Here is a 57671-nt window from a genome sequence, read left to right as displayed (position 1 = left end):
AACTCCCTCTCCTTTTCCACTCAAGTAGTAGTGCTTATCTAGTCTTCGCTTGTCCGCCATGACTGATAAACGCCCTGATCAAGTCCAAAAAGACGACTTTTTGAACATCTTATCTATGAAATTGTAAGCAGCGGTTTCTTTCATCCACCACTCTTGACAGGGAATGTATCCACGCAAATCCTCACAAGGTCGTACATGAAAATGACGCTCGTTAAAGGGGAGAGGCGAGAGAAAAGAATCCACTAAGACGACCCAATTATAAAAGATTATTGCGATTTTGTGAATAAGGTTAGCGAAAAAATGTTTCGAAGGGTGAAACGGAGTTTTGTTTTTTCGCGATTCTTGCTCCACCTATCAGGCATGCTGCATAATAGAAATATCAGTATTAGGTTCGCACCTTCGCGGCGGAAAGGAGAAATCGTTTGAATCAGGAAAACTGGGTAGAGCGCCTCTTTCAAATCATTCGATTGTTATGGGTTTGCCTGCTTGTCTATGTAGGGATTTGGGTATTCCAACATGCAACACCCTTACTGTACCCATTTCTAATCGCTTTAATCATTGCGCTCATCATCAACAAACCAGTTACGTTCATGACTAGAAAGTTCCGGATTCCACGCTGGCTTTCGGTCATTATCGCGCTCTTGGTTTTGATGCTGCTCGCTGGCGGAGTGGTCACACTGATTATCACGGAAACGGTCGTGGAAATCGGAGAGCTGGCCAAGCGTTTGCCAGTCGTTGCACAGGAGCTGGCCCATTATTTGCAAACTACGATTTCTCAAGACTTTTTAATGGGGCTGTACAATCAGATTCAGTGGTTTTATGATCAGCTTGATCCAGGATATCAAGAGAAGCTCACCAATACGGTAGGCAGCGCGATCTCGACTATCACGAATGTCGGGCAGAACCTGATCGTCAAATTCCTGGATGGATTGAAAAACCTGCTTGTCTCACTCCCTAATATGGCAACAGTTTCCGTCATTTCCATCATGGGTGCCTTCTTTATCTCTAAAGATTTTGCTCTTTGGGAAGAACGGGCTCGCCGTCTTTTGCCAAAAGGAGTAAACAGCCGTCTCGATCAAATTTTCATCGATTTGCGCAATGCCTTGTTTGGGTTCGTCAAGGCGCAGTTGACTCTCATCTCCTTAACCGCTGCCATTGTGATTATTGGCCTGTTGTTCATGCGTGTCGAGTACGCGATTACGATTGGCTTGATCACGGGCTTGGTCGATCTCTTGCCTTATCTTGGGACAGGGACCGTCTTCGTCCCTTGGATCATCTACATGTTTTTCAAAGGCAATTACACGATGGTCATCGGCTTGTCCATTTTGTACGGGGTCGTCTTGATTTTCCGTCAAATTATCGAGCCAAAAGTCGTTGCCGAAAACGTCGGTCTCGACCCGCTCCTGACGCTGGTCGCGCTGTTTGTCGGCCTCCAGCTGTTCGGATTCTTGGGCTTGATCATCGGACCTGTTTCACTCGTCTTGATCAATGCTTTGGTAAAAGCCAACGTCTTCGTCGATGTATGGGGCTACATCCGCGGGAAGAAAACCTGACCCCATGTAAAAAGAACCGCTTGCGAGCAGCTTGTACATAGCTCGGAGCGGTTCTTTTTTATAGAGAATATCTGTGTATTAGCGGCGGAAAAACAATTGAACACGGCCAGACGAGATGAGGTTCCACAGCCAGCGCTTCAAGAGATGACGAATAATCATCCTCGTGTACGGAATGAGGAAGACCAGTCCAATCACATCCGTAACGAATCCAGGCAACAAGAGCAAAATGCCGCCGATTAAAATCAAAACACCATCGATGAGCGAATCCGTAGGCATTTGCCCACGCGACAACTGGTGCTGGACCATGCGAAATACTTGCATCCCCTGCTGCTTCGCAAGCCAAGCTCCCAAGATCCCCGTAAGAATGACCAGCACGACTGTATTCCAGCCGCCGATCCAAGAACCAATGGTAATAAGCCCCCAAAGCTCTAAACCAAACGCAACGACAAACAGAATGGCAAAAAAGCGGAACATGCCTATTCCCCTCCTTTATGCTGAGAGTCCAACCAATCATAGATGTCAGGCACCGCTCGCGACAAGCGAATCGGCTTCAAAGCTGTGTTGGTAAATACATGCATCGTCTCTCCTGACACCAACAGCTGTTGGTCAGGCAATCTAACAATCTCGTAAGCAAAAGTGAGACGGACAGGACTGATCTCTTTTACACGCGTCCATATCTCTACTTCATCGTCATAGCGGGCGGGCTGTTTGTAAGAGATGTTCGCATCTGTGACAGGCAAGAGAACGCCTTTTTCCTCCAGCTCACGATAGGTGATCCCCGCATGGCGAATCAATTCTGTTCTTCCTACTTCAAACCAGTTCAAATAATTCGTATGGTAGACCACACCCATCTGATCGGTTTCGCCATAGCGGACACGCAATCGATGGGAATGAATAATGGGAGTCATTTTGGATCGCTCCTTTCTCTATAGAATGATTGTACCATAGTCCCCCTACTCGAGGCTCATTGATATAAGACCAGTGCCGTACGTGGCTGTAGTCGCGGGGAGGAAACAGGAGAAAACGCTCAGCTTCTAGGTCCACCCGCTGTGGGATTGACTGCACGACTCCATGCAAAAAGCGAAACCGCGTCCAAAGTGGTCCATTCAGGTTGCTGGCTCAGAGGTGGACGCTTAAGAGCGTGTTTCGCTTTTTGCATTCCGTCTCGGTCGGTGTCCCTAAGATCTTCGCTTATTTCTCCTGTTTCCTCTACGAGCTTTCCGTGTTTAAACGGGCTTTTAAAGATTTAAGTGAATGAAGAAATGTCATCAGTTACGCTAGAGAAGAATATTTCCAGACGTAGCGACTTGTGGAGTCCAACCAAGCGTAGAAGGGATTCGCGGGCAAAAGAAACGCAACCGTGCCCACACGACGTAGCGGCTACCACTNNTCCCTTCGGAGCGGGCAGTCCCAGCCCCCAGCAGGACGGAGCCTGGAGCCTAGACTGGAAATATTCTTCTCTCCACCGCAGCCACATAAAAAAACAGAGGCAGACTGCTTTTTGCAGCCTCCCCCTGTCTTATATAATTCGGATCGCTTAACGAATCGGGCAAGCTCCGCCCTCGCAAGATTCAGCCGTGGACAGATCAGCCTCGCCGCCGGTTTCATACTGCTGCAAAATCGCAGGATCAAATGGCTTCATGGACTGCTTCAATGCCTCGTACTGTTCTTTGGTGCACTCTTCATATGGAGCTAATTGGTAGTTTCCTCCATCCAATTGCAAGAAGGATACACCTACGAAATTATCCCAGTTATCGTAAACGATGTCTTCTACTTCTGCCCACTCTTCCTTGCGTACCGTAATGGTGTTCGAAGAGTTGTGCTCGGTATATTCTTTCTGGAAACGGAAGTACGTATCGAATTGGCGTTTTGCACTTACTTCGTTCTTTGTTTCTTCTGCACCTGATGCCACAGGGAAATCGATTACGAGTGTACGTGCATTTGCCATGCGCTCTTCATACGTTTCGCCTGGTGTTCCTACCTCTGGGTTGACTGTCCAGCCAAGAGCTTGTACTGCTTTTGCCAATGGATCCTCAGCATTGATGCGAATGCGGCGGATGTAGTACGGCGAATGGGACCAGTGCAGACCGCTGGAGACACCACCAGCTACCTGAGACAGCGTACCTTCCGGCTTCACTGTCGTTACCAAGAGCGGGGAGTTCACACGCAGCTCATACGCATAACGGTTTGCCTCGTCACGAGCAGCATCGCCCAGCTGGCGCAGCAATTCGAGCTCTTGCTCTTCTGTATAGCCAAGGGATGCCAGCGCATCCTTCACACCTGTGAGGGAAGTTCCGAGCAAACGGTCACGCTGTTGAACGGTATCCCAATGCGGCAGCTCCAACGTAACCAGCGTCATGCGCAGACCGGCACGAGCAGATTTGCGTTGTGCTTCGAGCAAGCCATCGAGATCCAGATATTTGGAGCCATCCTCGCGATCCTTCACGAATTCAACCAGATTGACTGTCGTCAGGTTGCAGACGCCATAAGAATCGAGCAGGATTTCTGCACAAGGGTTCAAGCCCTCTGCATTTGGACGACGACGGTTTGCTTCTTCCAGGTTGATGAAGCCCGGTTCGCCTTCCAATTGCATCAAAGTGAACACGAGGTTCAAGAATGGCTTGGTTGGTTGTTTAGTAAAGGCAATAGAGTTGTTGGACATGCGGCGGTGATCCAGACCAAAGCGTCCGTCTCCTACATTTTGGATGCTGTCAAACCATACAGGCTTGTGCTCTCCCAACAGCTCGCCCACACGACGGTGATGGTTCAGCTGATCCTCAGTCCAGAAGCCGTTGATGCCGTATTTCGCCAGCATGCACTCGTAGTCATCGTGATCAAACAGGAAAATTTCCGCTGTACGGCGCACGCCACCTACGACGACGTTTGCTCCGATGAGGTTTCCAATGTCGAGAATATGTATCGGACGGATTTTACCGTATCCTTTTTCATCACTCTCGATTGGTGCCAAATGCTGGTCGATTTGGTTTTTCAACACTTTATCGATTCCTTCAAACATTTCGCGAAGCGGCTCATGACCACTAGCAGTACCGCCAAAACGCTTCAGTCGCTCGCCTTTCGGACGCACGCTGTTATAAGAAATTTTCACGGTGTGAATGTGCTCGTAGGTGGAATCTGTCAAAATTTGCAGGTAGAGACGTAGGGATTCTACCCAGCCTTCTTTACTGTCACCTACATAAATTTTGGCAAAGCCGTTATCTAGTACATTCAGCTCAGAACGCTCCAGGCGCTGATGCTTTGGCAGCGGTCTGTATTCAGAAGAAAGCAGCGAAACATTCGTGCGAATCGGGCCCAGTCCAGCAGCCATTTCCTTCGTGCATTTGAAGCCTACGCCAGTTCCTACCAAGAGAAGGTAGAACAAATCGCCCAAGTCATCCCAAGACTTGATGTTCAGGAAAGAGCAGTTGAAGTTCGCCAACGGATACAAATCCGCTACGCCGTTGTCTGCACCGCCAACCCACAAGGTACGGCCAGACAAAAACTGACGAAGGTTAAACATGTTGTCAAACAAACCTTCTGCCTCTTTTTCCATTGCGCGAGAATCGGCGTACATTCCGATTTTGTTCAAATGCTGATAAGCCAGCTTAATATTGTAATCCACCGAGCGGCGGCAAGTTTCTTTCCACGTTTCACGTCTTCCTTTTTCCGGTACAAAACGAGAATAAGTACGGTAGTAAACAAATTGTCCCAGAGGACTCATATGGTTCGGAAAATCAGGATATTGATCTAAGAATTCATCCCGCAAAAATTGTGTTCGGGATACGGTTTCAGTCGCCAGCATATCGTTCCTCCTTCAAATCTTTCCTCTCTAGTTTACCTATCTTTATCTGTAAAACTCAATAGTTTTACCTATATATTGTGCGAAATAATTTTCGACAATACTAGATGTTGTGTTTACCCTAAAAAAAACACTTGACACAAAATCCCGAACATTAGACGTACAGAAAGACAGTTTTATGTTCAGCCTTTTCCTGTCACCGAGCGCTACAACACCCATTCTGTCATGATTTGGAAATACCGAACGTATGGATTTCATCCGTCCTGACACAAAGCCACCGACCGATTTTAACAGATTCCCACTCGCTTTGCACCACCTAATAATCACCGTTATCTGGTAAAACTTATCAGGTAGTTCGTCGGCTTCTCCTTTTTACACAAGCCAAAAAAGGGTGACGCTTAGTCACCCTTCAGAGGCATTCTCCATGAAATATAAATAGTTTTACCTACAGAATCCGGGCGTGTCCCGAATAAATATGCCCGCGTTCGGAATCTACTGTTACAATTTGTCCGTCCTTCAATACATCCGTAGCAAATTGCACTCCTACGATGACTGGAATGCCGAGATTCAGGCCTACGATGGCTGCGTGAGAGGTAAGTCCGCCCTCTTCGCAAATCACCGCTCCAGCCTTGCCAAACGCCTCAATCATATCGGAGTCGGTACCGATGGTTACCAGAATTGCTCCTTCTTCTACCTTTGCCAGTGCCTCTTCCGCTGATCTAGCAATCACTACCTTGTTTGTGACAACTTTTCGGCCGATTCCTTGTCCTTTTGCTACTACATCGCCAATGACGTGGATTTTCATCAGATTTGTTGTCCCAACTTCACGCACAGGTACGCCTGCTGTGATCACAACGAGATCGCCATGACGAACGAAGCCTGCATCAAGCGCCTCTTGAACAGACATCTCCAGCATTTCATCAGTTGTGTTTGCCATTTCGCCCTTCACCGGATACACGCCATTTACGAGTGCAAGACGGCGAATAATCGCTTCATGTGGCGTTACAGCCACGATTGGTGCTTTTGGACGGAACTTTGATACCATGCGAGCTGTGTGTCCGCTTTCGGTCGCTGTAATAATTGCCGCTGCGTCCAGATCCAATGCTGCATTGGATACAGCTTGGCTGATGGCATCGGTAATCGTCACTTGTTTGAGCTGTGCTTGTGCATACAAGATCTCGCGATAATTCAGCTCTTGCTCTGCACGTACAGCGATACGCACCATGGTCTCGACAGACTCAACCGGGTATTTACCGGCAGCCGTCTCTCCGGAGAGCATGATTGCGTCCGTACCGTCAAAAATGGCGTTCGCAACGTCACTCGCTTCCGCACGTGTTGGACGTGGGTTGCGCTGCATAGAATCAAGCATTTGTGTCGCCGTGATGACTGGCTTCGCGAGCTCGTTACACTTCTTGATCAGCTTCTTCTGAACAAGTGGTACTTCTTCTGCCGGGATCTCTACGCCCAAATCACCGCGCGCAACCATGATTCCATCTGTTACTACCAGAATCTCGTCTACGTTATCGACGCCTTCCTGGTTTTCGATTTTCGCGATAATATCGATACGCACGTTATGGCGCTCCAGGATTTGGCGAATCTCCAAGATATCCGATGCTTTTCGAACGAAGGAAGCCGCAATGAAATCGACTCCTTGTTCAATACCGAATTCGATATCCTGTGCATCCTTTTCTGTGATACCTGGCAAGTTGATTTTGACACCAGGAACATTGACGCCTTTTTTGCTCTTCAGTGTTCCACCGTTTTTGATCAAGCAGACGATTTCGGTGTCACTCACTTCCTGTACTGTCAACCCGATCAAACCGTCGTCGATCAAAATCGTATCACCGATATTTACATCACGAGGCAATTCTGGATACGTAATGGAGACGCGCTCTGCGGTACCCGCTATTTCTTCAGTGGTGAGGATCAGCGTATTTCCTTCTACGAGCTCGACTGCATCTACTGCAAGCGTACCCGTGCGAATTTCAGGACCTTTTGTATCCAACAGGATTGCAACGGGTTTCCCAGTTTCTTTTGATGCCTGACGAATGTTTACAATTCGCGCTGCATGCTCCTCATGGGAACCGTGCGAGAAATTCAAACGCGCTACGTTCATTCCTGCTTCGATCAGTTTTTTCAGCGTTTCGACCGATTCACTCGCAGGTCCGATGGTACATACAATTTTTGCTTTCCTTAACATAGGATGTAAGCCTCCTCAGCACTCGTAAAAAATGTCAGTTTTATATAGATAGCGTGCGCGCCAATTGATAAATGGATAAATCCAATTGATGCTTTTTCGCCAATGCTTCCTGAAAATCAACATCCACGATCTGGTTGTTCTGAATCCCAACCATTCGGTCCTGCTTGCCTTCCAGCAACAAATCGACAGCTGCGGCACCCATTCGGCTCGCCAGCATTCGGTCCATCGCAGTAGGCGAACCACCACGCTGAATGTGACCGAGTACCGTCACGCGAGTCTCCCAGCCTGTCTCTTTCGTGATCGCTTCAGCGTAAGAAGTGGCACTTCCTACCCCTTCCGCCACAATGATGATGGAATGCTTTTTGCCACGGCGTTGTCCTGCATGCAGACGCTCAATAATGTCGTCCATCTCCTGCGACGCTTCCGGGATAATAATGGACTCGGCACCAGCTGCAAGCCCTGCCCACAATGCCAAGTCGCCAGCGTCTCGCCCCATTACCTCAATAATGTACGTGCGTTCATGCGAGGTGGCCGTATCACGGATTTTATCGATCGCTTCCACAACGGTATTCAATGCGGTATCAAACCCGATCGTGAAATCAGTGCATGGAATATCATTATCAATCGTACCCGGTACGCCAATAGTCGGGAAGCCTTTTTCGGTCAGCTTCTGTGCACCTCGAAACGACCCGTCTCCCCCAATCACAATCAGACCCTCAATTTCATGAGCACGTAATTGTTCCACCGCTCTTTGCTGTCCGGCTTCCGTCTTGAACGCTTCACTCCGAGCAGAGTAGAGAATGGTTCCTCCCCGTTGGATAATATCCCCAACAGAGCCCAGAGACATCTCCTTGATATCTCCCCTCATCAGCCCTTCGTATCCGTGGTAAACCCCAAACATTTGTACCTCGTGAAAATGAGCACGACGTACAGCCGCCCGGACTGCGGCATTCATTCCAGGAGAATCTCCACCGCTAGTGAGAACTGCAAGTTTCCGCATGGAATCCACCTCTCCAATCGTATCGTCTTTAGCATGTCATTTAACGGAAACAGTATGTACCATACTTTGTATGAAACATGCTGTATCACTCAAATCTTCATATCTGTTATACACTCGAAAGATATGTGCCATACTTTTTGAAAGCTCTGATAACTCTTTCATTCGACTTCGATTGTAGCAGATTTTCCTCGGAGAAAAAAGAAAAAAACGCCCCCTGTTTCTTACAGGGAGGCGAATTCTCCGATCTGTTTAAACTTCTCGTAACGGTCCTGTATCAATTCATCTGGAGTTAAACGGCCCAACTGTTCTAGTTGTTCCGCTATGACCGCCTTGACCATTCCTGCCTGCGCGATCAAATCACGATGGGCTCCTCCGAATGGTTCATCAATAATTCCGTCAATGACTCCTAATTCCAACAAATCAGGTGCCGTAATTTTCATCGTCTCCGCTGCACGCATGCCCAAGCTGGAATCTCTCCACAGAATCGCAGCGGCACTCTCCGGTGCAATCACGGAGTAATAGGAATTCTCCAACATATAGATGCGGTTGCCTACGCTGATCGCCAAGGCTCCGCCGCTTCCGCCTTCCCCGATGACGATACAAATAATCGGCACGCCAAATGTCGCCATTTCACGCAGATTGCGAGCAATCGCTTCGCTCTGACCGCGCTCTTCTGCCGCTTTTCCAGGATATGCCCCTGATGTATTAATAAAGCAGATGATCGGGCGACCGAATTTATCCGCCTGCTGCATAATACGCAATGCCTTCCGGTAGCCTTCTGGATGAGCCATCCCGAAATTGCGCTTGATGTTGTCTTTTGTGTCTTTCCCTTTTTGGTGACCGATAACGGTAACCGGACGTCCATCCAGCTTGGCAATTCCACCCACAATCGAATGGTCGTCTCCGAACAAACGGTCTCCATGAACCTCGATAAAATCGGTAAAAAGTAGTTGTATATAGTCCAAAGTCGTTGGCCGTTCCGGATGACGAGCCAGCTGTACGCGTTGCCATGGAGTCAAATTGCCGTAAATTTGCTCAGCAAGCTCTTTTGATTTTTGTTCGAGACGCTGTACTTCGTCAGAGAAATCAATTCCCTTTTCCTCAGTAAAACGGCGCAGTTCTTTAATCTTATCTTGTAATTCTACTAATGGCTTTTCAAAGGAGAGCTCGCCTGCCATGTTTCTACTCCTTCCCGAGACGTGTGCATCTCTACCAGTTTGGACAGCGTATTTCGCATGTCCTTACGGTGTACCACCATATCGAGTTGCCCGTTTTCCAACAAGAATTCCGCTGTTTGGAAGTCTTTTGGCAACTCCTGACGGATCGTTTGCTCAATGACTCGACGCCCAGCAAAACCGATCATAGCTCCTGGTTCTGCGATATTGTAATCTCCCAACGAAGAAAAGCTGGCTGATACCCCACCATATGTAGGATTCGTCATGACCGAGACAAACAGTAAGCGTTCGCGATCCAATCGAGACAACGCTGCGCTGGTTTTTGCCATTTGCATCAAGCTCAATACGCCTTCTTGCATACGTGCTCCACCAGATGCACTGAACAGAATGAAAGGCAAACGCCGTTCGATCGCTTGCTCAATTGCGCGGGTGATTTTTTCCCCGACGACCGATCCCATACTCGCCATACGGAAGCGAGAATCCATGACCCCAATCACGATGCGATTTCCACCCAGGACACCTTCGCCTGTAATGATTGCCTCGTTCAAATTGGTTTTGGCCATATCTTGCTCCAGTTTTTCCAAATAGCCAGGAAAACCGAGTGGATTGGCTGTTATCAAATTGGCATCAAATTCTTCTGTCAGAACCCCATCATCCAGAAGCGCTTGCAGACGCTCTGGAGCGGACATAGAGTAGTGGAACTGGCAGCCTTTGCAGACGCGCAAGTTCTTCTCCAAATCCTTTGAGTAGTGAATCGTCCCACAATGTGGGCATTTATTCATCAATCCCTCAGGGACTTCCTTTTCTTTCGTACCCGCTTCCTTGCTAATGTTGGTGGAAGCAGGGACACGTGCTAGTGTCTCTGAAGGAACAGTAGCGAATTTACGCTTTTTCCCAAAAAGATCTTTAAGCACAGGTACACCCACCTTTCTCTTCAGTGAAGGATCGTGCCGAGCACATCCCGGACTTCGTTTAGTTCACTCTCCGGCACGAGAATCTCGTATTGCTTCGAGACCTTGCCTTCGCGAACCTTTACCAAAAACCCTTCATCTGTCAAACGTTGCTGTATCCGTTCTGCAATTTTAGCGCTAGGAGCGATGTAGATGACCGTCCACATGCTGGCTTCCTCCTCAATCGTCCAATACAGGTCTGCATCATCATATCACAGCGCCAGCGCCCCTCGCAAATTGGGGGAAAACTATAGCTTGCTGTTCTCCAAATGCTGCTTCATTCGCTCTAATGCCACGTTCACATCGCCTTCGCGAATGGCTTCCATAATCTGTCGATGCTCTACGAGTGCTGCACTCGCTCTGCCTTCGCGCGACAGTGATTCGATACGAATACTGTTGCTGTACTCAACCAAAGGCGTCCAGATGCGATGCAGAATCGAGTTGCGACTGGAGCGACATATGACACGATGAAACTGATAGTCTTCCTCCGCAGGTACCTCGCCTCTTGCTACTCTTTCCTCTGCAATGGCCAGGATGCGTTCCATTTCATCAAAATGCTTGTCAGTCGCCCGTCTACAGGCTAGGCGGACAGCATCCAGCTCTAGCATTCGCCGCATTTCGATCAAGTCCTTCTTGGTTTTGGTATCCCGTAGGATAAAAAAGCCAAGAATATCGATCAGCCGATTGTGTCGGTAATGCTTGAGGAAGGTGCCTTCCCCGCGACGCGTCTCAATGAGTCCGAGCAGCTCCAGAGCCCGAAGAGCCTCTCGTACAGAGGAACGACCTGCTCCCAGCTGCTCGGACAGCTCTCGCTCAGACGGCAGCTTGTCCCCGGGCCGCAAGTTTTGCTCCTGTATGATTTCATGAAGTTGCAGGAGAATTCCTTCGTAAACCTTTCGATCTTGGGAAGAGTCGAGCACGATTATCCTCCTTACTCGTACCTTCAACGAGGAGCACCCTCCACGTTTGTAAAATACCTACGTTTTTTCGCGGAGGGTGTCGTCGATGCCTCGATAAAGAGTATTTTACGCTTCTTGGTAAGAGATAGCTGTCAATTTTGTCGTCTTTTGTTTTACTTCTTCCGGATCAACTGTGATGCGAGCAACACCGGTTTCCATCGCTGCTTTTGCTACTGCCGCTGCTACGTTTGGCGCTACACGTGGATCGAATGCGGAAGGGATCACTTTATCCGCAGTAAGCTCTTCTGGCGTGATCAGGTCTGCGATTGCATATACAGCAGCCAGCTTCATTTCTTCGTTGATCTCTGTTGCACGTACATCCAAAGCGCCACGGAAGATTCCCGGGAATGCCAGTACGTTGTTTACTTGGTTCGGGAAGTCGGAACGACCTGTACCAATTACTGCCGCACCTGCTTCTTTTGCTTCTTGCGGCATGATTTCTGGTACTGGGTTTGCCATAGCGAAAATGATCGGATCGCGGTTCATCGAACGAACCATGTCCTGTGTAACAGCACCAGCTACGGATACTCCGATGAATACGTCAGCGCCCTTCATTGCATCAGCCAGGTCACCTTGTAGCATGCTGCGGTTCGTAATTTTCGCCATTTGTTCCTTCACTGGGTTCATACCGAATGGACGGCCTTCGTACACGATTCCTTTTGTATCAACCATGATCACTTCTTTAACGCCCATGGAAATCAAAAGCTTCATGATCGCGATACCAGCTGCACCTGCACCGTTCGCTACTACGCGGATATCTTCCAGCTTTTTGTCAACCACGCGCAGAGCATTGATCAGACCTGCCGCTGTAACGATCGCTGTACCGTGTTGGTCATCGTGGAAGATCGGGATGTTTGTTTCGCGCTTCAGACGCTCTTCGATTTCGAAGCATGCAGGAGCTGCGATATCTTCCAAGTTCACGCCACCAAAAGTAGGCTCGAGCAGTTTTACTGTCTCTACGATTTTATCTACATCTGTCGTATTCAAGCAGATCGGGAATGCGTCTACGCCTGCGAAGGATTTGAACAGAACCGCTTTCCCTTCCATAACAGGCATTGCGGCTTCTGGTCCGATGTTTCCGAGACCCAGCACAGCAGTACCGTCGCTGACTACTGCAACCAGATTGCCTTTCATCGTGTAATCATACACTTTGGACTTGTCATCAAAAATATCTTTGCAAGGTTCAGCAACCCCTGGAGAATAGGCAAGACTCAGATCGTAAGCATTGCGAACGGGTACCTTGGTCACTGCCTCCAATTTTCCTTGATGTTTTCTGTGAAGCTCCAGTGCTTCCTCTCTCAGGTTGGACATGATATCCCACTCCATTTCACGATAATAGTTTCTATGATGGCTTGTAGGCAGTAAAAACGCCTGGGTTATTCCAAGTGGTCTGACCACTCATTGAGTTATGCTCTCAATATAATAAAAATCTGTTCTCCTGTAAACCTGCCGAAAACGGCGAAAAAGGGAGGACATTCCTCATCCTCCCCAATTTATAGGCATTTCTTTCCGAATTACGCTGTCAGGCCCCACAATTTCTCGCGCTTGCTCCAAAAATGACTCATCTACGTCTACCCAATTTGCTTCCGGCAAGCGAATTGTCTGTCTTTTTCCTTCGTAGAAGAGGATAACGGGAATCGTTCCTTTTTTTTCGACAAACAAGCGTGAAAGTCTTTGCAGTGTCGAATCGCGCTCTTGCTCTGCCGATATTTTGACAAATAATACGGTCTCGGACTTCGGTTGCGGCAGCGTTTGTGCATCCCAGAAACGGGAAGCCAAGAGCTTCACCATGTCTTCCTGGTGATCGACTCGGGCTTCGGCCACGACGATTTGTTCACGCTCGAGCAGTGGCGCATACTTCGCATACACCTGCGGGAAGACAACCAGCTCTACAGGCGCCGTTTTGTCCTCTAGCGTAATAAACGCCATCTGGTCCCCTTTTTTCGTTTGGATGCGTCTGGCTTCCGTAATCATTCCGAATACTTTCACCGTCTTGTCGCGCGGTACGTCACCCAGCGAAGAGATAACCGCTACTTCGGGACGACTGGCGACATGGGCAAACTGATCAAGTGGATGACCCGAGAGGTATACCCCGATCAAGTCCCGCTCCTCTTTTAATTGCTGCGTATGTGAAAGCGGCGGTACCTCGGGATATTCTGCCGGTTCGCGCAAAGGTGCCGCATCTTCTTCTCCTGCAAAAAGATTGAGCTGGTTGGCGTCACGCTCAATTCTCTTGCTGTTTGCCTTCCCTACCGCTTCATCCAGCAATAGCAAAAGCTGACTGCGATGGCCTGGCAACGAGTCCAGCGCGCCGCATAAAGTAAGCGACTCTACTACTCTGCGATTGACTAACCGCGCATCCACGCGCGCACAAAAATCAAAGACATCGCGATACGGTCGACCTTTGCGCTCTTTCACGATCGATTCAATGGCACCGTAGCCGACGTTTTTCACTGCGGCCAAACCAAAACGGATCGCATCCTGCTCCACTGTAAAGTAAGCCAAGCTCTTATTCACGTCAGGCCCGAGCACGGTAAGCTGCAGTCTCCGCGCTTCCTCCGTGTATTCGGCAATTCTTGTTTGACTGCCAATGGACAAGGAGAGCAACGCTGCCATGAACGCAAGCGGATACGTTGCTTTCAAATAAGCCATCTGGTAGGCGATGACCGCATAAGCCACCGAGTGGGCTTTATTGAAGCCGTAATCGGCAAAGCGCACGATCAAATCGTAGACTTGATTGCCCAGCTCTTCTCCATATCCTTGCCGGACACAACCAGCCACGAACTTCTCCCGCTGCTCCGCCAATAGCTCCCGTTTCTTTTTCCCGACCGCTCGGCGCAAAATATCTGCCTCGCCAAGACTGAAGCCTGCCAGTGTCGAGGAAATCTGCATGATTTGCTCCTGATAAATCATAAAACCGTGCGTCTCCCGCAAAATCGGCTCGAGAACAGGATGAGCGTACTGCACTTTGCTAGTCCCGTGCTTGGCGGCGATGTACTGTGGGATGATCTCCATCGGCCCCGGACGATACAATGCCAGAACCGCAATGATGTCATCAAGGCTGCTCGGCTTCAAATCTCGCAGTACATTGCGCATCCCCGAAGATTCCAGTTGGAAAATGCCCGTTGTCTCCCCGCGGGAGAGCATACGAAACGTTTTCTCGTCATCTGTCGGCAGCTTATCCAGATCAAGCGATATTCCCTGCTCCTGCAAATGACGCAACGTCTCCTGAATGATTGTCAAATTGCGCAAGCCGAGGAAGTCCATCTTTAACAGACCGACTTCTTCGAGAATTTCCATCGGATACTGAGTAAGCGCCAAGCCTTCATTACCCGTCTGCAATGGAACGTAATTCGTCAGCGGTTCACGCGAAATGACGACGCCCGCTGCATGCGTAGAGGCGTGACGTGGCAAACCTTCTACGCCCTTTGCCGTTTCGATCAGTTTCGCTGCCTGTTTGTTTTCCCCGCAAAGCTTGCCGATATCCGGGTTGATCTGCATCGCTCGTTCAATCGTCATGCCTGGCGATTGCGGAATCATTTTGGCCACGCGATCCACAATGCCCAAAGATAAGCCTAGCGCCCGCCCAACGTCGCGCACTGCTGCACGAGCCGCCATCGTACCAAAGGTAATGATCTGGGCGACGCGATCATGTCCGTACTTGCTCGCTACATAGTGAATGACTTCGTCACGGCGCTCTACGGAAAAATCGATATCAATATCGGGCATCGTCACCCGCTCCGGGTTAAGAAAGCGTTCAAAGAGCAACTGAAAGCGAAGTGGATCGACATTCGTGATTTTCAAAACATACGCGACCAGGCTACCTGCCGCTGATCCGCGTCCAGGTCCAGTCGGTATCCCGTTTTCGTGAGCGTACCGCATGAAATCCCATACGATCAGGAAGTAATCGGTGAAGCCCGTCCCTGTAATTATCGCCAGCTCGTGATCCAGACGCGCTTGTGCCTCTGGCGTAATCTCGCCGTATCGCTCCCGGCAGCCCTTTTCACACAGTTCACGCAAATACTGCGTCGAATCTTGTCCCTCTGCCAAAGGAAATTCCGGCAAAATATGCGCACCAAAGGAAAGGTCCAGCTTGCACCTGTCTGCAACAGCTACCGTATTCGCTAACGCCTGGGGAGCAAAAGCAAAGAGCGTTGCCATTTCCTCTGCACTTTTCAGATAGTACTGATCCGTCTCGTAACGAAAACGGTTTTCTTCGCCAATGGTCTTGCCTTCTTTGATCGCCAGCAAGATATCGTGTTGCTGGTGATCCTCCCTGTGGATATAATGAACGTTGTTCGTCGCAACCAGTTGAATCCCCGTCTCCTGGCCTAATTTCACGAGACGAGCATTCAGCCTGCGCTCCACTTCCAGTCCGTGATCAGCCAGCTCCAGGTAAAATTGCTGCTCACCAAACATTCGCTGATACTTGCGAGCTGCTTCTTTCGCAGCGTCCGCTTCTCCAGCCAGTAACAGCTTGGCTACTTCCCCTTGCTGGCAGCCGCTCAGTGCAATGAGGCCGTCTGTATGCTTTGCCAACACCTCTTTATTGAGACGCGGAAGGATGTAGTTGCCGTCTGTATTCGCGATTGTCGCTAGCTTCAGGAGATTTCGGTAGCCCGTTTCGTTTTCAGCGAGAACGATCAAATGACTAGGCGGCGGTGCATTTCGCACGCGATCTTGAAGATTTCCTTCTATTAGGTATATTTCCATCCCGATAATCGGTTGGATGCCTGCCTCCAGACAAGCTTTATAAAACGGGATCGCCCCGTACAGATTGGCATGGTCTGTCATCGCCAATGCATGCATGCCCAATTCGCTGGCTCGCTTCACTAGCGCATCGATACGTGCTGCTCCATCCAGCAGACTGTACTCCGTATGAACATGCAAATGGACAAAGGAGGTCATGATATTACCCCTCTCACTTTTCACGATTGAAACTTTCTTACTTACATTATACCGGAAGTATAGCGCATACGGACGTTAAGAACAAACGTTCTTACATGTATTTGACCGTCATCCCCTGATTTTGGTAGGATGGGTAATACCAGAATGGCTAGAAAGGATGAATCCATCTATGTGGTCTGCCTTTTACATGACCGGTGTTCTCGCTTCCCTAGTAGCCAGTGTCTACTATAGTATCCATGCGCGCAGACGAGGCATCCATCCGCTTGAATCGCGTATGCTGCTGGGGAAAATGAATGTGTCGTTGGGGATACTCGTTTCTTTGTTCGGCATCAATCAGTTTACTTTTGATTCTCTCGATACGATCCGCATTGTCGTTGGGTTGATCATGCTGATTGTAGGAGCTATGAATTTATTTTTGGGAACTCGCAATTATTTCCGTTATCGTACAGCTTGGCAGGCAGAATTGAAAAAAGGGGTATAAAAAAAAGGGCATGAGAACAAATTTACGTTCCACATGCCTTTTCATTTTGGGGAGAACCATTGCTAGAAATACTTTTCCTCTATTCCCAGCTGTTTATCATACAAACCCGATAGAGCTCTCGCTATAATTGATTTGTGTGACATTCTATTGCTTCGACAACCTGAGCGGCAGTGCCGAAGGTTGTCTTTTTTTTATTTCAATTTGGAAGGGAACCATTTCCAGTTATTTCAGATCTTCGGCTTTCGCCCACATTTCCTCGGGGTTCAGCTCATAGATGCCCTCCTCCCGATACATATAATGATTCATGATGAATTCCCGGCGAATCGTAGCATAATCCTCGTGGAATTGGCGGATGTATTCGTTGATCTCTTGTTCCTTGTATTTGCGGCCTTTTTCTAACCCTCGGACCATGTATTCAAAGACGATCAGCTTTTTCTTACGCTGAGACGGGATTTGTTTTAGTTTGCCATCTGGCGTAATGAAGCTGCGAATGACTTGCATTTTTTCCGCTGCCATCTGGTGCCTCCTCTGAATATGTGAGTCGTCTTGCGCAAAAATGTCCTCTGCTGTCGAATCCTTTGCTTTTTCCATGACGTTCACGATTGCCTGCGACTGGCGTTTTACATTGGCTTCGTGCAGGTAAAAGTAAATGGTGTTTTTATCACGACGTTCGTAAACGACACCTGCTTCCCGAAGCTTTGCCATATGGTGGGTGATGGTAGGAGGTGTTACGCCGAGCTTGCCGGCCAACGCCTGTCCGTGCAGGGGGCCATTTGCCAAAATCGCGAGAATGCGTACGCGTGTCGGGTCTCCGAGTGCTTTGTAGAAGGTGACGAGTTGGTCTAATTGCAAAATGGGGCACTCCTTTCTTTGATTGATCGTTCCGATTAGATGATGTTCTAATTAGATGATAAGTTGGATTTCTTTGTCTGTCAATTCGTAGGAGATAAAACAAATTCTATATCGTTGCTGCTGGTGGCAGCGGAAAAAGGAGAAAACGCTCGAGCTTCTTTGGCCCCCTGCATGGGGGTCATTCCTGCACGTCTCCGTGAAAAAAGGGAAACCGCGTCCAAAGTAGTCCTCTCAGGGAGCATGTTCAGAGGTGGACGCTTAAAGGCGTGTTTCCCTTTTTCCACTGCGCCTCGGCTGGTGTCCCAAAGAGCCTCGCTTATTTCTCCTTTTTCCTTGTAGCGGCTGTCTGTTTAGTTGTGGCTGGTTTGTCAGTGAATCAAGATGATATTAACTTCATGCAATAACTTTCAAAATGCTTTTGCCAAAGCTGCGTAGAAGAAGCGCATTTCCAGTCCAAGCGCCTCTGGAGCCCATCTCAGCGTAGGAATAAATGGCGGGGAATTTAAGCTTCACTTATGGAATACTTCCTCGAAACTTCAACGTTTGAAGCGCTCCCGCCATTTATTCCGAAGCGGACAGTTCACACCCCTTGCGGGGCGGAGGCCGAAGCGTAGACTGGAAATGCGCTTCTTCTCCCCCACTACAGCCACTTTTCAACACAAAAAAGAACAGTCCATAAGAGACTGTTCCTGTCTTTTAACGCTCAATTATTTGCGCCGTAATCATGGCCTGCCCCACGAGCTGTTCGCCGTGGAATACGGATACTTCGACTTTTCCGAAGCGGCGGCTGATGTCCAATAGGCGCGGCTTTACTTCGATGTGGCTTTCCATCTGGACTGGCTTTAGGAAATAGACGGTGATATTTTCCGGTACCATGTCTCCTCGACGATGGTGGCGCAGCAGGTTACAAGCAGCCTCGACCATGACCGTCGTCATGATTCCGCTGGCAATCGTACCAAGATGGTTGGTCATTTGTGGGCTCACATCACCCAGATAGACCATCTCATCTGCCTGTCGCTCCTCACGGAAATGGGACATGATCAGATTCGGGAACGTTTCACTCATCTGTGGTTGCTTGGCTGTAAATTGCAGTGCTTTTAACACATCGTTGCGGCTCAAGACCCCGACGAGCTTGCGATGGTTGTCTACGACAGGCAATAGCTCGATTCCTTCCCACACCATGGTGTGCGCAGATGACGCTACGGATACTCGTGGCGAAGTCGTAATCGGGTTCTTCGTCATGACCTTGTCGATCGTCGCGGTATCCTCATGACCGATGATGTCTTTGGAGGTAACAATCCCGATCAGGCGCATCTGCTCATCAACGACGGGGAATCTCGTGTCTTGATACAGCTCTGTATACTGATGCCACTTGGCAACAGAATCTGATGTCAATAAGACAGGCGTTTCTGCAAGCGGCTTCAAAATATCCTCTACCATAACGATTTCTTTTTTGATCAGGCGATCATAAATGGCTCGGTTAATCATCGAGGCTACCGTAAAGGAGTCGTAGCTAGAGGAGATGATTGGCAGCGCTAAGCGGTCAGCCAGCTGCTTGATTTCCTCGCTTGTATCGAATCCCCCAGTAATTAATACAGCAGCCCCTTGCTGCAAAGCGATTTTGTGCGCCTGATAGCGGTTACCGACAATCAAGAGACTCCCGGCATCGATATAGCGCATCATAGCTTCGAGCTGCATGGCCCCTATTACAAATTTATTCAAGGTCTTGTGTAAGCCTTCACGTCCAGCTTGCACATGACCATCGACGATGTTCACAACCTCCGCAAAGGTCAAACGTTCGATATTTTCCTTTTGCTTCTTCTCGATTCTCACCGTACCGACACGCTCAATCGTGCTGACGTATCCTTGCGTTTCCGCTTCCTTGATCGCGCGGTATGCAGTCCCTTCACTCACATCCAGGTCTTTTGCGATCTGCCGCACGGAAATCTTCGAACCGATCGGAAGGCGATCAATATGTTGCAAGATTTGTTCATGCTTCGTTGCCATATTGCTATTCCCCCTTCCTTTTCTCCCACCCGTTCCATGTACGTGCGCTCCTTCGACCAATATACCCGAAGGCGGGGCAAAAAAAAAGGGTAGCTTTTTCGAAAGCTACCGACCAGAAAGTATATCATTAAGGGGGTTTTCATCGTGCTTTTATCATACCCAAGGAATATTACAGGATTATTACAACACAGTTACAGTTTCTTTTCAGTTTTGTTTAACTGAGGAAATTTGCCAATATACCTTGGACAAGCCCAATAATCCCGCCAAGGATAAATCCGAGCACGGTAATCATGCGGAATTCCTTGCCCGAAATCCCTACTACCATCTCTTCAATTCTTTCAATAGGGAAACCCTCTACTTGCCGGGTAACAATATCCCGAATGGCCAGGCGCGAAAATATTCTTTCTATGTTTTGTTGCAGCGTGTCCACCATCCACTTGGCCAAACGAGGCACGAGTTCCGTTGTCACCGTTTCAGAAATAGGCGCTGTCAAACGATACAGAGGCTCGTCCACGATGCGCAAGCTTTGCTCCTCCAGCTTGGCAAAAAGCTTCTGCGCCCAGTCGTCTACTTGATCTCGCCCAATCCAGGCAACCACTTCGCCCACATTTTTGTCCAAGAGCTTGTCCGCTTCGCTATGTAAAAAGTAGTGAACGCGTTCCGAAAGCTCTCTGCTTTGCAATAGCTCATCGAGATACGGGAGAATCTTGCCCAAAATCTTGTCATCCCCCAGAAACATCCCGACCAAGCCACCAAACATGCCTCCGCCTCCACCGAGCAATCCACGAACCATATTTTGCAAGGTTTGCTGTCCTTCCGGGGAATGCAAATACTCGCGGAACCGTTTCAAGAGCAGTTCACTTATACTGCCCAGTGCAGCATCCAAACGCTCGCGTCCGTTGTCCGTTACCAACTCTCGCAGTTTTTTCTCTTCATATTGTGCCAGAACCTGTTCGACAAAGGTACCCCATTTCGCCTCGATAGGCGCGCGGACACCCTCACTCCACGTTCCGTCTTCCTTAAATAACTGTGGCATCACCGTGAGCAATGCTTGACGTAGACTACGCTCATCTGTCATCCAGTCGCGGGCGATGGTGTTCATCCATCCTGTCAATGTGCTCTCCAAACCACTCTGGTTCAGCGCACGCTTGACCCCCTCTGTCGTCAGCAAATGTTCTTCGACGAGTCTGCCCATTTGTATCGCGATATCGTCCCGTCTTCTGGGGATCAATCCCGGTGTAAACGGCACTTTCCATCTGCCTATATACCACGGTTTTACTGGTTTAAACAGCATTCGGATGGCTAACTCATTCGTCACTCCACCAATGACAGAACCTACTGCAATGTTCACTAATATTATCCAAGCGTTCATAAATCCTAACAACCTCTCTTCTCTACATGGCACCAAACGTTTTGGATGCTCATACCATAGACTAACTTTGCCTGATGGGAAGGGGATACTCATGTCCTACGTTCCAACAATCGTTGTCGAAAACGAGATAATATCGGAAGTAGACCTTTACCTGCCCCAGGCGCACTTGCGCAAATGGAATCTTTCAACACCGTCCACCATTGCAGTCCAATTTGGAAGCAAAACCGTTTCCGCACGCGTAGGCGGTTGGGAACGGGGAGGCAAAAACTCGGGTAAAACCCTCATTCGACCATCTTTAGCTCAATCACTTCATTTGCCCAAGGGCGTTCCACTCTTAGTCCGTTATGATGCGAGTCAGAAAACAATCGTTTTCGGGCCGTATATAGGTGTTCTTGTTTCGAGCTACAATGCAGCGTTCTCGCAAGGACCGTTTGGACACCTAAACTCTTTCTTTCAGGAGATGTCCGATATCACCCGTAAACGCGGAGGGATCCTTTGCACATTTCGGCTTCAGGATGTTAACTGGGATGCAGGAATCGTACGCGGCCTCGTTAGAAAAGGAGGCGTCTGGAGACAAACCGTACTTCCGCTTCCACAATGCATTTACAACCGACTCGTATCCCGCCAACGCGAACGAAGTGAACAGATGGCCAACTGGGTCCAACGCTGCAAGGACGCTTCTATTCCCTTTTTTAACGAGCGTTTCTTGAATAAGTGGCATGTACACGCCGCTCTCGAGAATCAACCGACAGCCTCCGAACATCTTCCCAGCATGGTTCGCTATCTGAAACAGGAAGACCTGCGACAAATGCTATCCACCTATCGCACCGTTTATGCCAAGCCAGCTAACGGTAGCATGGGGCGTGGGATCATTCGAGTTCGCAGTTCTCCCGAGGGCTACCAGCTCGCGTTCCCTGGGGGATTGCGCAAATCATTTACTAGCATTCAGGGCTTACATCAGTATTTGCAAAAAAGGATAAAAGGCACATCCTATTTGCTGCAGCAAGGCTTACCGTTAATCGGCATCCAAGGACGACCGACAGATTTTCGTGTATTGGTACAAAAAGACCGAAAAGGCGAATGGTCCGTCACTTCCATGGTCGCTCGCCTGGGATTAAACCGCATTGTTTCCAATATATCCAGAGGCGGACAGATGATGACTCCCCTTCAGGCGCTGCGCGTTTGTGGACCACGGGCGAGCGCGATACGACCATCCCCTCAAACGTTACGCGCAGTAGCACTTAAGCTCGCGATCCTTTTAGAAGAATCACTGCCTGGGCATTACGCAGAATTCGGAATTGATCTGGGAGTCGATGTCCATGGACGGGTGTGGCTATTGGAGGTCAACAGCAAGCCATCCAAGTCAGCCAAAACAGTTCCGTTGCCTGAGGGGGCCGAAGAGCTACCTCGGCGCGCTCGCCCTTCTGTCGTTCGCATGCTGGATTATTCCGCCTTTCTAAGTGGTTTTCCCCGGACCATTCAACCACAAAAGACGATAAAAAGAAGACCGAAGCGCAACAAAAACAGGCGAAGGTGACCTACATGACAGCATCCGAGAGAAGTCTTGGCATCATGGCCCGGTGCCAAGGCTCCCACTTTGTAGACAAAGGGTATTACAAAAAGCTTACGCTCTATGGACGCAAGCACGGTATTCGCGTCTTCGTTTTTTCACCACGTCAGGTTAACTTTTCCACCCGTATGGTAAAAGGGTTCGAATATCGCAGTGGGTCCTGGCACGCAAAAGACTTCCCAATCCCCGCCTTTATCTATGATCGTTGCTTTGTGGGCCCATCTTATCGCCACTATAAACCATTTGTGGAAAAGTTGCAAAACGATCGCAACATTACGTTTTTGGGGTATGGTCTGTCTGGAAAATGGCAGGTGCACCAGATGCTCGCTAAGTCCCCTCTCCTCGCCCCGTTGCTACCACCTACTGAAATATTCTCATATCCTGTACTCCATGCAACCTTGGAAAAATACGGGGCAGCCATCATCAAACCGATGGCGGGAACTCACGGTATTGGCGTCGTGAGAATAAAAGAAATGCGCACTGGCTATGAAGCTTCTGGACGAAACCGAGACAATAAACCTTTCACGAGGCGAATTCGTGACACTGCCGGATTAAAACGTTTTGTCTCTGTCTTTACTGCCGGCCGCAAGTTCCTGGTACAGCCCTATCTGGAGTTGCATACCCCAGATGGCACCCCATTCGATGTCCGTGTTCTCGTTCAAAAAAACGGGCTTGGTAAATGGGGGATAACTGGCAAAGCTGTGCGCCTGGGAGACAAACGCAGTATCACCTCCAATTTGCACGGAGGAGGGAAAGCAACACTTCTGGCCTCTTTCCTGCCCCTTCACTTCACATCTGCAAAAGCGGCACGCATCGAGCAAACAATCAACCGAGTGGCGGAAGAACTTCCCCGTTTTTTGGAAGAGTCACACGGCAGACTCGTTGAGCTGGGAATCGATATTGGCATCGACACCGCAGGTAATGTCTGGATCATCGAGGTAAACAGCAGACCAGGGCGAACCGTTTTTCGCATGATTGACGACCCGACTGCACAACTGCATTCGATTACTCAGCCTGTTCGCTACGCCCACTATCTCATGAAAGAGCGTGTAGGAGGTTAAAGCATGGAAACGTTTAGAATGCGGCTTCGCTTCCTTTCCAACCCCCGTATCAGTGGGATTATCCTGCCAGCTACTCTCTTCCAACAGCTGCAGCTGCGGCAACGCCAAAAAATTAAAGTCTTACTGGGTAAAAAGGAAGTAGTCGCAACTGTCTTACAAGATAAACGCAATCCGGATGCGAACGTCATGAAAGTGACGACGCTCTTGCAAACGGAGCTGGGCATTCCTCACCCTGGCTTGATCCAGCTCAAACTCGAGGGCTCCGCACTCCGAATCGGTCCTTCAATCGGGATCGTTACGACTGGCATAAGACGAGATCCCAAGCAGCCAATTGGCTCTCGCACCTCGTTTTTTTACAATCTGTTACAGGCACAAGAAGGGAAAGGCGTTTTCTACTATATATTTTCTCCAACCGATGTGGACTGGGAATCCAATACGGTCAAAGCGTGGTTTTTGCGCAGAAACAAGTCAGGCGGCTATTTTTGGAAAAAGCATGTTACCGCCATGCCCGATGTCGTCTATGATCGTATTCCCTCTCGGTCGGCAGAAAAGCATGAAGCCGTTCAGGAATTCAAGTATCGACTCGCCAGTTACCCCAATTTACCAATGTTCAATCAGGGCTTTTTTAACAAATGGGGTGTGCACCAACTGCTGTATCCGAATCCAGAAGTGAATGAGCATATCCCGGAGACTTACACCTCTCCTTCTCTTACAACGGTTCGAAACTTGCTGCGTAAATACCCCATCGTTTATTTGAAGCCCAAAAACGGAAGTCTCGGTTACGGGATTGTCAAAGTGGTTCGCCAGGCAGGCGGTGGCTTTACTGCCTCTTATCATACAGGCAGCGGCAATGTAAAAAAACAATTTTCCAAGCTGTCCAGCCTTTATCAGCATGTCTTCCGCAGTCGTCGCGTCAGTGCGTATTTGGCACAACAGGGCATTCCGCTCATGACATTCCATGGACGTCCGTTTGATTTCCGTGTTCACCTGCATAAAAATCAACAAAACGAGTGGGTTGTCTCCTGCACGGCAGCCAAGGTTGCAGGTTCTGGCAGCGTAACTACCCACGTACGTACAGGTGGCACTGTCATCCCCGGCGATGACCTGTTGCAGCACCTGTTTGGCAGACAAAAAGCCCTCATGACCCAGCGTATTTCTGATGCCTCAATCCGACTCGCTACCGCAATTGAACTGGCAAAAGGGATTGATTTAGGCGAATTGGGGCTGGACATGGGGATTGATACGCAAGGCCATGTCTGGATGTTCGAAGCGAATTCCAAGCCTGGCCGTTCTATATTCAAGCACGCCCGACTCAGGCAGGCTGATCAAGAATCCCGCAAGCTGCTCGTCGATTATAGCTGTTATTTGGCCAATTTCTAGTCGCACGCGATCTGTACCGTTTTTCAGGAAGGAGGAACACCATGCTTCAGCAGCGCTCCGGGTGGCTGACGATCCTCCCTAGCGGTAGATGGTTCGTACAGTTACCACGGCTAGTCCTTAAACGCTCGCCAAAGCCACTGGTCGCCAGTCTCGGTCCCTTTTCTCATACGAAACGGATATACGCTGGTTTACCTCGCGTGCAAGCAAGCCGTATTCGTACACGCATTAACTGGAAAATGGCGGGCGACTCCCTGAAGCTTGGCCCATTATTTGGCATATTGACCGTTGGTGAAGGGGCAACATTTTTAGGAAATCGCGAGAACTTCAAGGATATTACTAAATCGGGAAAGCAATGGGGTGCACTCGTATATGTGTTCACTCCACAAGGAATCAATTGGGAGAAGAAAAAGGTGCGCGGCTATTTGTACAACAATCGTCTAAACTCGTGGCAAGAGGTGATTCTACCTTTCCCCCATGTGGTTTACAACCGAATTCCGACGAGAAAAGCAGAACGGCGACCTGAAGTCCGAAGAGCACTGAACCGTATCCATGAGATGCCAAATGTCACATTGTTTAATCGCGCCTTTTTTGACAAGCAACAGCTGTTTGCGATGCTTGAGTCTCACCTGGAAGTGCAAGCTTTTCTACCGGAGACGAAACAGCTGGACACCTTGGCTCGCTTTCGAAGCTTTTGCACGGAGCATCGCTTTGTCTACTTGAAACCTGTGCGGGGTAAAGCTGGTCAGGGAATTATGCGCATTGATTTCAAAAACGATAAGTGGTTCCTGCAACGGTTAAAGGAGCAAAAGGCCATTACTCGCCGCTTTTCCAATTTGAATGAGGTATGGAAGCACATTCGGCTTCATGTTAAACAACAGAAGTACATCATGCAGCAAGGTATCCGTCGTGCTCGCTACAACGGCAAACCTTTTGATGTGCGCGTCCTCGTACAGAAAGATGGTGAGGGCGAGTGGAGCGTAACCGGAGTTGGCATCAGAAGGTCTGGCTCGCAAAGCATCACCACTCATGTGCCACGGGGAGGCTCGATCCACTCGTTATCAACCGTTCTGCAAGCTTTGTTCAAAAATAATCCCGAGCAAATGGAAAGACACATTCACGAAACAGCGCTCGCCATTGCACGGTCTTTAAATGCAGAATGGACGGATTTGGCTGAAATGTCGATGGACCTTGGCTTGACAGAAGAAGGAAAGCTATGGCTCTTTGAAGCGAATGCAAAGCCTGAGAAATTCGATGAACCATCGATCCGACGATTATCATTAGCGAATTTGATCCACTACGCACAGCATGTCTCCCGCTTGCAAAACAAGCGAGGCATTGCCGCAGGATAAGGGAGTCGAACAGCCTAGCTGATTCACAGACGACCTTGGTGCGATTTGCCCGTCAGGAAGGGGAACGGCGCATCACCCAACGAACGACTGGCTGACGCGATTGACCCCCAGGCTGTTGGCTCATAATGGGTCAATCCTTCCTGATTGTAGATAAACGCTACCGCAATTGGTGAATCGGCATGCTGGCTGTACGTGCGGGTAGCATTGAACAATGAGGCAAGTCTCACATTTTGATCTAAAGGAACATGCCGTTTAGACTCCGGCATGTTTTTTTCGTTTCGAATGCATGACCTGATCAACCTTGGAAAAAATACTCCATGGAGGTGGTCTTAACCATGACCTACACAAATAACAATATGATGCAATCTCAGCAACAACCTCAATTTTTTGGAGCAGTAAGCCCTGCAGGTTCTATGTTCCAACCAGGCTTCGCCGGAACCAACGTACAAGAAGTACAGTATTGGAACCAAGGCGGTCATGCACAATCGCTTGGAGCGCCTTCATCTGCTGTATCCTTCAGTGGCGGAGTTGGTGGTGTCCAATCCATCTTTTCCCCAGGCTTTGCGAATACCAATGCGCAAGAAGTAAGACAGCAAAATGCTAGCTTTCCAGCACAACAACAACAGCAACAACAATTTGGTTTTGGTCAAAATCAGGCATCCCAGTACATCCAGGCGCAGCCATCGTATCAACCAGCATTTGGTGGCGGAGCTAACTCGGTCTTTTCTCCTGGCTTTGCTGGAACTAATGTTCAAGAGGTTCAGGCGCGAAATCAAGCTGGCTATAGCAACTTCGCGGGTCAAACTGGCTTCGCTGGACAAACTGGCTTCACTGGACAAACTGGCTTTGTGAACCAAGCAGGAAACGCTGGCAGCATCTTTTCCCCAGGCTTTGCCGGAACCAATGTTCAAGAAGTACGCCAATTGAACAACACCGGCTTCGGTCTGCAAGCACAGCAGCCTCAACAGCAACAGCAGACTTTTGCTAATACACTCGGCATGGGAGCACAATCTGTCTTCACTCCCGGTTTTGCTGGCACGAATGCACAAGAGGTGCGCCAATTGAACGCTCCAGGTCAGGTTGCTCCACACACAGGTTCAATCTTCCCTGGCACTTTCTAAATGAGAAAAGCGTGACCATCCATCGCGACGGTCACGCTTTTTAATATGGGTGATGGTTCAGGGGTGTACATTTTCCCAAATCGCTTGATACACGGCGTGCAAATCTTGCAGACTCTGTTCATCCACTGTAAAAATAATACTGCCAAACACGTAGGCATCCTTCTGCACGCAGGACCATCCATCCCCGGTTGATTGGAACTGCGCCTCCACACACGCCTCCGTATGATCCAGCAGTTGCCGTACCGCAACATGCTTTTCCAACGATGGTCGATATTTTTCCATCACTTGCGCAAGGCGTTCATCCTGACGCGCCAGCCGATACAAGGCAAGCTCAATCTGGAGCCAGCAGGTCACATAAAAATGGAACTCCAAAAATAACGTGTGTACGGCTGCACGGATTTTGTCGTGGTCACCAGCTTCCAAGGCTGCGCGTGCTTCCTGTTTTTTCTCCTGAATCAAGTCAAAATGACTGACTGCTCCGCGGTAAAATTTGCGCACCACGTTGTACAGCATCTCTGGCGTACGCTGCGGAAGATTTCGATGTCGGTTTTGCACATCTCGCATGGCTTATTCTCCTCTTTCCGACGCTCGTTTTCTTCTATTGTACAACAATAGTCTACTCTTTCCCGGTTTTCCAGTAGTCATAGGCATGTACGGCGAGCCCCCAATACGAGGAGTACCGATCCAGTGCTTTTGTCACCAGATCCAGCTGCCGGTCCATTTCGCCCATGCCTTCTTCGTGAAAGGAAATCCCGTTCCCTTCGTGGCTCTCTTTCGTTTCCACGGCGACGACCAGCTTTTTCTGGAGGCTCTCTGCGTACTTCATCTGATTTTCAACCAAGCCGATGATGCCAGGAGCGCGATCGCGAAATGCCATCAAGGTCGTATGATCAAGCTGTTTAATCATCCAATGCGAAAACGGCAATTCAGGCTGACCCGGAGTCGGTGTCTTGTCCAGCCATGCGGCGAGATCGACGCTTGCTTCCAAGGATGTTTCTTTCTTGGTCTCTTCGACAAACGCTTCGATGTTGCCCATCCACTGGCGCAAGACCTTCTCTTTATCCTCGCGCCAGACAGGAAGAACGTACGGCTCAATGTCTAAGTGAATGCCGTGAAACTGCTCTTCTGTCGAGACAGCCTCATTGTAAGCTTTCACCCAATTCACGAGCTTCATGATCTTGCTCCGACTTTCAGACAGAGCCCAAATCGGATGACCGCCCATCGCATGAACCTCGATACCCGCTTCACGAGCCTCTCTCACGAAATCGCGATAATAGGAAGTCGGCTGTTCCAAATCTAGACGAACATAGAGGAGATTCACCCCGTTTTGTTCTGCAAAGGAGAGAATCTCCTCCTTTTCCGTGCCAATCAATTCTGCACGCCATATGTAGGTGCCTTTGTAGCGTTGCTTCGTTGCCGGGGGCAGTGGAGTCGCCTCCTTCCAGTAGCGATAATCGTGAATCGCGACACCAGAGAAGGACGGATGCTGTGCCAAATGTGCTGGCAATTGCTCTAATTGCTGGTTCATGAGAGCCGGGCCTTCCTCTGCAAAAGAAGTGTGGTCTTCATCCAGCGGCTTCATATTCACAGCCACCAAGACACGTGTCTCTAATTCATCCGATTCCTTCATTTCCTGATCAATCAAATTCAGGATGCCGTTTTGACCAGAAAGGGTGTCACGATACGCCATGATACATACCGTATCAAACTTGCTGATCATCCATTTGGACAGAGACATCTCTTCTTGCCCCGGAACAGGAATATCGTCCAGCCAAAATGGAATGGCTGCACTGGCAACCAAATCCTCATCTTTTGACACCTCGGCTGTGAACACCTGCACATTGGCTTGCCATTCACGGATAATCCGCTTCTGATCGGTCTCCCAAAACGGCAAAAGATACGGCTCGATGTCTAACTGAATCCCGCGAATACGCTCATTCTTCTGCGCTTCACGGTTGTAGCTTTTTACCCAGTGGACGATGTTCATCATCCGCTTTTCATTGCTTTTGAGTGACCACGCCGGATGGCCGGCTACCGCATGAACCTCGATCCCCATCTCTGTCGCTTCGCGGATAAAATCGCGGTAGTAATCATAGGGCTTGTTCATCTCGATTCGCAAGTAGACGAGATTAATATCGTTACTTTTGCAGAAATCGAGAATCTCTTGTTTCTCTCTCCCGATCATTTCGGATTGCCAGATCCATGTTGCTTTACTCTTCTTCTCCGCGGGGGAAAAGCCGAACAGAAAGCCGACCGTCAGGCAGAGAACACTCAAATAGATGCGCGCAGCTTTCATTCGTCAAAGTTACTCCTCTCGTTGACTTGCGTGCTTCCAGCTCTCGTAATCATGGATCGCACTTCCTGCAAACGCTGGGTTGTTTGACAGCTCCTCCTGTAAAATGGCCAACTGGTTGTTCATCTCTTCTGTGCCTTCTTCATAAAAGCTCACATGAGCGCCTTCCATCGTCTCCATGATGTTGACGCCTACGATGACCGACCCTTTTTTGCGTACATTGGCATCATCGACGATCTTTTCTACGATTTCGACGATCCCATTTTGCCCAAGGGCTTGATTGCGGTAGGCCATTAACGTAATACTGTCGAGTCGCTGCACCATCCAGTTGCTCACTTTTTCATCACTGTCAGGAACGTTTACGGAGTCGATCCAAAAAGGCAAGTCGGCACCGACAGCGAGATCCGTATCTTTCTTCGTCTCCGCTGCCAGATAGCTGACATTTTTCAGCCATTGCCGGACGATTTCTGCCTGGTCTTCCTTCCATGCAGGCAACAAATACGGCTCGATATCGACGTGAATCCCCGAGAATCGTTCATCTGGCTTGGCACCGCGATTGAATGCCTTCACCCAGGAGATCAGGTCGTCGATGCTCTCTCGATTCGCTGTTAACGCCCAATTTGGGTCACCGCCAAGCGCCTCTACCTTAATGCCTGCCTGGTTGGCTTTTTCAATGAAGGTACGATAGGTCTCTGGCGCAACAGCTGCTGGTTCAACGTGAAGATAGATCAGGTTGATGTCGTTCTTCTCGGCAAACTCGATCATTTCATCGGTTTGGGTCTCCATTTGCTTGGCATTCCATATCCAGGTTGCTTTTGTCAGCGGAGAGCGGGTGTTTGCCAACGACAGCATGATGGTCGAAGCTACTGTCACAAGGAGCAGCGCTATCCACAGCCAGCTATAGCGACGAAGTACCTGCATCAGTGCTGATCGGTACCGTACTGTTGTGTCGTCGCTCCCACTCCAGCAAAAGCCCGCTCACCAAACGTACTGCCGTCAACCGCTGAAAACGGCTGAATTCTCGTGTAATCCTCGATGCTCTTGTTTTTAACCAGCGCGTGCGGCCCGATCTGGCAGCCTTCACCGATCTTTGTGTCGCCAAAAAGGCAGGTTCCCGGATAAAGCACCGTATCACGCCCGATCATTACGTCCGAGTCGATGTATGTCGAGGTCGGGTCTATCATCGTAACTCCGTTTCGCATATGGAAATCGTTGATTCGCTTGCGCATCAGCTGTTCCAAATCTGCGAGCTGCACACGATCATTGACGCCATTGCCTTCTTCGGGATCATCCGTTGCAAACGCCGCTACCAAATGACCTTGTTCTTGCAATAGCCCCAGAACATCCGGCAAGTAAAACTCCCCTTGCGCGTTTTCGTTTGAGACCATCGGCAGCATCGAAAACAGCTTTTGATTGTCAAAGCAGAAGATTCCGGTGCTGATCTCGTTCACCTTTTTTTGGCCCAAGGTCGCGTCTTTTTCCTCGATAATTTTACGGACATCGCCGTTCTCGTCGCGAATGATCCTGCCATAGCCTGTAGGCTCGTCCACAATGGAGGTCAAAACCGTAGCTGCTGCTTGTTTGAGCTGGTGATACTCAAGCAAACTTCGCAACGTCTGTTCTTGTACGAGCGGTGTATCGCCATTCATGACAATCGTCACGCCATCCTGCGCTCCAAGAATTTCGTGGCTCATCCAAACAGCGTGAGCGGTACCCAGCTGTTCCGGTTGATACGCATACTGAACGCGGTTTTTCAACTGATCTTTGACTGCTTCGGCTCCGTGACCGACAACGACGACCAAATGGCGAAGCGACAAGGCTTCCAATGTCTCTACGACATGCTCAATCATCGGCTTTCCGCAGATTGGATGCATGACCTTGTAGAGCGAAGACTTCATTCTGGTTCCTTTTCCTGCTGCGAGTACTACTGCATGTATGTTCATCCTATCGCCTCCGTCTTGGTCAGCTCCCCTTTTGCAAGCTGACCTTGTTGGATTTGCTGATCGAAGTATGGTTTCAATTCATAGGTCAGTGTGTCAATCATCATGCTCAAATTAATGTCTTTCCTCTGCACGCCCAGCTGATAGGCCTGAAGCATAATCTCCAGTAATTTCTCCTGATTCAACGTCCGCTTCGAGGTGTTCATTCATCTTTCCCCCTTTTTCCTTCCTCTCTTCACTTCATAACGACTGACGTTTGTGTTTACTCAACTGTTACACTTTTGGCCAAGTTCCGTGGACGATCTACGTCATTGCCAAGCGCAACAGAAGTGTAATAGGAAATGAGCTGGAGGGGGATCACGCCTAAAACCGGCGTAAACAAGGCATCTGTGTGCGGAATCAGGCAAACATCATCAACCGAGCGATGCAGCTCTACATGTCCATCTAAGGTAATACCAAGAACCTTTGCTCCACGGGCTTTCACTTCTGTAATATTGCTGATCATTTTCTCATGGAGCTCGTCCTGTGTAGCCAAGGCGATGACTCTCGTTCCCTCTTCGATCAGCGCCAGCGTGCCGTGCTTCAGCTCCCCTGCCGCATACGCCTCCGAGTGAATATACGAGATTTCCTTCAGCTTGAGTGAGCCTTCCATCGATACTGCATGATCGAGTCCTCGCCCGATGAAAAACAGATGCTGCTCGTCCTTGATCGATTCAGCGAAATGACGTATCTCATCCGCATGTGCGAGAATATACTCGACTTGATCCGGGAGGGCTGTCAGTTGGTGAAGCAATGAGACACGGGTGTCAGCGTCCAGTGTTCCCTTCGCTTGCGCCAAATAGATACCGAGCAAGTAAAACGCAATCAGCTGAGAGGTATATGCCTTCGTTGAAGCAACCGCGATTTCAGGGCCTGCATTTGTCGTAATCACGTCATCTGCATCACGGGCAATCGAGCTACCGACTACATTCGTAATCGCTAGTACTGCTGAGCCGTTTCGTTTGGCTTCACGCATAGCTGCCAATGTATCTGCTGTCTCCCCAGATTGACTGACGGCAATCGTAAGCGTATTAGATTGAAAGAGTGGGCGACGGTAACGAAACTCCGACGCTACATCCACTTCTACCGGAATCTGTGCCAGTCGCTCGATCACATGCTTGCCGATCATGCCCGCATGATAAGCGGTACCGCATGCGACAATGTAGATTTTCTCCACACGCTTGGCATCCGCTTCCGATAATTGAAGAGTAGGAAAAATAACCTTTTGCTGTGTAGCATCGATTCTACCTGTCATTGTATTGCGCAGGGCACGCGGCTGCTCGTAAATTTCCTTTTGCATATAGTGTGCAAAGCCGTCTTTTTCCGCTTGCTCCTTGTCCCACTCAATCCGTACCAGCTCTCGCTCAACTGGCTCAGTCGTATCCAGGCGCATGACGTGAACGGAATCTTTGGTCAGAATTGCCAAGTCTCCGTCTTCCAGAACGTACACATCACGCGTATGCTCCAGAATCGCCGGGATATCAGAGCCGATGAAATTCTCATTCTCCCCTACCCCGATAATCAACGGGCTCGCCATGCGAACTGCTATCAGCTTGTCAGGTTCATGCTCCGTCATCACACCGAGGGCAAATGCTCCGCGAATTTTGCCAGCGACCTTCTGCACCGCTGCAACCAGGTTGTTATTGTATTCCTGCGCCAAGAGATGCACGATGACCTCTGTGTCTGTCTCCGAAGTAAACGTCACGCCTTTTTCGATCAACTCCTGCTTGAGATCCAGATAGTTTTCGATAATGCCGTTATGCACGATCGAAAACTTGCCGGATTGATCAAAATGAGGATGAGAGTTTTCATCAGACGGTCGTCCGTGTGTTGCCCAGCGCGTATGACCAATGCCGATAGAGCCCTGCAAGCCGGACTTTTGGGTTTGGCTCTCCAGTACGTCAATTCTGCCCTTTGCCTTGCGGATGCCGATCGTTTCCCCGTCGCAAATCGCAATACCCGCTGAATCGTAGCCTCTGTATTCCAGCTTTCGCAGCCCATTGATTAAAATCGGCTGTGCTTCCCTGTTCCCGATATATCCCATAATTCCGCACATGTATTCGGTTCCTCCCTTGTTGCGTATAATGTTCGGACTTTGTATTATGCGAGCAAGCTGACGACTTCCTTCTCCTGCTTGATAGCCACGGAGGTTCCGATGCGATACACATTCGGATTCGTGATGCCCTCAAACGCATTTCGTGTATCGATAATGGCCACTCCCAAATCCGCCAGCTCCTGATAGGCAAAGCATTGGTGATTCGTAATGAGCACCATGCAATCGTAAGTCTTGAACGCCTCGTAGTCATTGGCGATGGAGTGGACGATCTCGCCTTTTTTATTCACAAAGCTCTGCGCATACGGGTCGTAATAGTCAACAGTTGCTCCGCTATTGGTGAATAGCTCGTAAATCTCCAGACCTGGTGATTCCCGCAGGTCATCTACTTCCGGCTTGTAGGCCATGCCGAGAATCAAGATGCGCGAGCTGTTGATCGCTTTGGCGTAAATATTGAGCACCTGTGCCGTCTTGTTTCGCACGTAGTCCGGCATGTTGTCGTTAATCGATTGAGCGATTTCAATAAATTGGCTGTGAAAACGAAAGCCCTTGGCCTTCCACGACAAATACATCGGATCGAGCGGTATGCAATGCCCACCGATTCCGGGTCCCGGGTAAAACGGCATGAACCCGAAAGGCTTGGTCGATGCGGCCTTGATTACTTCCCAAACATTGATGCCCATTCTGTCGCACATCATCGCCATCTCATTCATGAAGGCAATATTGACGCTGCGGAAGGTGTTTTCCAAAAGCTTGGACATCTCCGCCACCTTTGGCGAGGAGACCGGCACGACAGTTTTGACCAAGCTGCCATACAAGAGTGTGCCTAACTCCATGCAGCGTTCTGTCGTCCCGCCGATGACCTTTGGCGTATTGTACGTACTGTATTTGCGATTGCCCGGATCGACCCTCTCCGGCGAGTAGCAGAGGAAAAAGTCGATGCCAGCACGATAGCCCAGCTTTTCAAATTCGCGCTGGATCAACTCCTCCGTTGTTCCCGGATAGGTTGTGCTCTCCAGCGTAATGAGCATTCCTCTTTTCATGAATCGCTTGATTTGCTCGACAACGTTTGTAATGTAAGAGGTATCCGGGTCCTGATTGGGACTGAGTGGCGTCGGAACGCAAATGCTGATCGCATCCAGCTCCTCGATGACGCTATAATCAGTCGTCGGAAAAAAGCGGTTGGTCGCGAGGCATTCCTGCAAGGTTTCATTGGAAATATCCTGGACGTAAGACTCTCCTCTTTTCAGGCTCTCGATTTTTCCGCCATGCAGATCGATTCCGACTACGGTATAACCGCTCTTGATTGTCTCTACCGCCAGCGGCAGCCCTACATACCCAAGCCCAATGACACCCACTCTCGCTGTCTTTTGTTGAATCTTCTGTTGCAGTTCCTCGTATCTCGCCATCCTCGGTTCTCTCCCTTTCTCTTTCTAGAATTATAAAATCAGCCTTTTCACCCTGGCTTCCAGTTCTACCGGGGAGAATGGTTTGGTAATGTAGTCAGATGCTCCCATTGCAAATGATTTTTGCACATCTTCTTCCAGACGTTTGTCTGTGAGCACCATAATTTTGCTCATAGAAGCGCTGATATGCTTGATTTTTTCCATGAGCTGGTATCCATTGAGGATAGGAAGATTCAGGTCGGTTATCACGAGATCAGGGGCGACCTCCTGATATTTTTCCATGCCATCCATCCCGTCATTGGCTACCGTAACGAGATACCCTTTGCGCTGAAAGTAGATGCTCAAAAACTCGTTGACAGTCTCATCATGGTTAACCAGCAAAATACTTGCCGGCTCCTCTTTTGGAGCGGGATTCTGCTCGTAAATCTTGATTTCCCCATGAGCGCCTGGCTCTCTCATCTCTTGGATCATCCGCATCAGCATTTGACCGGACGAGCGAGAGCTTTCGGGAAAACTCGCAATCAAAAGGCTGCCTGTTAGCAATTTGTGCTCTTGCAAATAGTCTTTGACACGCAAAGCATAGAAATGGGTGTTCGAAAGCTTCTGTCCTTCCAGCAGGATTCCGAAGAGCTGCTTGTTCTTGTCATACGCATAGTGCAAGGCAACCTCGGAGCCGTCTCCTGAACGAGTGCCCAGGTCTTGCTTGATCAGCTCGATTGACTCTTTCGTGAGGGTTTTGCAAGCTGCCAGAATAACCCCACACGCCAATTGTTTCTCCTCCATCTTGCTCAGATGCTCGTAAAAAACTGGTACGAGATTACTCATGATCTAGCCTCCAAACTTGAAATGTTTTCGCTGCCCTTCGTCTGCCAGCTCGTCCGCGTCATCGTTCCCCAGGAGTTGTTGTTGCGCAAAAATTCAATATGACCGAGGAATCTCCAGATGACGCCGATTTGCCGATAGCCGAAGAACATCAGAATCGTATAGAAAAGCATTTTGACAATGTCCCGAAAACGCGGATACCGTCGAAACGCGATTTCCTCCAGCAATAAGGAGCCAATGCCAAGCAGCACGCCATACAGCACATTGAGCAAGCCGTAGAGTAAGAGGACGTAGCCGTTGGTCATATCCAGCAAGGTGTACCCGATGAGGGCCAATAGACCTGTGATGCGAAAGTACGGATTCAAGGTTTCAAACAAGATATTGAACGGTAGCGTGAGCATCCCGAACAGCTTGTACTTGGGGCGAAACACCATGTGTCTGCCGTACTCAATCATATTTTTCAGATTGCCGCGTCCCCATCTGCGCCGTTGACTGCCCAAAATTTTCAGCGTATCCGGCGCTTGTGTCCAGCAGACCGCATCGGGGCAAAATGCCACACGGTACGGCAGCTTGTTTTCCAGCATGTACTTGTGCAGCTTGATGATGATGTTCATGTCTTCACCTGGATACCCCTCACGATAGCCGCCTACCTTGATGATGTAATCCTTGCGAAAAACACCGAACGCACCCGAGACGATAATCAATCCGTTGATTGCGCTCCAGCCGATCCGTCCCCCGAGAAATGCCTTGAGGTATTCAACGGATTGCATCATCGGCAAAAACTTGTCTGGCAAACGAATGTCTTTCACGACACCGTCTTCGATCTTGCAGCCGTTGGCAATGCGGATATCTCCCCCGATGGCAACTGTTTCATCCGGGTTTTCCATATACACCTTCGCAATGCGAATCAGCGCGTCTTTTTCCAGCAAGGAATCTGCATCAATGGATGCGATCAACGGATAATGGGAGAGATTGATCCCCGCATTGAGCGAGTCAGCTTTTCCTCCGTTCTCTTTGTCGATCAAATACAGATTCGGAAAAGCCGGATTGTGGTAAATTCCCCTGATGTTCGACGTATGCAGAAGCGGCTGCAACGGCATGTGCTCGGAGTAAACCAGTGAAAATTCGTCAATTAATACCTGCAAGGTAGCATCCTTCGATCCATCGTTGACTACGAGCACCTCGTAGCGCGGATAGTTCAAGGATAAGAGCGACCTTACATTTTCAATAATCGTCAGCTCCTCGTTGTATGCCGGCACGAGAATCGAAATCGGCGGAACGTGCTCAGAGCCTGAAAGTGTCTGGAATCTCGAATAGATGGAGCTTTTTAAGATTCCCATGATGCTCTTGAACGAGAACAGCATGATGATGAAGTACAGAGAGTTGATCGTGATGACGTAATAGATCGCAAACACACCGTAGTAAAGTAGAAAATCTCTCATGGCAGCCTCCTTTCGCTCTATCTTTCCAGTGCCTGAACCGTGGAGATCGTTTTGCGGTACGACTTGCGGTACAGATGCAGCTTTTCGTTGTATTGCACGAGCTTCTCTGTCGCTGTTGCAGTCCCACCCTTAAGAACCAGCTTTTCTTTTTCCAGCTCCTCCTGGATCACTTGATGAGCCATCTCGCTCTTATGACCGTTTCTCTCTTCCTGCAAAATTTCACACAGGGCAGCAAAGCCTTCGACCTCTAGCTGCGCCAGGCTGCGTGCACTGTGATGACGAACCCACCAGTTCGCATCGCCCACCGCCTTTTTCAGCAAGGCGATGTACGAATACAATTTCAGTGAGCCAATTGCTTTCGCTGCCATTGCCCGAATTTCCCAATCTTTGTGGTTCATAAAATCCGTGACTGCCTGCTCATTCATATAGCGGATATCCCGACTCATAAGCTTTACTGCCTTGATTCGGACTTCCTTGTCAGGAGACTGAATGAGCTGGTATAACGCAGGCTCAATGCCGGGCTGGGCATGCACGGCGTAGCCTATCAGTCCGATTTTGACCAGTTCAGCATCGGATTCTTGTAAAAACTGTGCGAAAAGCGGTGCTGTATCCACCTGCGCATCACTGATGATGTCCACGATAAGCTGTTGGACATTTTTCTTCGCTCCGACAACGTGGGTCACCATTTCCCGCAAGTCTTCTGTGTTGCGTGCACATTTGGCGACGGAGCGCGCAATGATAAAAACACTGGTGTCATTCGTGTTTTTTTGCAGGAGGGTGAGTAGTGCAGGTACGGCGAGCTTGGAGCGCATGATCCCCAAATTGTAAGCGGCATCCACTCTCGTCCATTTCCACCAGCCATTTAGTCTTTGCATGTCCAGCTCTACGAGTCCCATATCCTCGCAGAGCCAGATCAGCTTGTCCCGATGAATGCCTGTGACTCGCTCCATCAGCTCAAACAGCTTTTTCTGAATGATTTGCTTTTCTTTTTGCGTCACATCGCCATAAGGCACTTGCAAGCGCTCCTCTTCTTCCCCGTGTGCTTGCAGGTAAACGAAGTAGTCGCGATATTTTTCCAGACAACGCATGGTCTGTTTCTCCACCGAAATGTTGCGCAGCTTCAGTGCGAACAAGACAAGCAAGCCTAGCACTGTCAATCCACATAGCGCGTACAGAAAAACAATTGCCGTCGCCAATGGTGTTTGCACGTTTGCCACTCTCCTATCCAATCAAGGCTGAGTCCCGATCTTCACCGGAGCCTCAATCTCATGGAATGCTTTTTTTAGTATGGAATAGCTCTGTTTTTTGCGTTCGTGATAGCCGACCTGCTCCCAGCCTTGCCATGTATACATCGGGAGCTTCGTCACTGCATAAGTGTTTTGCCCGACAATTTGTTTCGTCGCTGTATCCACCAAGAGCGGCACGATGCGAATGCCTTTCGTCGTCTTCGTCGTGAAGCTTTTGCCGTCATCTTCATAGCTCATGACGGACAAGGAGCTCGGGTCTGTAAATCCAAGCAGCATCCACGGTACTCTCAGCTCTACCACTTTGCCCTTTGCTTGCCAGGCGGTTCGTGAGTCGTACTGCGGGTCTTCGGCATCTGTCGTTCCCCGGATTAGCTTGCCGACCTCGACTTCCTCCAACGGATAGTACTTCTTGCTGTCTGGCGGCTCCATCTCCAGGCTAACAGCCAGCTTCCACGGCTTGAAAATCCCGGAATTGTCTTTTTTCTCCTCTTCCTTGACCGCAAGCATGCCGTAGCGTTTTCCGTATAAGCGTGCATGAAAGTCGTAATTGGAAGCGATTTGAATCTGGCTCTCGTCTGCTTTTCCCAACGCGATCAACGTCTCTAGCCCCTCATCCAATGTCAGGCCGGGAAGCTGAGCCGCATGCTTGTTCCCGCCAGGAAGCGTATCAACGCCCACATAGAGCTGTTGTTTTGCCGGGTCAAACTCTTCCTTCAATTGAGCAAGGAAATAGACGTACCCTTCATCATGTGTCATCCAGATTTCCTCGACGCCCGGGACTTGAACATCGAGGCGTTGCTTCTCTTCCGGCACGAGCTGATCCCAATCTGTGCGATTCCCATCGATGGTCAGCACGCCTTCTTTGTTCGGATACATGCCGAGGACTCCAAAAAGGGACTCGTTGGTCAACACATTGATCCACAGGGAGCGCCGATCCTCCGGCAACTCAAAACGCATCGTGTTCCACGTTTTTTTGAACCACTCGTCCTGCCAGACGAATACGATTGCTCCTGCATACCCCTCCTGATGAATTTCTTGCAAAAGATCGACATCAATCTCTCCCTGCTGCTTTTCTGAATGACCACCCTGATTGCGCCCCAAATTGCCCAGATGGGCGACTCCCACCGATGCCGGGACCCCAAATTCCGTCACCATGATCGGCATGTTTTTGTGATACTGCTTCAGTTGTCGCAAATACGCTTTGTACGTATCGATTTGCCCTGCATCGTTCTTTAGCTGTTGCAGGGTAGTGTCGTAGCGGAAGAAATCCGGATAATACGGGTACACGTGATAGGAAGCGAAGTAGCCTGCCTCCCATTGCGTCGGCTCTATATGGGTAGGATCGACACTGACCAAATCTTCGTGATGGATCGGCTCTCCCGGATGTGATAAGGGGTCTGTTGTCACCCAATTGGTGAAGGTCATCGGATGCTGCCAACCGTATTTGCTCTCCTCCACTGCGACGGTATCCACCATTTCAGCAAGCCATGTCTCAAAAGCAGTTGCATTCGGTGTCGCGTGGAAGTACTTCCCTTGATAGGGAGCCACTTTTTGATGCAGGCGGTTGGTGTTTCGCACCATCACCGGGTCCCACTCGGTCCCTGTGTGCCAGCCGATCAAGTATTTGCCCGCATTGGCACGGTATGTACCGCTTGCCTTTCCCGATTTTTCCGGCAGGGTGATATCTCCGTAGACAGCGCCGACTGCATCCTTGATTTCTTGTCGAAACTCCTCGCGAATCTCTGGCAAATAAGCGTCTTTCTTTTCAATCAACAGCTCTTCTGGACTCCAAATGCCCTGCATCAAATAAAGAGGGTCCCCTTCTTTGCGCCGATTGTAATCAACCAGTGCTTCATAAAAGACAGGAGAATGGATGGTATACACACGAATGACGTTCGCTCCCATCTCGTCGATCATTGCGAACCAGCGCATGTAATCCTCTCTTGTTATGGGAAGCTCACCCGGATAATGACCCGGTAGCGATGCCCCCAAATTGACGCCTTTCGCAAAAAAGGGCTGCCATTTCTGATTCTGATAGACTTCGAACAGCTCGCCACTTGCGCGAAATTTCAATTGAGCACCTGTAGTCGTCTCCATGCTTTCGACTCGATCTGCTGCCCAAAACCACCAGAAGGCACTTACCCCCACCACGACCAGCATGGTCAGGCTCATCCAGCGCCATCTTCTCTTTTTTGTTGGCTCCATTTCTCGTCAACCTCCGATATGTTGCCACGTCACAGTCATTGTAAACATAGGGAGCAAATCGTTCCCATAGACAAAATTCACTATTGTGTCTTTTTTAGATTTGTCATGAAAATGTAATATTGGGGCGGATTCACCTCCATCGTCCTACGTTTTTTGGAGGGAAGTCCTGCAACCGGGACGGTCTTCTGGCCCACACTTTTTCTCAATTAGGTATATTTTCGCTTCCTTTTTTTTCCTTTTCGCTTGTGAAAATGGTAGGTTGCTACTATTTGGAAGAAGATGAATTTTGCCGATATAGGGGATTATTTTACAAAAAGAATACAAAGTGTTTCTCCGCTTGATTCTTAGGAAGGTTTGCTTATAATAGATATTATAGGTCTATAATAGTGGTTTTTGGCTTTTAATTAAGGATATAAAGAATCTGCAAAGGCGGTATGCAAACATGAATCAACTTATCGATGTAGGGATTATTGGCGGCGGACCAGCAGGTATGAGTGCCGCTCTCGCACTTGGCAGGGCAAGAAAAAGCGTGGTTGTTATCGATGAAGGCCGTCCGCGGAATCGCGTTACACGTGAGTCACATGGCTTTCTTACGCGAGACGGCATCACGCCGAGTGAATTTCGTCGCATTGCAAGAGAGCAAATCAGCGCTTACTCCTCTGTTCACTTTGTGGAGGATACAGCTGTAACGATCACGGGACACGATGGAAATTTTCTCATTTCGACTGCACAGGGAACGACCTATCAAAGCAAAAAGCTGTTGTTCGCAGTGGGAATGAAGGATCTTCCTTTGCCTGTTAACGGATTGGCAGAAGTGTATGGAAAAAGTGCTTTTGTCTGCCCTTATTGTGATGGATGGGAATTACGCGACCAGCCACTTGTCTTGATTGCCAACGGAGAGAAAGCATTACATTTGGCAAAAATGCTGTCTGGTTGGACCCATCAATACACCATCTGCACCAATGGACCAGATCAATTCACGGAAGAACAAAGAATGGAGCTGTTGCAGCATCGCGTTCCTGTCTTTGACTCCCCGATCGAGCGAATTGTATCTGTCGATGGGATGGTACAGCGCGTTAATCTTGTAGATGGCAATAGCATTTCGTGCACGGGGATCTTTTTTGCCCCAAAACTTGTCGCTGGATCTGACTTGCCTAAAGCGTTAGGCTGCCAGGTATCAGAAGCAGGCATGGTCATCGTCGACAGTTTTGGGAAAACGAGCGTACCGGGTGTCTACAGTGCAGGCGATGCAGCAACTACACAATACCAGGTGATTGCTGCCGCGGCTCTTGGCTCTGTAGCTGGCATGAGTATCAACAACGAACTGCTTGTAGAGGAATGGAATCGCCAGAGTTAGCTCCATCCCTCCGTGTTCCTTCCATAAAAAAAGGACAATCCCTCCGTCTGCAATAGATGGGTGGGACTGTCCTTCTTCTATATTATAGAAGCGAAGCTCTTTCTTTGATTACAGCGTCTTCTGTCCTGGTTTCCAGTTCGCCGGGCACAAACCGCCAGCTTGCAGGGCTTGCAAAATACGAGTCGTTTCTGTGACGCTGCGGCCTACGTTCATGTCAGTTACCACTTGGTAGCGCAGAATGCCGTCTGGATCGATGATGAACAAGCCACGGTGAGCTGCGCCGGTCTCTTCGTCCAGAACACCATAAGCTCGTGCCGTCTCTTTTTTGAAGTCGCTCGCGAGCGGGAAGTTTACTTCACCGATGCCATTTTCATCGCGGGGTGTTTTGATCCATGCCCGGTGCGTATGTACGCTATCCGTGGATACGCCCAGCACTTCGCAATCCAAATCTTCGAACTCTTCCATGTTGTCGCTAAACGACGTTACCTCTGTCGGGCAAACGAATGTGAAGTCGAACGGCCAGAAGAACAAAATCAGCCATTTTCCTTTGTAATCAGCCAGCGACACACGTTCTTCCAGTGTCTCGAGGTTTTTCGTTGTAACCATGTTAAAGTCAGGTGCTGGTTTTCCTACTTGAAGTTGTACAGTTTGCTGTGTTGTCATTGCTGTCATGATAAATCTCTCCTTTTATATGGTATCTGCTAAAATTTACTTCGCTGTCTCTTCCAATGCTGCCAGTGCTTTTTTGATGCGTGTCGGGTTGAAGCCCAAAATTTGCTTTTCACCAATGACTGTCAAGGGAACGGACATCACGCCCAAACGGCTCAGCTCCTGGCCGTACTCTTCTTTTTCATCAATGTTCCGCTCTTCGAAAGAAATGTTTTGTTCTGTTAAATACGTCTTTAATTGCTTGCAGAAGTTGCAATTTGTGCTGGAGTATACGATTGCTTGTGCCATGTTTGTTTCTCTCCTTTTCTTCTATTTGTACTGTGGAACAACTTTGGAGCGCTTGTTGATGTATTTGTCTACAGCCATAGCCGCAATGGCACCGTCTGCCGCAGCGACTACTGCTTGCTTCACAGGTGTTTTGCGCACCTCTCCCGCTCCAAATACGCCTGGAACAGAAGACTGCATGAACTCATCTAGAATCATAAATCCTTCCTCATCGAGGGGAACTTGTCCATCCAAGAAATCGGTACCCGGCTTGCTGCCAGACAGGAAGACGAAAACCCCGTCTACGGAAAGCATTTCCTCCGTTCCTTCTGCCCTGCGAATGCGCAACCCTTCGACCGCCTTCTCTCCCACGATTTCCAATGGGCGCGTGCGGAAACGCATTTCCGTGTTCGGCAGCTCAGGTAGTTCATCTACTCCTTGCAGATCAGCGCGCGGCACCAAGAAAGTGATCTTGTCCGTAAATTTGGTCAGTGCATGCGCTTCTTCCAATGCTTCCTCCGAATCACCGATGACTGCAACATGCTTGCCTTCATAAAAAGCTCCGTCACATGTCGCGCAAGTGCTCACTCCTCGTCCGAGCAATTGCTCTTCTCCTGGAAGCATACGGTTACGCCCTTTGGAACCAGTCGCTACGATCACGGCCTTTGCTTGGAAAGTACCATGAGCCGTGAAGATGCTTTTTTCCTCATCCTCTACATCTACAGCAGAGATCGTCGTCTGGATAAATTCTGCACCGAAGCCCTCCGCTTGTCTGCGCATTTTATCCAGCAGTTCTTTCCCAGTCATCTCGCCTTCAACCCCTGGGTAGTTGGCAATTTTATGTGTCAGGGCAAGCGCCCCGGTTCCGGGTGCCTTATCGATGACGAGCGTCTTTAGATTTCCACGAGCTGTATAAATGGCAGCGGAAGCACCAGCTGGTCCTCCCCCGATGATGATGACATCATACATGAACGGCTCCCCCTTTCCTTATTATCAAATTGTAATTATTATCAACTAGGAACAATTATCATTGTACTTGATATATTTTTAAAGTCAATATCTTTTTGTAATAATTTTAAATAAGGATTCTAAGATTCGTATCACTCGGCACCCTGCATACTTGTCTGTATTATTTTACGATTCCGAATTCACTTCATCTCGTTGACGAAACAAGTAAATCAGGATAAAGTACCACTAACACTTGAACGCACAAAAGCAAGAAAGCACAAAAGTACGAAAGTAAAATGTACCTTCTCACTGCTTCAGCCTGATTTAACAAGGAGTTGCCATTATGAACAAGCCATTATCTTTTTCGCAAAGTATTTGGGTGCTTGTCACCGTATTCGGAATCTTGTTTCCTGCCCTTTTCTGGGGCAAAGTTGAGCCGCATATGCCGCTCTTCCTCGCAACCATCGGAGCTGCCACTCTTCTCTTCCTGTTCGGCGTTCCGTGGAAGCAAATGGAGGAGGGCTTGATCAAAGGCATTCAAACCGCGATCGCCCCCATGCTGATTCTTTCCTTAATCGGCATTTTGATCGGGGTATGGATGATGAGTGGAACCGTTCCGATGATTCTGCACCTCGGCATTTCGCTCATCTCACCGGAGTACTTCACACTCTCCGCCCTGTTTCTGACGGTGATCGTCTCAACTGTTACAGGAAGCTCCTTTACCACGATCAGTACGGTAGGGGTCGCTATGATGGGGGTCTCGACTGCACTCGGACTTGATCCGTTGATTACAGCCGGAGCCATTATTTGTGGAGCATGCTTCGGGGATAAAATGTCGCCGCTCTCCGATACGACCAACTTTGCAGCAGCCATTGCAGGCGTTTCGTTGTCGGAGCACGTCAAGTTCATGTCACGCACTGCCGTTCCTGCCCTTGTCATTACCGCAATCTTCTTCGGAATTCAAGGACAAAGCGCCAGTGTGAATCTAGACGCCATTCAAGGAATCCAGCTTGCTTTGGAACAAAATTTCTCGCTTAGCCTCTTATCGCTGCTGCCAGCATTCGTCGTCCTGTTATGCTCAGCGCTGCGAAAACCGATTTTGCCTACATTGGTATTCGGGATTTTGAGCGGGATTGTTGCAGCTGCTCTTTCCGAAGGAGTTACCTCTCCGGTCGAATGGATGACTGTCATGCAAAAAGGCTTCACCAGCAATATCGCCAATGAAGCCGTTGCATCGATTGTAGACCGCGGTGGACTGTTGTCAATGACCTGGTCCCTCGCCTTGATTTTGATTGCCTTGTCTTTAGGCGGTATCCTGCAATACAGCGGTGTGTTTCATGCACTCTTTTCCGGATTCATCAATCGAATCAAACGAGACGCTGAGATGGTCGGACTTGCCGGATCTTCTTCTATTCTCGTAAATCTGCTGACAGGAGAACAATATTTGTCTATCCTGCTCCCTGGGCAGATGTTTCGTGAAGCATTCGCAGCTCGCGGAATGGCGGGCAGACGACTGTCTCGTACTCTCGAAGACTGCGGGACACTCGTCAACCCACTCATTCCATGGGGAGTAAGTGGTGCATTCTTTACCGCTACCTTGCATGTATCCACACTGGAATACTTGCCTTACGTCATCTACCTGTGGATCTCGCCAATTTTGACGTTTCTATTCGCCATGCGTCGGCAGAAAGCTTAGCCGGCTGCATACACGGTCGTACAGTTTTTCCCTTTGCGCTTGGAGCGGTACAGTGCCTCATCTGCTGCCCGCTTCAAGCCATCTGCCGTGTTTGCGTCTTGAGGATAGCGCGCAATGCCAACACTGACCGCTATCAAGATGCAGCAATCGTCCTGTATTAAGGGGCGCAACCGTAAATATTCCCGGATGGCATGCGCTTTTTCTTCTGCCATCTTCATGGACGATCCGGGGCAAAGCAGCATGAACTCGTCTCCCGCATAACGATACGCAGTATCCTCTGGCCCCGCCACTTCTTTCATCGCTTCGGCAATTTGTTTAATCAATGCGTCCCCTGCATGATGACCATAATGGTCGTTCACCGCTTTTAAGCTGTCTGAATCCAGCATGATCAAAGAGACAGACGCATCCTCTTCACTCAGCAGCTTTTCCAAATCACGATGGAAAGCACGATAGTTCGCAATTCCTGTCAGCTCATCCTGAAACGACATCTGGTACATTCGCTCATACAAACGCGCCGTTTCGATAGCACTTGCTACCTGAAAACCAATGATTTTCAGTAGTTCCTCGTGCTCTTTTTTATAGGCGAATTCGCGATAAGACTGGGCAGAAATAACGCCTTTGATCTGATTCCCCAGCATGAGTGGAACGAAAATGCATGTATTCGTATCAATTTCCGGGCTTCCCCAGCGGATCATTTCCGGCTCGCTTGGTTCGTTCTTCATCGTCTTGATGTGGATGGTTTCCCGTGTATCAATCACTTTGGACACCATCGCTTGCCCATAAGGAATCGTGAGCGGACCATAATTGACCCCATTATCGATGCTGATCGGAATTCTGATCTCACTGTCGCCTTCATCATAAAAGGCAATAAAGAAAGCATCTGCACGCATGACGCGCGAGACCAGTTCGAATGCTTTCCACAAAATTTTGCATTCCTCAAATGTTTTGGCAAAAATGTGGCTGAGATCGTGCAAAATCTTCATATGCTCAGAGATCCACATCATTTCGGTTACCTTATTTCGCAGCTCCACAATCTGCTTCAGCAGTTCTGCATGCAAGGCACTGTCCTGTTCCGACAGCATGCTGTCTACCTCACGAGATAACGCTTCAACCTCTCCAAGCTCGACTTCTTCTATGTTGCCAAGCCATTGGCTATAACGCTCCAACAACTGTCTTGCATACGCTTCTCTAACGTCGTGCTTCTCATGCATAGTAAACCCTCCGGCTATTGGGTAGCTTTACGCTTTTTTTTCATGATATCGCTCAATAGCTGCACGGATGGCTTGCAAGACAGCTCCCTGACCAGGTGCTAAAAAACGTTCTTGGATCGCCTTCGTGATCTCCTGCATGCCATCTGCAACTGTCTTGCCTACAAGCAAGCTCACCAAAAACTCGCTCGTCTTGTCCATGACAAAGGTAAAGCTGGCGTCGCAAATCACTTCGGCGTCTACATCAATGATGAGTACACAGCCTACCATGGTAGAAACCTCGTACAAGGTAGTTCCCTTGGGGATTTGGGCGAAGCCTGCTGTCAGTACCGTATTTTTGTTCATCCAGTCGTCCTCCTAGCTGCTGATCGGCAAGCATACCTCAACTGCCGTTCCGTTACCTGGGGTACTAATCAACCGCAAAGTCCCCCGATGGTTCTCGATGATTTTGCGGCTCACCATCAATCCCAGGCCCGTCCCCGTTTCCTTCGTCGTGAAAAAAGCCTCTCCCAATCTCGCCATCTGATGGGCCGGGATCCCCACTCCGTTGTCTTCAAACCGAATGATGACCCGGTCATCTTCACACCGCAGTCGAATCACAATTTCTCCATTCCCTGCGGTCGCTTCGATCCCATTTTTCAAAAAGTTAATGAAGGCTTGCTTCAACTGATTCTCATCGCAATGGATCAAGGGGACTTCCGATTCGAAAACGACCTGAATCATGACCTTTTTCAAAATCGCCTCCGTCTCCAAGAGCGTAACCACATGCGTGATCAGGTTGGACAGATCGCGGGCTTCAAACACGGCCGTATGCGGCTTCGCCAAGACCAACAGCTCTGATACAATCATCTCAATTCGCGCCAATTCCGAGCTCATGATCGAAAAATACTCCGGCTTTCTCATGCCGTCCTTTTGCATTAATTGCACAAAGCCTTTTAACGAGGTAAGCGGATTGCGTATCTCATGCGCGATCCCTGCCGCCAATTGCCCGACCAGCGCGAGTTTTTCCGAGTTTTGCAAAAATTCTTGCGCCCGTTTGCGTTCCGTAATATCACGAATCAGGATGTACATGGAGAGCTTGTCCTGAATCGTCACGGATGTTCCACACACTTCTACGTCCGTCCGACTGCCATCCAAGCGGATCAGCTCGACCTCAATTGGCGAGGCCGTTTCCCCTTCTTCCAAAGTGCGGATGAGGCCCTTGATCTTCGGTTCATCACGGGGATGGAAAAATGACTGAAACGGATACCATAACAGTTCGTCCAAGCCGGAAGCCCCAACCAGTTTCATCCCTGCTTGATTGACGTATTGAAGCTCCCCAGCACGGAAAATGAACGCGCCTTCACCTGAAATATCCAATACTCTGCACTGTTTGGAACCATAGCTGTCCCCAAACGGGGCCGGAAGCTTCTGCACCATCGCATAATACCCAATTGATGTGCCTTCCTCCCAAAAGGTTCCATATGTAATATGCACGGGGATGCTTGTCCCATCTTTATGACGAAAAGCGGTGAAAAAAGGTCTCGGATCACCATTCATCGCAAATTGTGTTTGAAGGCGTACCATTTCCTGTTCTTCCGAAATAGCCAGCTTCCAAAATGAGGACCCTTCCCATTCTTCTACGGAGTAGCCATTCAACACTTGGCAGGCAGGATTGCCTTTAAAAACTCTACCAAATTGATCGAGCAGAAAAGTGGCCTGAATCATTTGATCAAAGAAGGAACGATAGAGATGACCACTTCTCCATCCACTGTCCAATAAATTTTTCATCGTGCCCCTCCCTCCTGGGACGAGAAAACGGCTACTCCAAATTACGGAAATAGCCTACAACGTTCTCAAATCCTATTCTCACCCAATTTTACCCTATTCGTTCTGTTGTTTCCATCCCCCGGAAAATTTAATTGTGCGATTTTTCCAGTACCTCTGAACTGACACGCAGTTTCCCTGCCTTTTTTTCGTCAACAACGAAGCCCAGCTTTGTGAAAGCCGCTACCAGCGCTCCGACGACAGGGGATACCGTGGGAATGATCGTTTGAAACGAAGCTCTCCCAATCAGTTGTTCGCGAAGGATTGTACTGGCCGTTAACAATCCTCCCGCCAAAACGACTGGTACAGGCTCCTGAACCTTTTTTAAGCAAGCATCGGCTAATTCTAGCAAATCCTCCACTCCTTGCATGATCAATGCATTCGCCACTGGATCACCTAGTGCTGCGGCTTGTTCCACGAGTTGACTCGTTTTTGCCAGCTCCATCCGCGGATTGCTTCCCCCGTAGATTAGGCTGATCAACTCATCAGGACGCTCGACGCCATAGTGGTCCATAAACAGTCTCGTCAGTACTGTCGATTCACCGCGCCCATCGTATTCGCGCAATACGGCGCTTGCCGCTTTTTTGCCCAAATCAAACCCGCTGCCCTCATCCCCTACCAGATACCCCCATCCACCTACACGATGCCGCGCCCCCTCTTTTGAAAAGGCACAGGCAATCGAGCCCGTACCAGCAAGGAGAACGACGCCTGGCTGCCCCCACGTCCCCGCGTAAAGAGCTGCGATGACATCGTTATCAATCAATAGCCGTTCTCCCCACTCATCAGCAAAGGATTGCTGAATTCTTTCCTTGATCTGCGGACGATCTGCACCACCAAGCCCAATAAACAGACCGGCTACCTCCGCTGCTTTGGCACCTGCCTTTATCCTCACAGCATCAATGAGTTGGCGTAGAGTAGCTTCCACATCCCTCCAGCTTCTGGAAAGCGGGTTTGATGATTCCCCCACCACAATTGCCCTTACCTGTCCCGCCTCATTGCAGATGGCTGCTCTGGTTTTGCTTCCGCCCCCATCGATCCCAATAAACCACTTTTCTCCATTACTTGACTGCACCTGCCGTCAACCCCTCCATAAACTGCCTCGATGCCATCAAAAACACGACGATCATCGGTAAAGCAGACAACGTGAGCCCAGCAAACAGCAGGCTCCAATCCGTTTCATATTCTCCAAACAGCACCATCATGCCTACCGGAATCGTCTTGAGCGCTTCCTCTTGAATGAAAATCAACGGGAAGAAAAAGTCGTTCCACGCATGGATAAAATTAATAATGACCACCGTAGCCAAGGCCGGTCGAATCAGCGGCAAAAGCACGCGCCAAAACACCTGAAAATGGCTGCATCCATCGATCCGCGCCGCTTCCTCCAGCTCAATCGGCAACGTCCGAAAGAAGCCAGTCAAAATAAAAACAGAGATCGGAATGCCACCCGCCGTATAAATCAGAATCAGTGACCACAATGAATTCAAAAGGCCGAGATTCTTCATCAGCAAAAACAAGGGAACGATCCCCAGCTTGATCGGAATCATCAGGCCAATAATGAAAAAGAAGTAGAGCCCCGCTGTCCATTTAAAGGAAAAGCGCGACAAGTAAAAGGCTGCCATCGCAGAAAAAACCGTAATCAACAAGACAGATAGGACACTGACGAATACACTGTTCCATAAAAAGTCAGCAAAAGGCACGACTTCCCACAGCTTTTTGTACGTATCCAGACTAAACGTCTTCGGAAGGGAGAGCGGACTCGCGAATATCTCCATATTTGTTTTCAAGGAAGAAGAAATCATCAGTACGATCGGATATAGCGCGATTAACGCAAATAAATACGCCAAAACATAAGATACAGCTCTCCCACCCACAGTCATTTTCACATCGCATCCTCCTTTCCACTCAGGAACACGCAATTAGTGTTGGACTTCTCGTTTCCTCATCAAATAGAGTGACAGCACCGACACAGATCCGACGATGAAAAACAACACGACAGCCAATGCCGAACCGAGTCCAAGCGTGACATCCCCACCTCCGCTGCTAAACGCCATGCGATAAAAGTAAACAGCCAGCGTGTCCGTCGAATAAAACGGCTCACCCATCGAGCCTTGCATAGCGTAGACGAGCTCAAACGCTTCAAACGCCTGAATGAACGTAAATATCGTCATAATCGTGATCGCTGGCATACACAGCGGCAAAATCATTTTCCACAGCATCCGCAAGCCTGTTGCTCCATCCAACCTCGCCGCCTCTATCAAATCCTCCGGGATCGACTGAAGTCCCGCCAAAAAGATCAGCATGGCAAAGCCTATGCCAAACCAGCAGTTAATCAAAATGATGGCGAGAAGCGCTGTATCCGGGTCACCCAGCCATGGTCTGGCCCATTCCCCTAGACCAATTTTTGCCAAAATGCTATTCAGCGCACCGTAATTCGGATTTAAAATCAACTTCCACAAAAATCCAATTACAATTACAGACAACAGCCTTGGCATGAAATAAACGATCTTGAGAAACCCGGAACCTCGTATTTTGCGATAGATGAGAAAAGCCAGTCCGAAGGCAATCCCATTTTGCACAATCATTTCGACCACAAAGTAGAAGACGTTATGCCGAAAAGCATTCCAAAACATTTCGTTGAAAGGCTCTACCGTAAACAGCGTAATGAAATTTTGCAGTCCGACAAAAACTCCGCGCTTGATGCCATTCCAGTCGTACAGGCTGTATAAAAATGCCGAAAAGATTGGATACACGACAAACAACGTATAAATAACAAGCGCGGGCAGCGGAAACAAGTGAATCAGCCAGCGCATCTGCCCCTTTGTTCGAATGCTTTTCTTGTTTACCGTCTCGATGATACTCACCCCTTCTTACGAAAATCATCGCGGCCTGTTCAGAAGGCGGGAGTGAACCTCGTTCAGGTCCACTCCCCCTTTTCCATCTGCTATTTTCTACTTTTTAAAGGGAGGAAACCAGGTAGCCGCCGACTTTTGTACTTCTTCTACGACCTGCTCAGGGGTGAGCTTGCCTAAATACATGCCTTGGAGGGCGTTTTCCAATGTTTGCTTCGTGGTTGGTTTTCCTTCCGCGAAGTTGACGACCATCAAATAGGGTGTGGCGCTTGATTGGGACAGCTCTGCCATCTTGTTTACCAGCGGATCGTCTGTCGATACACCTGGCACCGCGCTGATTCGTTTGAACTGATTGGCGAATAGCTCCCCAAACTTTTTCGTCGCCATGAATTCCATGAACTTCAATGCTTCTTTCTTGTGTTTGGACTTGGCATTGACGGCATAGGAACCATCGACCCAGGTTGTCAGGACTTGTTTTCCGTCATTGGTTGGCATTGGGAAGAAATCAAGTGGCAAATCGGGGTTGAGCTTTTTGATGCCTTCCAGTTCAAAGCTGCCATTGATGAACATCGCTGCTTTTTCCGTGGCGAACAACGTCCGCATATCATTCAATTCGAGACCCACATAATTTTCCGGGAAATAAGGAATAAGTTCTTGCATACGCTGCACGGATTGAAGGAACTCGGCGCTTTTTAAGTCACTTTCTCCTTTTAGCAGCTTGTCGAGATAGTCCGTTCCGCTGTAGCTAGCTGGGGCAATCACACCATGACTGAGAGAGAGGAGCCAGCCTTCCTTTGCTCCGAATGAGATCGGGACGATTCCTTTCTCTTTCAATGTTTTGGCTGTTGCGATCAGCTCATCCCAGCTTTTCGGTGCCTGGAGGCCATTTTGCTCGAAGATTTTCTTGTTATAGTAAAATTGCGTGGAGTTCAGGGATAGTGGGACACCGTAGACTTTACCGTCTTTACCTGTGGCGGCTGCGAGGACGTCTTTTGGTATGGTAGATATGCCTGGCACATTGTCGAGAGGCTCCAGATGTCCAGCTTCAGCCAGGGTAATACCCGGAGCGTAGGGACGCAGCTGCAAAATATCTGGGCCACTGTCGCTTTGGAGCGCCGTGTTGAGGATGGTATTGTATTCCGTTGCTTTGAATGGTTTGAAGTCGATCTTGATATTCGGATTGTCTGCCTCAAAAGCTTTGATGATGGCTTTGTAGCCCTCGGTGTCTTCTACGCGCCAACTGTGCATCGAGAGTGTTACCTGCTGTCCTCCACCCTGCCCGCCGCCAGACTCTGTTTCGGTTCCTCCACTGCTACATCCTGTCACCACCATCACCGCAGCCAACACGATTGAAGCTACATAGCCAAAACGAAATTGCTTCATGCGAAACCCTCCCCTTTTTCTTCCCTTAGGTCTGCAAAAGCTGGGCCGTAACAGCATCGTGCAAGATCGGACGTAATTGCCGAAGCTGATGATTGCGGCCTAGATGAACGGCGTTAGTGAGAAAGATGACAGCAAACTGTTGCTCTGGGTCGATCCACATACTGGTACCAGTAAAGCCCGTATGCCCAAAGCTCTTACGATGAAAGCCGCTTCCACAGCTCAACGTGGTGGAAGCTTGATTGAGCTCCCAGCCATACCCTCTACTCCCCCCTGCTTGCTCTGTATGATTGCGAATCGCCAGTTCGTACCATTCGCTCGAAAGTATTCGAGGATCTTGGTACAACCAGCTCATCGCGTATCGGCAAAGATCGTCAGCCGTTGAGAAAAGTCCAGCATGTCCGGCAACCCCTCCCATCGCAAATGCTTTCTCATCATGAACCTCGCCTGTGATGTAGGATTTGGTGAGGCTACAACATTCAGTAGACGCAATATTCCGATAAATCCGCTGGTTTGGACAGAAAACGGTATGTGCCATGCCCAATGGGGTGAATATGCGCCGGGTAACAAACTGGTCCAAGCGCTCTCCTGTTACCAGCTCGATAACGAGGCCCAGCCAGATCATGCCTAAATCACTGTAAACCACCTGGGCCCCTGGCTCGTGAATCAATTTTTGCGCATACAACAGCTCTGGCAAATCAATCTGGCTATCGCGCCTTCTCTCTGCCAAATCTGCCGGCATTCCTGAGGTATGCGCAAGCAGCTGCGCGAGTGTGATCCGCTTTTTGTCAGCGGGACAATCGGGGAAAAACCGACCAATCTGATCATCCAGCTCTACCACTCCCTCCTGCACGAGCAAGAGGATAGCAGGCATCGTCGCCGTCACTTTGGTGAGTGACGCCAGATCAAACATGGTATCCGGCGTCACCCGCTGGTCTTTGGCGATACTCGTCGTTCCGACATCACACGCATACCAGATACGACGATCTCGCACGATCCGCAAGGCAGCTCCCGGTAACAAACCGTTGTCCACCCATCCTTGTAAAAGCAACTCCAGATCGTCCATGTCTTCCCTCCCTTCTCCTACGTCGACGAGCGTTTCGTCCGACTGACAGCAAGCCTTGATTTTTCCAACAGGGGAATGACTTGCTCTTGCATCCTGCTGATCATGGTAATAAACAAAATATCGATGACGTTCAATTGGGCAATGCGTGAAGCCATGGCTCCGCTGCGAATGCTTTTTTCCACCGAGCTGGTGAACAGCCGAATGTTGGCTAGTTCGGCTACTGGCGAGGGACCGAATTTCGTCAGGGTAATGATGGTCGCTCCCTGCTGCTTGGCCTCCGTCAACGATTGAATAATGTCTTCGGTCTGTCCTGAATAAGATATGCCGATAACCACGTCTTTTTCCGTTAAAGTGACTGCCGATGTCAATTGTGCGTGAAAATCCGAATAAGCCTCGCACCACAAATTAATCCGCGAAAATTTTTGCCGGATGTCGTCGGCAATGACTGCCGATGCACCGACGCCGTAGACATCGATCTTTCTGGCTACCGACAGCACGTCGACTGCTTTCTTTACTTCTTCGTTGGACAAGACGGAGAGCGTATCCTGGATGGATTGAATATTGTTCCAGCTGACCGCTTGCATAATCGATTCAACTGACCCCTCCATCATAATCTCCTGATAGCTGCCTATCGCCGTCTGTTTCGTCAAATCTCCCGCGACACGCAGCTTTAGCTCCTGATATCCCTTCATATTAAGAGAGCGAGCCAAACGGATAATCGTCGCCTCGGATACCCCACTATATTCCGCCAATTTTTGGACAGATAGCTTCACGACATCTTCCGGGTGAGCCAGGATATAATCAGCGACTTTTCGCTCCGAAGGCTTCAATTGATCCAAGATTGCTTGCAGGCCGACAAGCCCTCCATTTAACATATGTGACATCTCTTTCTCCCCCAAATCTTATCTACATTTTATGTAGCATTATTTCTTTAGTCAATTGTTATCTAATAAACAATATTTCAAATCCGCGAAGCTCAGTACAACTCTTCTGAATTTGTTCTCCCTTTTTCAAAAAATTCCCTCCTTGACTTTCTCGCGGCGTCAAGCTTTACGCTTGCATCGCTACCAGGAATCAAAAGGAGAATTTTCCCATGAAAACGTTACTGATTAAAGACTGCATGATATTGACGATGGTTGAAGGAGAGAAGCCATTTCTCGGAGATATTTGGATCGTGGATGGTCGAATCGCTAAAATAGGATCATCTATTGAAGAGGAAGCAGACCGTGTCATTCTAGCTAAAAATATGGTAGCGATGCCAGGTCTCATCAACGCGCACAACCATGCCAGCATGTCTTTGCTGCGTGCTTTTTCCGATGATCTCAAGCTGATGGATTGGTTGGACAAAAAGATGCTCCCGGCGGAAGCACGGATGACAAGAGAAGATGTCTACTGGGGAACGACACTGGGGATCGCGGAAATGATCGCTTCTGGGACGACCGCTTTTGCCGATATGTACGTGCATATGGATGCTGTTGCCCAAGCTGTACTTGATTCCGGGATAAGAGCTTCCTTGACTCGCGGCATGGTCTTTCTCGAGGATGACGGAGGACGACGAATGGCCGAAGCCTTGGACCTCATCGACAACTGGACGGGGGCTGGCGATGGCAGAATTACAACGATGCTCGGTCCGCACGCTCCTTATACATGCCCGCCGAAGCCTTTACAAGGAGTCATCGAGCTTGCCTGCAAGCGCCAAATCCCGCTCCACATCCATCTGGCTGAAACGGTTGAGGAAGGAGAAAAAATTCGGGCCAAGTACAATCAGACTCCCACGGAGTATTTGCATGAACTGGGCATGTTCCACGATACGCACGTCTTGCTCGCGCATGTTGTTCATCTGAATGAATCCGATGTCGCGCTTCTTCGCGGGATGAGAGGCGGTGTCGCACATAATCCTGTCAGCAATTTGAAGCTGGGCTGCGGCATCGCCCCTGTCAGAGAGCTGATCGAGGCTGGGGTCACTGTCGGGATGGGAACAGACGGTGCTGGCAGTGCCACGACTCTCGATATGTTTGCCGAGATCAAAGCCGCGACTTGGATGCAAAAGCTCAAGCACGGTGATCCGACGGTACTGCCTGCCGAAGCGGCCTTGCGCATGGCTACCATCGAAAGTGCGAAATTGCTTGCGATCGATCACGAGGTCGGAACACTGGAAGCCGGAAAGCGAGCTGATCTCATCCTGATCGATCTGGATAAACCACACCTGCAGCCTGTCCTTGACATCCCTGCCCTGCTTGCATACAGCGCGACGGGAGCCGATGTGGATACAACCATTGTGAACGGAGAAATTTTGATGCATCAACGCCAATTCCAAACCCTCCATTGGGAGGAAGTAAAGAGAGAAGCCACAGCACGAGCCAGACGACTCGTCGAGGGCCTGTAATTGCTTATGTACTCACAGGTTGCGTAGGCAGAAGCCAATCGCGAGACACATCGCAAACACGCTCCACATGAAATAAGGAATGAGCAGCGAGGATGCGATTTTGTGGTGGGGACGAATGGCGCGAATCAGCACCCATGCCGAATACATCACCAAAATGGTATCCAGCGCAGCCAATACGAGCAGTTGATAACCGATAAACAACACGAAAAAAAGTTGATGAAAAAACCAATTGATCCCATATAAAAGCAAAAGCTCGCGGTCTATCTGCCTCGTTCGAATTAAAATCAGTAACGACCATGCTATGAGTGCATATAAAATGAGCCAGATGATACGAAGCAAGTAAATTGGTGGTGTTCCATCTGGCTTGTCCAGGGAATCATACCAGGCCCCACCGTCTGGAAAAGCAATTCCACCTAGTGAATAGAGGACCACTCCCGCAAGAAATAGAAGACTATAGTGCACCAATCTCATCCAGGTAGTCACCCTTTCCTCTTCTTTCTCTTCTATATCTATGAGTGGTCCTTCTGTTTTCATGCTAGTTTCAGAGATTTCTTTTTGGTATTAAAAACTTTTTGCTATGTTGCTGGAGTGCCGGGGAGGAAACAGGAGAAAACGCTCAGCTTCTAGGGCCACCCGCTGGGGGATTGACTGCCCGGCTCCATGAAAAAAAGCGAAACCCGCGTCCAAAGTGGTCCATTCAGGAGGCGTCTCAGAGGTGGACGCTAAAAGCCTGTTTCTCTTTTTTTCATTGCGCCTCGGTCGGTGTCCCTAAGATCTTCGCTTTTTTCTCCTGTTTCCTCTACGAGCTTTCCATGTAATTCGATTTTTTAATGCCTTAATAAATTGAAGAACCTCATGATT

General features: G+C 49.2%; 49 protein-coding genes. 10 read left to right on the top strand and 39 right to left on the bottom strand.

Translation table 11 applies throughout. From position 1 onward, the window contains the following. The first annotated feature begins 422 nt into the window (after positions 1-422). Positions 423-1553, top strand: coding sequence for a sporulation integral membrane protein YtvI (ytvI, locus tag C7R91_RS17885; protein WP_047070622.1), 1131 nt, complete (start codon positions 423-425; stop codon positions 1551-1553). A 78-nt stretch (positions 1554-1631) separates the two neighbouring features. Here the strand turns inward: ytvI and C7R91_RS17880 are convergent, their stop codons facing one another. The 11 genes from C7R91_RS17880 to C7R91_RS17830 all read right to left on the bottom strand — a co-directional run bounded on the left by C7R91_RS17880 (position 1632) and on the right by C7R91_RS17830 (position 16541). Further along, positions 1632-2027, bottom strand: a complete 396-nt coding sequence (locus C7R91_RS17880; protein WP_012685113.1) for an FxsA family protein — start codon at positions 2025-2027, stop codon at positions 1632-1634. A 2-nt stretch (positions 2028-2029) separates the two neighbouring features. After that, the gene (locus tag C7R91_RS17875; protein WP_047070621.1) at positions 2030-2461 is read right to left on the bottom strand and encodes an acyl-CoA thioesterase; all 432 of its coding nucleotides are present in this window, start codon (positions 2459-2461) and stop codon (positions 2030-2032) included. 629 nt (positions 2462-3090) lie between these two features. Beyond that, positions 3091-5352, bottom strand: coding sequence for a ribonucleoside-triphosphate reductase, adenosylcobalamin-dependent (gene nrdJ, locus C7R91_RS17870; protein ID WP_047070620.1), 2262 nt, complete (start codon positions 5350-5352; stop codon positions 3091-3093). 442 nt (positions 5353-5794) lie between these two features. Further along, a complete protein-coding gene (gene pyk / locus C7R91_RS17865) occupies positions 5795-7549 on the bottom strand; it encodes a pyruvate kinase (RefSeq protein WP_047070619.1) in 1755 nt (584 codons plus the stop codon). Between the two features lie 40 nt (positions 7550-7589). Beyond that, positions 7590-8549, bottom strand: coding sequence for a 6-phosphofructokinase (gene pfkA, locus C7R91_RS17860; protein ID WP_047070618.1), 960 nt, complete (start codon positions 8547-8549; stop codon positions 7590-7592). Between the two features lie 221 nt (positions 8550-8770). After that, a complete protein-coding gene (accA, locus tag C7R91_RS17855) occupies positions 8771-9727 on the bottom strand; it encodes an acetyl-CoA carboxylase carboxyl transferase subunit alpha (protein ID WP_047070617.1) in 957 nt (318 codons plus the stop codon). Further along, positions 9694-10638, bottom strand: a complete 945-nt coding sequence (accD, locus tag C7R91_RS17850; RefSeq protein ID WP_047070616.1) for an acetyl-CoA carboxylase, carboxyltransferase subunit beta — start codon at positions 10636-10638, stop codon at positions 9694-9696. The genes accA and accD overlap by 34 nt, the downstream gene beginning before the upstream one ends. Positions 10639-10658: 20 nt before the next feature. Then, complete coding sequence (locus C7R91_RS17845) at positions 10659-10841, bottom strand: glutamate decarboxylase (protein WP_047070615.1); 183 nt, start codon at positions 10839-10841, stop codon at positions 10659-10661. Positions 10842-10922: 81 nt separating this feature from the next. Next, entirely contained in the window at positions 10923-11594 is a 672-nt protein-coding gene (locus tag C7R91_RS17840; RefSeq protein WP_047070614.1) for a FadR/GntR family transcriptional regulator, read from the bottom strand. Positions 11595-11699: 105 nt separating this feature from the next. Further along, positions 11700-12944 carry an NADP-dependent malic enzyme gene (ystJ, locus tag C7R91_RS17835; protein WP_047070613.1) on the bottom strand — a complete coding sequence of 415 codons (1245 nt, stop codon included), beginning with the start codon at positions 12942-12944 and terminating at the stop codon, positions 11700-11702. A 168-nt stretch (positions 12945-13112) separates the two neighbouring features. Next, the gene (locus C7R91_RS17830) at positions 13113-16541 is read right to left on the bottom strand and encodes a DNA polymerase III subunit alpha (protein WP_047070612.1); all 3429 of its coding nucleotides are present in this window, start codon (positions 16539-16541) and stop codon (positions 13113-13115) included. A 169-nt stretch (positions 16542-16710) separates the two neighbouring features. Between C7R91_RS17830 and C7R91_RS17825 the strand changes: the two genes are divergently transcribed. Continuing rightward, on the top strand, positions 16711-17022 hold the full coding sequence (locus C7R91_RS17825; protein WP_047070611.1) for a YtpI family protein: 312 nt from the start codon (positions 16711-16713) through the stop codon (positions 17020-17022). A gap of 222 nt (positions 17023-17244) precedes the next feature. Here the strand turns inward: C7R91_RS17825 and C7R91_RS17820 are convergent, their stop codons facing one another. The 3 genes from C7R91_RS17820 to C7R91_RS17805 all read right to left on the bottom strand — a co-directional run bounded on the left by C7R91_RS17820 (position 17245) and on the right by C7R91_RS17805 (position 21253). Further along, positions 17245-17874 carry a DUF2087 domain-containing protein gene (locus C7R91_RS17820; protein ID WP_047070610.1) on the bottom strand — a complete coding sequence of 210 codons (630 nt, stop codon included), beginning with the start codon at positions 17872-17874 and terminating at the stop codon, positions 17245-17247. 696 nt (positions 17875-18570) lie between these two features. Beyond that, on the bottom strand, positions 18571-19881 hold the full coding sequence (locus tag C7R91_RS17810; protein WP_047070608.1) for a DRTGG domain-containing protein: 1311 nt from the start codon (positions 19879-19881) through the stop codon (positions 18571-18573). Positions 19882-20095: 214 nt separating this feature from the next. After that, positions 20096-21253 (bottom strand): DUF445 domain-containing protein, encoded by a 1158-nt coding sequence (locus C7R91_RS17805; protein WP_047070607.1) that lies wholly within the window; start codon positions 21251-21253, stop codon positions 20096-20098. Positions 21254-21344: 91 nt separating this feature from the next. Here C7R91_RS17805 and C7R91_RS17800 point away from each other — a divergent pair, with 91 nt between their 5' ends. From C7R91_RS17800 to C7R91_RS17785, 4 genes are read left to right on the top strand one after another with little or no spacing between them, the layout of a single operon-like run. Further along, positions 21345-22790 carry a YheC/YheD family endospore coat-associated protein gene (locus C7R91_RS17800; RefSeq protein WP_047070606.1) on the top strand — a complete coding sequence of 482 codons (1446 nt, stop codon included), beginning with the start codon at positions 21345-21347 and terminating at the stop codon, positions 22788-22790. A 5-nt stretch (positions 22791-22795) separates the two neighbouring features. Then, positions 22796-23884: a YheC/YheD family endospore coat-associated protein gene (locus C7R91_RS17795; RefSeq protein ID WP_047070605.1), complete on the top strand. Its 1089-nt coding sequence runs from the start codon at positions 22796-22798 to the stop codon at positions 23882-23884. 3 nt (positions 23885-23887) lie between these two features. Continuing rightward, positions 23888-25264, top strand: coding sequence for a YheC/YheD family endospore coat-associated protein (locus C7R91_RS17790; RefSeq protein ID WP_047070604.1), 1377 nt, complete (start codon positions 23888-23890; stop codon positions 25262-25264). 41 nt (positions 25265-25305) lie between these two features. Next, positions 25306-26613 (top strand): YheC/YheD family endospore coat-associated protein, encoded by a 1308-nt coding sequence (locus C7R91_RS17785; protein WP_047070603.1) that lies wholly within the window; start codon positions 25306-25308, stop codon positions 26611-26613. Positions 26614-26636: 23 nt separating this feature from the next. On the opposite strand, the gene C7R91_RS29405 is transcribed toward C7R91_RS17785, so the two are convergent. Beyond that, positions 26637-26825: a hypothetical protein gene (locus C7R91_RS29405; protein WP_160309986.1), complete on the bottom strand. Its 189-nt coding sequence runs from the start codon at positions 26823-26825 to the stop codon at positions 26637-26639. Between the two features lie 123 nt (positions 26826-26948). Here C7R91_RS29405 and C7R91_RS17780 point away from each other — a divergent pair, with 123 nt between their 5' ends. Further along, a complete protein-coding gene (locus C7R91_RS17780; protein WP_047070602.1) occupies positions 26949-27734 on the top strand; it encodes a hypothetical protein in 786 nt (261 codons plus the stop codon). 57 nt (positions 27735-27791) lie between these two features. Here the strand turns inward: C7R91_RS17780 and C7R91_RS17775 are convergent, their stop codons facing one another. From C7R91_RS17775 to C7R91_RS17725, 11 genes are read right to left on the bottom strand one after another with little or no spacing between them, the layout of a single operon-like run. After that, positions 27792-28298 carry a hypothetical protein gene (locus C7R91_RS17775; RefSeq protein ID WP_047070601.1) on the bottom strand — a complete coding sequence of 169 codons (507 nt, stop codon included), beginning with the start codon at positions 28296-28298 and terminating at the stop codon, positions 27792-27794. Positions 28299-28350: 52 nt separating this feature from the next. Continuing rightward, the gene (locus tag C7R91_RS17770; protein ID WP_047070600.1) at positions 28351-30030 is read right to left on the bottom strand and encodes an SGNH/GDSL hydrolase family protein; all 1680 of its coding nucleotides are present in this window, start codon (positions 30028-30030) and stop codon (positions 28351-28353) included. 9 nt (positions 30031-30039) lie between these two features. After that, positions 30040-30948 (bottom strand): hypothetical protein, encoded by a 909-nt coding sequence (locus C7R91_RS17765; RefSeq protein ID WP_047070599.1) that lies wholly within the window; start codon positions 30946-30948, stop codon positions 30040-30042. After that, the gene (gene glmU / locus C7R91_RS17760) at positions 30948-31970 is read right to left on the bottom strand and encodes a bifunctional UDP-N-acetylglucosamine diphosphorylase/glucosamine-1-phosphate N-acetyltransferase GlmU (protein ID WP_047070598.1); all 1023 of its coding nucleotides are present in this window, start codon (positions 31968-31970) and stop codon (positions 30948-30950) included. The genes C7R91_RS17765 and glmU overlap by 1 nt, the downstream gene beginning before the upstream one ends. After that, positions 31967-32173, bottom strand: coding sequence for a hypothetical protein (locus C7R91_RS17755; protein ID WP_012685087.1), 207 nt, complete (start codon positions 32171-32173; stop codon positions 31967-31969). Before C7R91_RS17755 ends, glmU begins: the two co-directional genes overlap by 4 nt. Positions 32174-32229: 56 nt before the next feature. After that, positions 32230-34062, bottom strand: a complete 1833-nt coding sequence (gene glmS / locus C7R91_RS17750; RefSeq protein WP_047070597.1) for a glutamine--fructose-6-phosphate transaminase (isomerizing) — start codon at positions 34060-34062, stop codon at positions 32230-32232. 44 nt (positions 34063-34106) lie between these two features. Beyond that, positions 34107-35468: a nucleotide sugar dehydrogenase gene (locus C7R91_RS17745; protein ID WP_047070596.1), complete on the bottom strand. Its 1362-nt coding sequence runs from the start codon at positions 35466-35468 to the stop codon at positions 34107-34109. A gap of 30 nt (positions 35469-35498) precedes the next feature. Continuing rightward, the gene (locus tag C7R91_RS17740; protein WP_047070595.1) at positions 35499-36290 is read right to left on the bottom strand and encodes a response regulator transcription factor; all 792 of its coding nucleotides are present in this window, start codon (positions 36288-36290) and stop codon (positions 35499-35501) included. Next, complete coding sequence (locus tag C7R91_RS17735; RefSeq protein ID WP_047070594.1) at positions 36287-37729, bottom strand: glycosyltransferase family 2 protein; 1443 nt, start codon at positions 37727-37729, stop codon at positions 36287-36289. The genes C7R91_RS17740 and C7R91_RS17735 overlap by 4 nt, the downstream gene beginning before the upstream one ends. Before the next feature lie 17 nt (positions 37730-37746). Then, positions 37747-38937 carry a HEAT repeat domain-containing protein gene (locus C7R91_RS17730; RefSeq protein ID WP_047070593.1) on the bottom strand — a complete coding sequence of 397 codons (1191 nt, stop codon included), beginning with the start codon at positions 38935-38937 and terminating at the stop codon, positions 37747-37749. Between the two features lie 21 nt (positions 38938-38958). Next, the gene (locus C7R91_RS17725; protein WP_047070592.1) at positions 38959-41181 is read right to left on the bottom strand and encodes a hypothetical protein; all 2223 of its coding nucleotides are present in this window, start codon (positions 41179-41181) and stop codon (positions 38959-38961) included. Between the two features lie 442 nt (positions 41182-41623). Here C7R91_RS17725 and C7R91_RS17720 point away from each other — a divergent pair, with 442 nt between their 5' ends. Beyond that, positions 41624-42538: an NAD(P)/FAD-dependent oxidoreductase gene (locus tag C7R91_RS17720; RefSeq protein ID WP_047070591.1), complete on the top strand. Its 915-nt coding sequence runs from the start codon at positions 41624-41626 to the stop codon at positions 42536-42538. Between the two features lie 108 nt (positions 42539-42646). Here C7R91_RS17720 and C7R91_RS17715 read toward each other — a convergent pair whose 3' ends face one another. The 3 genes from C7R91_RS17715 to C7R91_RS17705 are packed head-to-tail and all read right to left on the bottom strand — an operon-like array spanning position 42647 to position 44440. Further along, the gene (locus tag C7R91_RS17715) at positions 42647-43201 is read right to left on the bottom strand and encodes a peroxiredoxin (RefSeq protein ID WP_047071263.1); all 555 of its coding nucleotides are present in this window, start codon (positions 43199-43201) and stop codon (positions 42647-42649) included. 45 nt (positions 43202-43246) lie between these two features. Continuing rightward, positions 43247-43495: a glutaredoxin family protein gene (locus C7R91_RS17710; protein ID WP_047070590.1), complete on the bottom strand. Its 249-nt coding sequence runs from the start codon at positions 43493-43495 to the stop codon at positions 43247-43249. Positions 43496-43516: 21 nt separating this feature from the next. After that, positions 43517-44440, bottom strand: a complete 924-nt coding sequence (locus C7R91_RS17705) for an NAD(P)/FAD-dependent oxidoreductase (RefSeq protein WP_047070589.1) — start codon at positions 44438-44440, stop codon at positions 43517-43519. Positions 44441-44762: 322 nt separating this feature from the next. On the opposite strand from C7R91_RS17705, the gene nhaC reads away from it, so the two are divergent. Beyond that, complete coding sequence (gene nhaC / locus C7R91_RS17700) at positions 44763-46115, top strand: Na+/H+ antiporter NhaC (protein ID WP_047070588.1); 1353 nt, start codon at positions 44763-44765, stop codon at positions 46113-46115. Here nhaC and C7R91_RS17695 read toward each other — a convergent pair. The 9 genes from C7R91_RS17695 to C7R91_RS17655 all read right to left on the bottom strand — a co-directional run bounded on the left by C7R91_RS17695 (position 46112) and on the right by C7R91_RS17655 (position 55299). Next, positions 46112-47326 (bottom strand): sensor domain-containing diguanylate cyclase, encoded by a 1215-nt coding sequence (locus C7R91_RS17695; protein ID WP_047070587.1) that lies wholly within the window; start codon positions 47324-47326, stop codon positions 46112-46114. The genes nhaC and C7R91_RS17695 overlap by 4 nt on opposite strands. A 27-nt stretch (positions 47327-47353) precedes the next feature. Continuing rightward, positions 47354-47668 (bottom strand): DUF3870 domain-containing protein, encoded by a 315-nt coding sequence (locus C7R91_RS17690; protein WP_007725309.1) that lies wholly within the window; start codon positions 47666-47668, stop codon positions 47354-47356. A 12-nt stretch (positions 47669-47680) separates the two neighbouring features. Next, complete coding sequence (locus C7R91_RS17685) at positions 47681-49093, bottom strand: PAS domain-containing sensor histidine kinase (protein WP_047070586.1); 1413 nt, start codon at positions 49091-49093, stop codon at positions 47681-47683. A 127-nt stretch (positions 49094-49220) separates the two neighbouring features. Continuing rightward, entirely contained in the window at positions 49221-50201 is a 981-nt protein-coding gene (locus C7R91_RS17680; protein ID WP_106786208.1) for an N-acetylglucosamine kinase, read from the bottom strand. Continuing rightward, positions 50188-51012, bottom strand: a complete 825-nt coding sequence (locus C7R91_RS17675; protein ID WP_047070584.1) for a carbohydrate ABC transporter permease — start codon at positions 51010-51012, stop codon at positions 50188-50190. Before C7R91_RS17675 ends, C7R91_RS17680 begins: the two co-directional genes overlap by 14 nt. A 33-nt stretch (positions 51013-51045) precedes the next feature. Beyond that, the gene (locus tag C7R91_RS17670) at positions 51046-51939 is read right to left on the bottom strand and encodes a carbohydrate ABC transporter permease (protein ID WP_047071262.1); all 894 of its coding nucleotides are present in this window, start codon (positions 51937-51939) and stop codon (positions 51046-51048) included. Between the two features lie 138 nt (positions 51940-52077). Further along, the gene (locus C7R91_RS17665) at positions 52078-53361 is read right to left on the bottom strand and encodes an ABC transporter substrate-binding protein (RefSeq protein ID WP_047070583.1); all 1284 of its coding nucleotides are present in this window, start codon (positions 53359-53361) and stop codon (positions 52078-52080) included. Positions 53362-53386: 25 nt separating this feature from the next. Then, complete coding sequence (locus C7R91_RS17660; RefSeq protein WP_047070582.1) at positions 53387-54424, bottom strand: serine hydrolase domain-containing protein; 1038 nt, start codon at positions 54422-54424, stop codon at positions 53387-53389. Positions 54425-54441: 17 nt separating this feature from the next. After that, positions 54442-55299 (bottom strand): MurR/RpiR family transcriptional regulator, encoded by an 858-nt coding sequence (locus tag C7R91_RS17655; RefSeq protein ID WP_456263970.1) that lies wholly within the window; start codon positions 55297-55299, stop codon positions 54442-54444. Between the two features lie 218 nt (positions 55300-55517). Between C7R91_RS17655 and C7R91_RS17650 the strand changes: the two genes are divergently transcribed. Beyond that, a complete protein-coding gene (locus C7R91_RS17650) occupies positions 55518-56810 on the top strand; it encodes an amidohydrolase (RefSeq protein WP_047070580.1) in 1293 nt (430 codons plus the stop codon). 12 nt (positions 56811-56822) lie between these two features. On the opposite strand, the gene C7R91_RS17645 is transcribed toward C7R91_RS17650, so the two are convergent. Continuing rightward, entirely contained in the window at positions 56823-57281 is a 459-nt protein-coding gene (locus C7R91_RS17645; RefSeq protein ID WP_047071259.1) for a TspO/MBR family protein, read from the bottom strand. Positions 57282-57671: the final 390 nt, after the last annotated feature.

Origin of the sequence: Brevibacillus formosus (assembly GCF_003013405.1) — a bacterium.
GTDB classification, from domain to species: Bacteria; Bacillota; Bacilli; order Brevibacillales; family Brevibacillaceae; genus Brevibacillus; species Brevibacillus formosus.
Note: the sequence above shows the minus strand (reverse complement) of the source record. Positions and strands in the feature narration are given on the sequence as shown.

Bases quoted from the DNA above. Each gene is read 5' to 3' on its own strand.
- C7R91_RS17670 (WP_047071262.1), bottom strand. From the start codon at position 51,939: ATGCGCTGGCTGATTCACTTGTTTCCGCTGCCCGCGCTTGTTATTTAT.
- C7R91_RS17735 (WP_047070594.1), bottom strand. From the start codon at position 37,729: ATGAGAGATTTTCTACTTTACTACGGTGTGTTTGCGATCTATTACGTC.
- accA (WP_047070617.1), bottom strand. From the start codon at position 9,727: ATGGCAGGCGAGCTCTCCTTTGAAAAGCCATTAGTAGAATTACAAGAT.
- C7R91_RS17685 (WP_047070586.1), bottom strand. From the start codon at position 49,093: ATGAAAAATTTATTGGACAGTGGATGGAGAAGTGGTCATCTCTATCGT.
- C7R91_RS17660 (WP_047070582.1), bottom strand. From the start codon at position 54,424: ATGGACGATCTGGAGTTGCTTTTACAAGGATGGGTGGACAACGGTTTG.
- C7R91_RS17800 (WP_047070606.1), top strand. From the start codon at position 21,345: ATGTCCTACGTTCCAACAATCGTTGTCGAAAACGAGATAATATCGGAA.
- C7R91_RS17825 (WP_047070611.1), top strand. From the start codon at position 16,711: ATGTGGTCTGCCTTTTACATGACCGGTGTTCTCGCTTCCCTAGTAGCC.
- C7R91_RS17745 (WP_047070596.1), bottom strand. From the start codon at position 35,468: ATGGCGAGATACGAGGAACTGCAACAGAAGATTCAACAAAAGACAGCG.
- C7R91_RS17765 (WP_047070599.1), bottom strand. From the start codon at position 30,948: ATGCAGGTACTTCGTCGCTATAGCTGGCTGTGGATAGCGCTGCTCCTT.
- C7R91_RS17810 (WP_047070608.1), bottom strand. From the start codon at position 19,881: ATGGCAACGAAGCATGAACAAATCTTGCAACATATTGATCGCCTTCCG.
- C7R91_RS17695 (WP_047070587.1), bottom strand. From the start codon at position 47,326: ATGCATGAGAAGCACGACGTTAGAGAAGCGTATGCAAGACAGTTGTTG.
- C7R91_RS17755 (WP_012685087.1), bottom strand. From the start codon at position 32,173: ATGAACACCTCGAAGCGGACGTTGAATCAGGAGAAATTACTGGAGATT.
- C7R91_RS17780 (WP_047070602.1), top strand. From the start codon at position 26,949: ATGACCTACACAAATAACAATATGATGCAATCTCAGCAACAACCTCAA.
- C7R91_RS17740 (WP_047070595.1), bottom strand. From the start codon at position 36,290: ATGAGTAATCTCGTACCAGTTTTTTACGAGCATCTGAGCAAGATGGAG.
- C7R91_RS17770 (WP_047070600.1), bottom strand. From the start codon at position 30,030: ATGAAAGCTGCGCGCATCTATTTGAGTGTTCTCTGCCTGACGGTCGGC.
- nhaC (WP_047070588.1), top strand. From the start codon at position 44,763: ATGAACAAGCCATTATCTTTTTCGCAAAGTATTTGGGTGCTTGTCACC.
- C7R91_RS17645 (WP_047071259.1), bottom strand. From the start codon at position 57,281: ATGAGATTGGTGCACTATAGTCTTCTATTTCTTGCGGGAGTGGTCCTC.
- C7R91_RS17720 (WP_047070591.1), top strand. From the start codon at position 41,624: ATGAATCAACTTATCGATGTAGGGATTATTGGCGGCGGACCAGCAGGT.
- C7R91_RS17805 (WP_047070607.1), bottom strand. From the start codon at position 21,253: ATGAACGCTTGGATAATATTAGTGAACATTGCAGTAGGTTCTGTCATT.
- pfkA (WP_047070618.1), bottom strand. From the start codon at position 8,549: ATGCGGAAACTTGCAGTTCTCACTAGCGGTGGAGATTCTCCTGGAATG.
- C7R91_RS17705 (WP_047070589.1), bottom strand. From the start codon at position 44,440: ATGTATGATGTCATCATCATCGGGGGAGGACCAGCTGGTGCTTCCGCT.
- C7R91_RS17830 (WP_047070612.1), bottom strand. From the start codon at position 16,541: ATGACCTCCTTTGTCCATTTGCATGTTCATACGGAGTACAGTCTGCTG.
- pyk (WP_047070619.1), bottom strand. From the start codon at position 7,549: ATGTTAAGGAAAGCAAAAATTGTATGTACCATCGGACCTGCGAGTGAA.
- C7R91_RS17790 (WP_047070604.1), top strand. From the start codon at position 23,888: ATGGAAACGTTTAGAATGCGGCTTCGCTTCCTTTCCAACCCCCGTATC.
- C7R91_RS17665 (WP_047070583.1), bottom strand. From the start codon at position 53,361: ATGAAGCAATTTCGTTTTGGCTATGTAGCTTCAATCGTGTTGGCTGCG.
- C7R91_RS17795 (WP_047070605.1), top strand. From the start codon at position 22,796: ATGACAGCATCCGAGAGAAGTCTTGGCATCATGGCCCGGTGCCAAGGC.
- C7R91_RS17785 (WP_047070603.1), top strand. From the start codon at position 25,306: ATGCTTCAGCAGCGCTCCGGGTGGCTGACGATCCTCCCTAGCGGTAGA.
- C7R91_RS17655 (WP_456263970.1), bottom strand. From the start codon at position 55,299: ATGTTAAATGGAGGGCTTGTCGGCCTGCAAGCAATCTTGGATCAATTG.
- C7R91_RS17775 (WP_047070601.1), bottom strand. From the start codon at position 28,298: ATGCGAGATGTGCAAAACCGACATCGAAATCTTCCGCAGCGTACGCCA.
- C7R91_RS17650 (WP_047070580.1), top strand. From the start codon at position 55,518: ATGAAAACGTTACTGATTAAAGACTGCATGATATTGACGATGGTTGAA.
- glmU (WP_047070598.1), bottom strand. From the start codon at position 31,970: ATGAACATACATGCAGTAGTACTCGCAGCAGGAAAAGGAACCAGAATG.
- C7R91_RS17845 (WP_047070615.1), bottom strand. From the start codon at position 10,841: ATGTGGACGGTCATCTACATCGCTCCTAGCGCTAAAATTGCAGAACGG.
- C7R91_RS17710 (WP_047070590.1), bottom strand. From the start codon at position 43,495: ATGGCACAAGCAATCGTATACTCCAGCACAAATTGCAACTTCTGCAAG.
- nrdJ (WP_047070620.1), bottom strand. From the start codon at position 5,352: ATGCTGGCGACTGAAACCGTATCCCGAACACAATTTTTGCGGGATGAA.
- glmS (WP_047070597.1), bottom strand. From the start codon at position 34,062: ATGTGCGGAATTATGGGATATATCGGGAACAGGGAAGCACAGCCGATT.
- C7R91_RS17690 (WP_007725309.1), bottom strand. From the start codon at position 47,668: ATGAACAAAAATACGGTACTGACAGCAGGCTTCGCCCAAATCCCCAAG.
- C7R91_RS17725 (WP_047070592.1), bottom strand. From the start codon at position 41,181: ATGGAGCCAACAAAAAAGAGAAGATGGCGCTGGATGAGCCTGACCATG.
- ystJ (WP_047070613.1), bottom strand. From the start codon at position 12,944: ATGTCCAACCTGAGAGAGGAAGCACTGGAGCTTCACAGAAAACATCAA.
- C7R91_RS17875 (WP_047070621.1), bottom strand. From the start codon at position 2,461: ATGACTCCCATTATTCATTCCCATCGATTGCGTGTCCGCTATGGCGAA.
- C7R91_RS17880 (WP_012685113.1), bottom strand. From the start codon at position 2,027: ATGTTCCGCTTTTTTGCCATTCTGTTTGTCGTTGCGTTTGGTTTAGAG.
- C7R91_RS17715 (WP_047071263.1), bottom strand. From the start codon at position 43,201: ATGACAACACAGCAAACTGTACAACTTCAAGTAGGAAAACCAGCACCT.